Source organism: Streptomyces sp. NPDC091416, assembly GCF_044756845.1.
Taxonomy (GTDB): domain Bacteria; phylum Actinomycetota; class Actinomycetes; order Streptomycetales; family Streptomycetaceae; genus Streptomyces.
The window spans coordinates 115,021-168,913 of the sequence record NZ_JBIVTU010000002.1 but is presented as its reverse complement, the minus strand read 5'-3'; the positions used below and the strand labels follow the sequence as shown (position 1 = coordinate 168,913).

Here is a 53,893-nt window from a genome sequence, read left to right as displayed (position 1 = left end):
GCCGATCTCGCGGAACGCGGCGACGGGCTCCCGCTGCTGTTCATCCGCGTCCGCGAACCGCACCAGATCACGGACCTCGTGCGCCGGCTCGGCACATCCGTCCGATTGTTGTCCGGTTTTGTACTTCCCAAGTTCACGCAAGAGCGTGGCGTCCCGTTCCTGGAAGCGCTGACCGAGGCCGAGTCCGTGGCCGGGCAGCGGCTCTTCGCCATGCCCGTGCTCGAATCCCCCGAGCTGCTGCACCTGGAGACCCGCCAGGAGTCCCTCCAGAAGATCGCCCGCACCGTCGATACCCACCGTGACCGGGTGCTCGCGCTGCGCCTCGGCGTCACCGACTTCTGCTCGGCGTACGGCCTGCGCCGCGCGCCCGACATGACGGCGTACGACGTCCGGATCGTCGGCGACGTCATCGCCGACGTCGTCAACGTGCTGGGCCGGGCGGACGGGACGGGATTCACGATCACCGGCCCCGTCTGGGAGTACTTCCGGCTCCAGGAGCGCATGTTCAAGCCACAGCTGCGCCGCAGCCCCTTCCAGGAGGGCCGGGCGGAGGAGCTCCGTACGGCCCTGATCGAGCACGACCTGGACGGACTGCTGCGGGAGATCGAGCTGGACCGGGCCAACGGCCTGCTCGGCAAGACCTGCATCCACCCGTCGCACGTCGCGCCGGTGCACGCGCTGTCCGTGGTCAGCCACGAGGAGTTCAGCGACGCCCAGGACATCCTGCGTCCCGAACGCGACGGCGGCGGGGTGCTGCGCTCGTCGTACACGAACAAGATGAACGAGGTGAAGCCGCACCGCGCCTGGGCCGAACGCACTCTGCGCCGGGCACAGGTCTTCGGCGTGGCGAAGGCGGACGTCGGCTTCGTGGACCTGCTGGCGGCGAGCCTCGCGGAGTGAGCGGAATGATCGGTACGGGTGCGTGGGTTTCCTGAGGGTGAGCGGGCGCGCGTGGCGGAGGACGGGCCCTGAGCGGGCAGGACGGACGGCGGGCCCGGGTGAGTGGGCGCGTGTGGCGGAGGACGGGCCCTGAGCGGCAGGACGGATGACGGGCCCGGGTGAGTGGGCGCGTGTGGCGGACGGCGGGCCCTGGGCGGGCAGGACGGACGGCGGGCCCGGGTGAGCGGGCGCGCGTGACAGGCCAACGGAAGGAAACGGCGAACGTGGTGTGGTCGGGTAGCTGGGTCGCGGAACGACTGGGCGTCGAGCTGGTGGGCGACGGGGAGCTCCGTGAGCTGCTGGGCCTCGCCCTGCGGCGCAACCCCAAGCGGGCACATCTGCTCGTGTCCAACGTGCTCGGCAAGCACGTGCCGCAGCGCCCCTCGGTCGTCTACGGCGCAGGCGTCGAGCTCGGCCGCCGGGTGCGCGAGCTGCTCGGCGAGGACGGCGCGCGGCACGCGGTCGTGCTGGGTTACGCGGAGACGGCCACCGGCCTCGGTCACGCCGTCGCCGACGGGCTCGGACCGGCCGCCTACCTCCACTCGACGCGGCGCCCCGTCGACGGCGTGGCGCGCGCGGGAGGCTTCGAGGAGTCGCACTCGCACGCCACCTCGCACCTGCTGCTGCCGGAGGACCCGGAGCTGCTGGCGGCCGAGCGGGGCGGCGGGGCGGGCGCGACCCTCGTCCTCGTCGACGACGAGTTCTCCACCGGCAACACCGTCCTCAACACCATCCGCGCCCTGCACGAGCGCTACCCCCGCAAGCGGTACGTCATCGTGGCCCTGGTCGACATGCGCACACCGGCAGACCGGGGCCGGCTCGACGAGTTCGCCGGGGAGATCGGCGCCCGCGTCGACCTGGTGGCGAGGAACACGGGCACGGTCCGCCTCCCGGAAGGCGTCCTGGAGAAGGGGCAGGCCCTCGTCGCCGAGCAGGAGGCGGCCCAGGCGGCGGCGGAGCCCGGAGCGGAGTGGCCGGATGGAAGGCCCGAGCCGCTGTGCGGCCTTCCCCGCCCCCACACCCGGATCGACCTCCAGTGGCCCGCCGGAGTGCCCGACGGTGGCCGGCACGGCTTCACCCCCGCCCACCGCGCACTCCTGGAACCCGCCCTCCCCGCCATGGCGGACCGCATCGCGGCAGCCCTGGGCGAGCACCCCCGCAAGGTCCTGGTCCTCGGTTTCGAGGAGCTGATGTACGCGCCGCTGCGCCTGGGCACCGCTCTGGAGGAGCGCACCGGCGCCGAGGTCCGCTACTCGACCACGACCCGCTCCCCGGTCCTGGCCGTGGACGACCCCGGCTACGCGATACGCACCCGGCTCGTCTTCCCCGCCCACGACGACCCGGCCGACGGCCCGGGCGACCGCTACGCGTACAACGTCGCGGGCGGCGGCTTCGACGCCGTGGTCCTCGTCGTCGACTCCACCGCCGACACCCACGCACTGCACGGCCCTGGCGGCCTGCTGCAACAGCTCACCCCGCACACCGCGCACGTTCTGCTGGCGGTCGTCCCCTCCTACGTACCGCCCGGGGCCACTCCCGCCGAGCCGTCACCCTCGCACGCCCCCCACCAGTCCCATCGACCGCACCAACCCCACCAACCCCACCAACCCCACCAACCCCACCGACCCCACCGGCCCCATCGGCAGGAAGAACCCTCCATGCTTCCCGACCCCCTCCGTGGCCCCGCCTTCTCCTCCTACGCGCCGGACGAGGTCGGCTGGCTGCTCCAGGACCTGTCGGACGCCGAACTGGAGGCGCCCACCGAGGAACGCGAGGAGGCGATACAGAGCGGTGGCGCGCACTACGCCGAGTCGCTGCCGGTCGAGTACCAGCCGTCAGAGGAGTACCAGGACCTGTTCAAGGCGGCCCTGGACCTGTCGGCCGCCCGCATCGCGCGCGCCGTCGGCACGGTCACCGAGACGGTCCTCGCCGAGCGTGGCCCGCGCCCCGTGCTCGTCTCGCTCGCCCGGGCCGGCACTCCCGTCGGCGTACTGATGCGCCGCTGGGCCCGCCTGCGGCACGGCGTCGAGCTGCCGCACTACGCCGTCTCGATCGTGCGCGGCCGGGGCATCGACGCCAACGCCCTGCGCTGGCTGGCCGCCCACCACAACCCGGCGGACGTCGTCTTCGTGGACGGCTGGACCGGCAAGGGCGCCATCACCCGTGAACTGGCCGCCGCGATCGCCGAGTTCGAGGATGCGGACGGGACGGAGGGCTTCAATCCGGAGATCGCGGTCCTGGCCGACCCGGGCGGCTGTGTCCGCACGTACGGCACCCGCGAGGACTTCCTGATTCCCTCCGCCTGCCTCAACTCCACGGTGTCCGGCCTGATCTCCCGTACGGTCCTGCGCTCCGACCTCGTCGGGCCCGACGACTTCCACGGCGCGAAGTTCTACCGGGAACTCGCGGGATCCGATGTCTCCGGCCACTTCCTCGACACCGTCACCGACCGGTTCGGCGAGGTCGCCGCCGCCGTGGACGCCGAGGTCAAGGAACTGCTCACCGCTGACCGCGCCCCGACCTGGGAGGGCTGGGCCGCGGTGGAACGCATCAGCGAGGAGCACGGCATCCACGACGTGAACCTGGTGAAGCCGGGCGTCGGCGAGACCACCCGCGTCCTGCTGCGGCGCGTTCCGTGGAAGATCCTCGCCAAGCGCGGCGCGGGAGCGGACCTGGAACACATCAGGCTGCTCGCGCAGCAGCGCGGCGTCCCCGTCGAGGAGGTCGACGAACTCCCGTACACCTGCGTCGGATTGATCCACCCGAAGTACACCCGCGGGGCGACCGGCGCCGACGGCAAGGCGGTGGAGTCCAAGTGACTTCCTCCCGGACGCCGAACGAGGGCAACCGTGACCGCACCGCGCAGACTGCGGTCGGCGGCCCGGGTGGCAACCGCTCCGCGCAGACTGCGGTCGGCGGTCGTGCTGGTGACCGCTCCGCGCAGACTGCGGCCCGCGGCCCGGGTGGTGACCGCGCCTCCGTGACGCTGGTCGCCAGCGACCTCGACCGCACCCTGATCTACTCCGCTGCGGCCCTCGGCCTCCCGATGCCGGACGCCGAGGCCCCCCGCCTCCTCTGCGTCGAGGTGTACGACAAGAAGCCCCTCTCGTACGTCACGGAGACGGCCGCGGCCCTGCTCGACGAGCTGACCCGCGCCCCGTCCACGGTCTTCGTGCCGACGACGACCCGCACCCGGGAGCAGTACCACCGCATCCATCTCCCGGGCCCCGCAGTCGAGTTCGCGATCTGCGCCAACGGCGGACACATCCTGGTGGACGGGGTCTCCGACCACGACTGGCAGCGCACCGTGGCCGGTCGGCTCGCCGAGGAATGCGCCTCGCTCGACGAGGTCCGCGCCCATCTCGTCTCGGCCGCCGACCCCGCCTGGCTGCTCAAGGAACGGGTCGCCGAGGACCTCTTCGCCTACCTCGTCGTCGACCGGGCACTCCTGCCCGCGGAGTGGACGAAGGAACTCGCCGCGTGGGCGGAACCGCGCGGCTGGACCGTCTCGCTGCAGGGCCGCAAGATCTACGCCGTACCGCGTCCGCTCACCAAGAGCGCGGCGATGCGCGAGGTCGCCCGCCGCACCGGAGCCACGCTCACCCTGGCCGCCGGCGACTCCCTCCTCGACGCGGACCTGCTGCTCGCCGCCGACCGAGGCTGGCGCCCCGGCCACGGCGAACTGGCCGACGCGGGCTGGAGCGCCCCGCATGTGGAGGCGACCGCGGAGAGCGGTGTGGCCGCGGGCGAGGAGATCCTGCGACGCTTCCTCCGGGCGGCGGGCCCGCACGGGGCGGCCTGAGACGAGGCGTCAACTTTCCGGCGCGCCACGGAAATCTGCGTGAACCACCGACGTCCGCCGACTACAGTCACCGCGTTCCCGCCCGTCGGCGGAGCACTCGGGCGAGCTGGGAGTGGTGCGATGACCAAGGGCAACGAAACGAAGATCACGGACGAGCTGTACGCGTACATGCTCGCCCACAATCCGCCGCTCGACGAGGTGCAGCGCGAACTCGTGGAGACCACGTACGCCCGGCTGCCCGACCACGCGGGCATGCAGTCGGCCGAGGAACAGGGCCCGCTGCTCGCCTTCCTCGTACGGCTGACCGGGGCCCGCCACATCGTCGAGGTCGGGACCTTCACCGGGTTCTCCGCCCTGGCGATGGCCCAGGCGCTGCCCCCGGGCGGCCGGCTGATCGCGTGCGACGTCTCGGAGGAGTGGACCGCCTACGGCCGTGAGGCCTGGGCGAAGGCGGGTGTCGCCGACCGCATCGAACTGCGGATCGCCCCGGCCCTGGACACCCTGAGGGCGATGCCCGCGGAGCCGCACATCGACTTCGCCTACCTGGACGCGGACAAGGGCAACTACATCGCGTACTGGGAGGAACTGGTGCCCCGGATGCGCCAGGGCGGCGTCATCACCACGGACAACGTGCTCTTCCACGGCGGCGTGACGGACCCACGGGCGACCGGGGGAGCGGCGGCCATCCAGGAGTTCAACAACCACGTGTCCGCCGACCCGCGGATGGACAGCGTGATGCTCACGGTGTCGGACGGCCTGACGCTGTCGCGCAAGCGGTAGCGCCAGCGGTCGCGAGACCGGGGGCGGGGGGCTGGGGCTGGGCGCCGGTACGACGGCTCAGCCGCAGCAGCCCCCACCGCAGCAACCCCCGCCGCCACCACCTGCCGCGGGCGCGGAACCGGCGGAACCGGCGGTGCCGCCCACGGCGACGGCCGACAGGAGCTTCACGGTGTCCTCGTGCCCGGCGGGGCAGGAGGCGGGAGCCGAGGACTCGGCCATCGGACGGCTGAGCTCGAAGGTGTCTCCGCAGGAGCGGCAGCGGTACTCGTAACGAGGCATGGCCTCAGGTTATCGGCCGGGACCGGACAACGGGTATCTCCCGGCCGATGGCTGCCGGGACCGTCGCAGAGGACACCTCACCTCTCCGACCTCACCTCTCCGGCCTCGGCCCACCGGCCGGGCCCGGCCGGGCGACGGGCATCCCCGACATCGCACGCCGCCGCGCGAGCCGCTGCTCCCGCTCGGCCTCCTCGGGATGGCGGGCCCGCCAGTACGGGTTGTCGTGGGGGAGCCCGCCGCTGACGCGTCCGTACATCCCGAACATCATCAGCATCAGCCCCACCACGAAGCTGAAGATCACGTTCTGCATCTCGAAGGCGAGGAAGTTGAGCCCGGTGTCCAGCAGCGCGAGATTGACGAAGCCGCTGAGGACGAAGGCGATGCCCAGCACCATGTTGAGCGTCGAGGCGAAGTTGCCCCCGATGACCATGCCGGCGAACAGCAGCAGTCCGACGCAGATGGACAGCACGCTGAGCGCACCGTTCGTGCTCAGGCCGCCGACGGTGTCGCCGCCGGTATCGAAGAAGCCGACCTTGTCGATCAGCCCGAGGATGCCGAAGGCGAGCAGCACGAGCCCCATCAGCCCGGCGCCGACCCGGTAGACGCGGCTGAGCCGGTGATCCACGGGCAGATGCTCATCAAGGCGGGCGGTTTTGCGGGCGGCGGGCCGCCGTGCAGGACGCAGCACATGCGTGGCCATGGGCCCTCCTTCACGTACTCCTTTACGTACCTCTTTCAAGTACCTTTTCTACGTACCTCTGCTACGTACCTCTGCTACGTACGTCTTCACCTGCTACTGCTCCTGCTACCAGGATCCCGCCGGTCCGCGCCCTTCGCACGCCAGGGCAGCCGCGGGCGCGGGACGCGTGAGCGGCAGCCCTGCGTCGGCCTACGCCCGCCCCGTCCGTCAGGCGCCGGCGCCGCGCTCCTCACGGATCTCGGAGACGACGCGAGCGGCGGTCTGCCGTACGCCTTCCGTCACGGTCAGGAAGTGCCAGTAGTCGGGGTGGCGCCCCTCAAGGGCGGTGACGGCCTGATCGAGCCGGGCCACCGCGTCGTCGAGCGGCCGGGCGTGGCGCGGCTCGGGGGTGTGACGCCCGGCCATGGCGAGGCGCTGGGCATCACGGATCGCGAACCGGGTCCGCTGGATCTCCTGCTGCGGGTCCTTGGCGACGGCATCCAGCCGCTGCAGCCGGTCACCGGCCGCGGACACGGCTTCGTCCGTGGCGTTGAGCAGGGCCCGGACCGTGCTCAGCCGTGACGTGGCATCCGCCCAGCGCTGCTCGTCGCGCGCCTTCGCGGCCTCCTTGAGCTTCTCCTCGGCCTGGCGCACATTGACGGCCGCCTGATCCGGGACCGGCTGGAGATCCTGCCAGCAGGCCGCCGAGAACCGCCGCCGCAGCTCGCTCAGCACGGGCTCGACGGAGGCCGACCGGGTGGTCAGCGCCTGGGCCCGTGTACGCAGCGTCACCAGCCGCTTGTCGATCTCGGCGGCACGCTCGGGCAGCTGCGACGCCTCGGCGCGTACGGCTTCGGCATCGCGCAGCACCTGATCGGCGCGCTGGAGGGTCTCCGGCACACCGTGCCGCCCGGCACCCTGGTTGAGCTTGGTCAGCTCGGGGGCGAGAGCGGCGAGCCGCGCGGCGAGATCGTCCGCCCGCAGTCCGGACGCCCGCACCGCGTCGAGAGCATTGCTCGCGGCCAGGAGCGCCTGCCGCGCCCGCTCCACCGCGGGGGCGAGCCGGGCGAGCTGGGTCTCGGCGGTCCCCAGCAACGGACCGAGCCCGGCGCCGAACCGGTCCAGCTCCACCTTGACGCGCAGAAGCTCGTCCTTGGCGGCGGACAGCTCGGTCCTGGCGCGGGAAGCGACCGAAGGCTCAAGGTCATCCCGGTCGAGATCGTGTGCGTCGACGGCCGTGATGTAGGCGTGGCTGGCCTCGTCGATGCGCCGTCCCAGCGCCGCGAAGTCCTCGACGGCCTTGCGGGCGGCGGGCGAACTGTCCACGGCGGTGATGGTCTCGATGGAGATCTGCAGATCGCGCTGGGCGGTGTCGAGCTCGTAGAAGGCCTCGGCAGCGGCATCCTTCGCGGCCTGCGCCTCGGCCCGCTGGCCCTCCCCGCGCCCGCCGAACCAACGCCGCGTACCGCCCCCGGCGAAGGCGGCGGGCAGGGCCGCGGCGAGCAACGGCACGGGCAGCAGCATCAGCGCGAGGGCATCACGGACGCCGCGACCACGGCTGTACCGGCTGACAGGGACATCACTGACGGCGGAACTCGCACCCGCTCTCGCCTGCGGCTTCGCGTGGGTCGCCGTCACATCCCTCTCCCGTGCTGTTTCGCCCTGCCCGGTACATTCTCCCACCAGGTAAGGACGAACACACGGGCCCGTTAGTTCGCGGTTCGCACCGTGACTTCGCCGTTGTCGCTGTGTGCCTTCACCGCATGCGGGCTGTCATCACTGCGCGGCACGGCCACCGAGACGTGCCCGTTGTCGGCCGACGCGGACACGGCGTACCGGTTCTCGCCCGCGGGCAGGTCGATGGTGATGCTGCCGTTGTCACTGACGGTGTCCACGAGATCCGGAACCCGGCTGAAGTCGAGCTTCACGGATCCGTTGTCCGAACGGGCCACCACGGAAGCCCCCGAGAGCCGCTCGCCCCGCACGGAGCCGTTGTCGCTCTTCAGCTCCAGCGGCCCGGTGACATCCCGCACGACGACCCCGCCGTTGTCGGAGAACAGCTTGAGCGGCGTACCGAAGCCGGACGCGGTGACCTTCCCGTTGTCCGCATCCACGGTCAGCTCCAGCCCGCGCGGCACCTTCACCTGATGAACCGCGCCGCAGTCACTGATCAACGCGTCGCACCCCACCCGAAGCGTCAGCGTGTCACCCTCCAGCTTCCACACCGGATCCGGCCCGCTCCCGAGCACCGCCCACCCGTCGACCTTGCGCGTCACCTCGATCCGCTCCACATCGGCGGGCACGACCTCCACGATGGAGTCCTCCGCGTCGATGGTCAGCGCCTTCCCGCTGTACGCGAACGACTTGTGCTCGGCCGGGGCGCCCTCCACGTCCGTACTCCCGCACCCACTGAGCACACCGACGAGCAGAACGGCGCCCCCGGAGGCCACGAGGGCGTTGGTCCGGGCACGGGCACGGGCGCGAGCGCGGATACGAGTACGGGTACGGATGATCATGGCGTTGGAGTCCCCCTGGCCGGCGCTGTCGATGTGCCTCCACGGTATGCAGCGCCCGCCGCCGGAACGATCCGGGCGGCTACCGTCTCGGGGGTGGGGATATCCCCCGTACCGGCTTCGGGACGGGCTGCCCGGGCTTGGGCAACCGATTGTGGAGGGGTGCCGTGGGGCATGTAACCTGTTCCTTCATCCACGGGTGCGTAGCTCAGGGGTAGAGCGCTGCTCTTACAAAGCAGATGTCGGCGGTTCGAAACCGTCCGCGCCCACCAGCAGGACACATGGAAAAGGCCCAGGTCACCGGCAGTATGCCGAGAGCCTGGGCCTTGTTCGTTCCTTCACAATTCCGGCGGGGGAGTGGCGTCGTGCCACTTACGTGCCAGATGCGTCGTCGGGCTCTGCCGGCCGGGCCTTTCTGATCTGCTCGTCGACGTGAGCGGCGATCGCATGGTCGCGGCCGTTCACCAGGTGCTGGTAGATCAGCGCGGCACGCACCGACGAGTGGCCCATCCGCTGCATCAGTTCCCGTGTGGTCGCACCGCCGGTCGCGGCGAGGGTGTTCCCGGTGTGGCGCAGATCGTGGAAGTGGACGTCTCCAAGACCTGTCGTCGCCAGGGCTCGCAGCCACAGGCGGCGGAAGTTGTTCCGGCGAAGCTGCCCGGCCCTTGCTCCCGTGAAGACCAGCCCGGTGCGACCTGGCTCGGCGTAGACATCAAGGTGAGCAGCCAGGCTCTCCGTCAGCGAGGCAGGGAAGGCGACGGTACGCACACCTGCCGCGCTCTTGGGTGCCTTGACCAGGATGCCGTCCGAGCGGGTCTCGGCCAGGGCGCGCCTCACGGCGACGGTTCGCCGTTCGAGGTCTATGTCATGGCGCTGGAGCGCGGCGAGCTCCCCGAAGCGGAGGCCGGTGAAGGCCGCTAGGAGGATGAAAACCCGGAATCGCACAGGCACGGCGTCGGCGAGCTGGAAGACCTCCGTGACATCGAGGAACGGCCGTTCGGCTGTCTTCGCCGCCCCAGCGCCCTTGATACGGCAGGGGTTCCGCTGGATCAACTCGTCGTCGACTGCGGTGTTCATGATGGCGCGGAGGATCTGGTACGCCTTGGCGACCGTGGGTTCACCAACACCGGACTCCAGGAGGCCGGCACGCCAGCGGCGGATCTGCGGTGTGGTGATCTCGCTCAGGACCACGTTCGCGAAGGTAGGCAGGACGTGGAGACGTAGCGCGCTGCCGTTGCGCTCGCGGGTGGTCGCCGCGTAGTCGCGCTCCTTGAACCAGGCGTCGGCGTAGACCCCGAAGAGGACCTTGTCGTCCGGGTTCTTCCACCGGCCGTCGAGGATCTCCGCTTCCTTGCGGACGAGCCACCGATCAGCGTCGGTCTGAGTGGGGAAGGTCTCCGGAGCCGAACGCAGCAGACCATCCGGGCCGGGATACCGGGCCTGAAAGCGGCCGGACGGCAGCTTGCGGACCGAACCGAAGCGGCGGCGTTTGCCCTTCTGGTTCGCCATCACGCCACCGCCCCGAAGCGCCGCAGACTCGTGACGATCGGCTGGACGGTGTGGGCCGCTATGAAGTCGGCCAAGGCGCTCTCAGGAATGCGGACATGCCTCCCCACCTTCACGAACACGATCCGCCGTTCGGCGATCAGGCGCCGCGGGAAACGCGCAGTTGTACCGAGGAGTTGAGCGGCCTCCTCCACCGTGAGCAGTCGGTCAGTCATGCGGCCTGTCTCCTTCCAGGGCGAGGGCTTGGCGTGCGGTTTCTCGGTTGTGTTGCAGGTCTCTGGCGATCGAGGCGGCAAGGATCGATTCGCCGGGGCTGTGGCCTTGTCCGGCGTACTGCCAGTCGGTGAGGAGGAGGACGGTCGGGTCCTGGTCCGGGTCGGGCAGGCCGAGTTCTTCGCGCTGCTGGGCTGCGCGGTAGTCGGCGCGAATCTGGCGGAGTGCGCCGAGGGTGGTGGAGTAGCGGCGGGACTTGGTGGAGAAGTGGCCGCGGAAGCCGAGCATGTGTGCCCAGGCCCGCAGTCGCCGGTCCGGGTAGAGCGCATCGAGATCGAAGCAGGCTTCGATGAGGCGGCGCGGGTGGTCGGGTACGTCGAGGAGGGCCAGGGCCTCGCGGTTGCCGACGCGGCGGTCGACGGTGCCTGTCGTCTCGGCTGCTTTGGTCGCGTACTTGGCGACGTAGGAGGCGACAGCCTGTTCGGTGATGTCGGTCCCGGCGTCGAAGGCGCGGATGGGGCGGATGTCGAGCTGGGTGCCCCAGCGCAGTGGGCGGACGGGTTGGCCGGCGGCGGCTGGGACGGTGATGGTCGTGTACGAGTGCGTGGCGGCGGCGCGGATGGAGTCACTGAGCAGCTGCACGGAGGCCCAGGAGGGTGGCGGGCTGTCGGGTCCGTCGGGTCCGTCGAGGCGAATGACGGCGTGGAAGTGGACGGCGCCGCGCTTCTGGAACTCGGCGACCTTGCCGTACGAGACCCGTGCCGTTTCTTTGAGTTCGCGTTGGGTGAGGCCGGCGCGGGCGGCGATCTCGCGGCGGAGGCGGTTGGTGAAGCGTTGCCAGAGGTCCCCGGCGTGGTTGTTGAAGAGGACCGCGCCCGTGTAGTCGTACGTGTCGGGGTTGAGCGGGGTGCCGAGGGCATCGTCATCCGTGCTGTGGGTGGTGCCGCAGCGGCAGCGGCCGGTGTCGGGGCGGTTGTGGACCGGGCCGAAGGACGGGGCGGTGAGCGTGGTGAAGACGCGGGGATGGTCGTGGACGGTGGCGGGGACGTCTTTGTCCTGGTCGCCCGCGAGTCCGGCGCGGATCAGGTGGTAGGTGTCGGCGGAGTAGGTCCAGGCGCAGGCCGCGCAGCGTGAGGCGCGGCGGTTGCCGCAGGCGATGCGGAGTCGTCCTCCGGGCTCGGTTTGGGTGGAGTAGCGGTGGAGGGTCTGGCCGGTGGTCTTGTCCTTGGTGAGGGTCCAGCCGGAGAGGTGGATGGGGTTGGAGCAGCCGCCGGTGCGGCGGATCTGGTCCTGCCAGCGGTCGAAGCCGGTGGACCCGGCCACCCGCAGCAGATCGCCGAGGGTGGCCGGGTCCAGGCTCGCGAGGATCGAGTCCGTCACGCGTGCTCCCGCTGGACGACCGGGGCGGGAGTGGCGGTGCGGGTCGAGCCGGTGCCGCGGCAGAGGTGGCAGGCGACCAGGAGGATGGCGCGGGTGCCGTTGTCGAGGAGCGTGCCGGTGTCGATGGCGACGACGGGGAAGCCGTTGCAGTCCGGGCAGAGATGCGGCGGGGCAGGGCTGTGCTGGGCCATGATGGCGGTCCTTTCGGCTGCGGTTGGAAGGGGTCGGGCTGTCCGGGCGGCGGCGATGCTTGGCGGCTTGTGCGCCGTCCGGGGGCCGGTCAGCGGTGCTGGTCTGCGGAAGTGATGAGCGAGCGGATGACCAGGGCGCAGATGGCGATGGATGCGCCGGTGACGGCGACCGCGAGGAGCATCGAGACCAGGACCGCGCCGACGACCAGGACGACGGCCGTCCCACCTCCCACGAGGGCGACGACGGCGCCGGGCGTGAGCTGGACGGTGGGCCTGGCCGCAGCGATCGGGACAGTCAGCGGGGCAGGGCTCGGCGGGGTGTGCTGGACCGCGGCGGTCGGCTCGACGACGGTCGGTCGGGTGATGAGGCCGGTGGGCTGGGGCATGGTCGGAACCTTGGGCTTGAACATGGTGGATCTCCCTTCGCGGGTGGTTACTTGACGGCGGTGTCGATGGCGGGGGCAAGGAGGCTGTCGGCGAGGAGGTAGCCGCCGAGCAGGAGGACGGCGACGAGCCACAGGGGCGGGCGGATGAGCTTGATGCCGAGCCAGCCGACGATGATCAGGGCGAACCAGAGCGGGACATCCACGGGGCCGTTCTCCTATCGGGCGGTGCAGCGGTGGGTGCGGGCGGCGAGCTGGGCGGCGCTCTGGCTGGAGTAGTCGGCGGACCAGCCGCAGCGGTCAGCGCTGCATACGGCGGCGTGTTTGGTGTGGCCGTGGCGGTCGCGGTGGGTGCCGATCTGTACGGGGCCGATTCGCATCACGGAGTGGAAGTGGTCACGAGCGGGCATGGCGGTGGTTCTCCCGTCTGGTCAGGCGAGTTGGGCGGCGATGGTCTCGGCGAGCTGAGGTGGGACGCCGAGCCGGGCGCGCAGGGTGTCGGTGTCGATCGGGGCGCCGGTGCGGGCGTGGTGGTCGGCGGCGAGCTTGCGGGCGTGGTCGACGAGCGCGGCCGGGACCGACGGACCGGCGGGGGCGAGCGCCGGGGTGTTCTCGGCAGCTGCGGCGATCGGCTCGGGCTCGGGTGCCGGATCGGGGGCGGATCCCCGCTCGACTTCTGTCGCGGGATGCGGGACTGCGGGTGCCGGCGGAACGGGCTCCGGCTCCTCGGCAGAGTGCGAGTGGGCAAGGAGCGTGCCGCCGAGGAAGGCGAGCGCGGGCCATCCCGCGATGCCGAACCGCAGCCAGGCCGGCGGGTGGGTGAGGTCGAGGAATCCGGCGGTCGCGACATTGGCACCCAGCGAGGCGAACAGCGCGATCAGGAACCAGCACCAGGCCAGCCGAGACGGACCCTCGCTGCGCAGGCGCCGCCAGGCAGCGACCAGGAGCAGGTCCACCGAGATCGGGTAGGCCCAGGCCTTCCAACCGTCCTGCCCAGCGGCGTTGGCGAGGTCGTGCAGGTGGGCGAAGGACAGGGCACCGGCGATGACGGCCTGGACCAGGACGGCGTCCACGCGGAACGCGGGGCGGGCCATCAGACGCCCCCGGGGTGGTCGGTGCCGCCGATGGGGTCGTAGCCGGGCGGGAACATCCCCGGCGGAGGCTCCGGAAGCGACACGGCCAGGGACGGACCAATGGAGTCGATGAACGCGTCGTCGGCACCCGGAATTTCGGCGTACAGGGCCAGGGCGCCGAGCATCAGGACGGTGCGGTGGAAGTCCTCGATGTGCTCACACATGGGAGTCGGTCTCCCTTCCTTCAGGCATGGAGCGGGTAGGGACCTGGCGCGATGCGGTCGCGCCGACCGGGGGTGCGGGAGGACTCAGGCGGTGGCGGGGGTGGCCTTGGCGAGCGGCTCGGGGGCCGGGGCCGGGGAACCGACCATGGGGCGGAAGGCCGCGAGGACGGGCAGGGCCGGGGTGCGGTCGGCGTGCCGGTTGCAGATGTTCACGGCCTGGCGCAGCGAGGTGTGCGGGGCGCGGATGCGGGCCCAGCCGCCGGAGGAGTCGCCGGTGACGGCGATGCCGGGTGTCTCGGTGGGAATCTGGATTGCGGCCAGGACGGCGTCCGGGGCGATGTCGCCGAAGGCCATGTTGGCGGAGGACTCGTCATTGACGCGGTGGGCGGTGCGGCCGGTGAGTTGGGCGCGGAGCATCGTGATGCCCTTACCGAGTTCGGAGCCGAAGCGCTGCCCGCAGATCTCCAGGTAGATCCCGGCAGCACGGCCGAGCTGGGCGAGGCGGACCAGAGCGGTGATGATCCGGTCCCGGCGCTTCTCTTCGTCCTTGGACGCGAACAGGGCGAGTTCGGCGACCTCGTCCACCAGGACCACGACCGGCACCGGGCGCAGGTGGTCGGGCAGGTCCCAGATGTCAGCGGCTATTGCCGCGTCCGGCACGTTCACCGTGATCCGCTGTTCAGCCCGGATCAGTTGGTAGACGTTTTCCATGTGTGTGACGAGAGCTTCGAGGAGCTCCAGGGCGGTGTCAGGGTTGTCGGCAAGGGCGCTGAACCTGCGTGCTAGCGGGAAGAGTTCGACCCCTTGCTTGCAGTCGATTCCGACCAGTGCGACGTCCATGGGCGCGAGGCCGGCCACCAGGTTGCGCTGGTAGACAGACTTCCCTGACTCGGTGGCGCCGAGGGTGAGTCCGTGCGGAACGCTGCGGTAGTCGCGGTAGTGGATTGCCCCGTCCTCGCGCAGGGCGACCGGTACCCGCATTGGCGCAGGGTCGGTCTTGGCGGGCATCTGCACCCGCTTGAGCACGTCGTATCCGGTCATCCGCACTTCGACGACGCCGGAGCGCAGTTCGCGAGAGGTCACGCCGTACATGCCGAAGGAGTGGCGCAGCCGGTCCGAGGCGGCGGAGACGTCGAACGCATCCTGTCCGGGGCGGAGCTTGAGGCGTAGCACCAGGCCGGTTCGGGTGGGGTGGACACGCAGGATGCGCGGGGCGCGGGACTCCGGCACAGGCCGGTTCGCGATCCGGGCAAGGGCCAGACGCCAGCGGGAGGGCGGGACGGTCAGTCCGCACGCGTCCATCACGGAGACGTAGCGGACCAAGACCCGCAGAGCGGCTAAGACAGCGCCGAAGGCCAGCCAGTACCAGGCGGGGCGCCGCCACCGCAGGATCACTACGGCAGCGACAATCAGCACCAGGACGACCGTGAAGCCGGTCATGGTCAGGCCGCCTTCGACTGCGACGCAGCGGCGGCGAGCGAGGTGACAGCGACCGCGCGGAACGCGATCCCGTGCTTCTTCTGTCCGTTGAACTCGTTCTCCCACGCCGAGGCGACCAGCCCGGTCAGCGCGACCGGGGTGCCCATGGCCAGGTCCTCGGAGACGCCCGGCTGGGGAACGGTGAGCTTGAGGATCTCCACCTCGTCGGGCGTGGAGAACATGACCTCCACCGTCATCAGCGTCACGCCGTCCTTGTCGAGGGCGATCTCACCGGTACGACGGTCCTTGACCTTGGGCTGGGGGGCCTTGGCGACCATCACGGTCGCGTTCGTGGTGTCGACGGGAATCTGACGCACAGCAGATCACTCCTCTGTAGGTGCTGAACTCCGTCACTCATGTACATGAGTGACATGAAGAAGAGTGCATCACTCCTGTACATGAGTCAACCCGCTACGTAGAGGAAATCGCAGCGGGCTGGGGTGAGTTGAGCGGACGTCAGTCGGTGGCGGGGATCCTGTAGCTGAAGACGAACTGGTCAGCGGCCATGAGGGTGTCGCAGACCTCGACCACACGACCCTCTTCGGTCACGGCATCTCGGATGAGGTGAATGACCGGAGCGCCGGGGCTCAGCGCGAGTTCGGAGGACTCCGCCTTCGAGGCCGGCCGCGCCTGAAGGGTCTCGACGAACTCCGCGAAGACATGGCCGTCGTCTTCAAGCCGGGCGTAGATCCCACCGGGGCCGGGGTTCTCGGAGAACAGCTCCGGGATGTCCTTCACAACGCCCCACGGTAGGTAGGACGTTGCCGTCTCGACCGGAGTGCCGTTGCGGAAGTAGAGGCGGCGGCGGGCCAGCACCTTGGCTCCTATGTCCACACCGAGACGTTCCGCGATGTCAGCGGGTGCATCGGCGGGGCCGATGAACAGCACGCTCACCTTGGCGGTCGCGCCGGCCTGCTCCGACTCCGCGAGGTAGGCGGCTTTGCCACCCTTGCGATGCGAGCGCCGGAATCGATCGGAAGACCGGTGACGCACAGGGGGCCGGGCCTTCACCAAGGACCCCTTGCCATGCCGGGTCTCTACCAGGCCGCTCGCACGGACCTCCACCATGGCCTTGCGGATCGTCCCGCCGGATACGCCGTATCGGTCCACCAGCTCTGACTCACTGGGCACCATGTCGCCAGGCTTGAGGACACCGGCCCGGATCTGCTGAACGATCTCCTCGGCGATCTGAACGTACCGGGGTACGGCCCTGTCACCTCCTACTGCTGTTCCCATCGACCTACTCACTCTCCTATGCTCCTGTACATGAGTAACAGCGCCCAGGAAGCTGCGTCAACGCCGAAGCACAGTGTGTCCGTGGCGGGGGCTGTCGTGCGCGAGGACGGCCGACTCCTGGCGATCCGCCGCGCGGACAACGGGACATGGGAGCTGCCGGGCGGAGTGCTGGAGCTGGAGGAGTCCCCGGAGCAGGGCGTCAGCCGCGAGGTCTGGGAAGAGACCGGCATCCGCGTCGAGGTCGACGAGCTCACGGGCGTCTACAAGAACACGACCAGGGGCATCGTTGCCATGGTCTTCCGGTGCAAGCCCTCCGGTGGCACCGAGCGCACTTCAACCGAGTCAACCGCGGTCGACTGGCTCACTCCGGAGCAGATCACCGAGCGCATGTCCGAGGTCTACGCAATCCGCCTACTCGATGCCCTGGACGGGGCCGGCCCCCACGTGCGGAGTCACGACGGCCGTCGGTTGAACCAGGCACAGTGACGGCTCCAGGCCCTCACGAGAGGATGAGCCGTGACGAAGCTCTACCCCTCATTCAGCGCCTCCTGGAAGGCGACATTGCCAGCGAAGCAGAGGGCGACCAGATCCTGGACACCCTGCATCGCGGACTCGCATGCCCCCACATCAGCGAGTACATCTACTGGGACCTCGATCCCGACCTGAACGCCGACAAGATCGTCGATCGAGCCCTGGCCTACAAGCCGATCGCACTCTGACCCAAGCTGCGCGGTAAGAGTTTCTCTACTTCATCAAGGCCCGCGCACGGCGCGGGCGCGCGCCGCCTCAGCGGCGCGGCCTGCCTCTGTCTCCGCCCCGGCTGGCCGCGCCCGGCGGCGCGCTAGCGAGCTGCGGGCATGAAGCGGGAGACACCCTCTGTGGCTGGGGCGGCCGGCTCCACGGCTTTAGGCAGCCACTTTGGGGCGAGCCTCTAAGATCATGGCCCCAACGTCGTGCTTCAACGGGCAGGTCCACAGACTGCCCGACTCGCCGGGAGCTTAAGGGGCCATGATCACTCGCCCCAAAGCAGCTCCAGCCCAAAGCCGCTCCACCGACCTTGCATTGAGGCGGGCCGTAGCGGGGCCTCATCCCTGGGACCAGCGGTGCACACTTGGTTCGGGATCTTGTCGCAAAGAGGCCACCTGTCGTCGCCCTCCGTGACAAACTGCCCCATCGGAAACCCTAGTTATCCGCCTACCTACCCTCTCTGGGTCACGGCTGCGCCAGGTGCGACCTCGCACGGACTCAGGTGTATGTCAGGAGCGATCGTGAGCGTAGTGCAGCCACCACAGCCTCAAAAACAGGCGCAGCCGCCCACCGTAACCAGGGTGGAGGTCAAAAACTTTCGCCTTCTGCGGAACGTGAGCGTCACCTTCGATGAAGACGTAACCGTATGCGTGGGCAGGAACAACACAGGCAAAACTTCCCTCGCTGAGGTACTCAGCAGATTCTTGCGCCCAGGCGATCTGAGCCTGAGGCTGGAGGATTTCTCTGCAGAGTCGTACTTCGAATTTGCCGACGCATATCGCAAATTCTCCGCTGACGACGAGGCCGGCGCCAGGAAACTTCTACCTGAGATTTCGGTAAAGATTCTTCTTGAATACGATAGCGAATTGGGGGAGTACGGTAATCTAGGCCCCCTCATCGTCGACCTTGACCCGGATTGCACTCAGGCCATCGTCACCGTGCGATACGCGCTCAAACCCGGATCGATGAGGGACTTCTTTCGCGATGCGCCAGAAACACTGACAGGAGAATGGGGAGAGTCCCTCCTGCTATCCCTTGTTGGTCCTCGAATTCCGCACCTCTACGAACGCATCGTGCTCGCCATCGATCCGACCGATGATTCCAATTTTCGGGAAATTTCGATGACAGACGTCGCCAAAGCGATCAAGGTGGATTTCGTTAAGGCGCAGCGAGGATTGGACGATGAAAAGGATCGCCCTAAAGACCAGATCGGCAAAATCCTTGAGTCTCTATTCATGGTAGCTGCCAAAGCCGACGATGGATCCATCCTTAAGGAATTTGCCGACGGCACAGAAAAGGCCTTGGAGGAAATTGTCGAGAGGCTAAATGCGCATTTGCAGGAGATGTACAGCAAAATGGCTCCGACCGTCTCTGAATTCGGGTATCCAGGGCTAGGGAATAGAGATTTCTCGACACGAACCACGCTGGATTCGAAACGCCTACTGTCGAACTTCACCAGCATCAACTACCCGGGGTCGGCTGGTGTGGAGCTTCCCGAGTCCTACAGTGGTCTTGGCTCACGGAACCTCCTGCTGATTCTCCTGACCCTTTTCAGCTACTATCGTGAATACTCGGCTCAGGGAAATAGGCCGTCCGTTCATTTGGTCTTCATCGAGGAACCCGAAGCGCACCTTCACCCCCAAATGCAAGAAATATTCATTCACCAACTGGGAGTGTTCAAGGAGAAGTTCCCGGGCACCGACGGTCAAGGGGAAATCTGGAACGCACAGTTCCTGGTGACGACCCATTCTGCGCACATTGCCAACCGAGCTGGCTTTTCCGCAATTCGATATTTCCGGTTGGCCGAAGGCGCCGCCCAACACGAGGCCATTAGCTCAACGGTCCTGAACCTTGCCGAGGCCCCAGGAGTTGACAAGGAGTTCTTGCATAAATATCTAACACTTACTCGCGCTGACCTATTTTTCGCGGACAAGGCCATCCTCATTGAAGGCACCACGGAGCGTATCTTCATTCCTGCGGCGATTGCCGCATTCGACGAGAGTAGGCAGAGAGAGGGCGGAGCTGGTCTTTCGAGTCAATACGTGAGCGTCATGGAAGTGGGTGGTGCGCACGCACACATCTTCTACCCGTTTCTTGACTTTCTTGGATTGCAGACTCTAGTCATTACTGACTTGGACCCGGCGAAAATGGGGTCTAAGTCGAAGCGTCTAGAAGCTTGCTGTGTTCATGATGGAACAGCGACGACCAACCAAGCCATCAAGAAATGGTTCGGAGACAAAGAACTGTCACCAGCCGATCTGCTAAAGGATGCCCAACACGGCATTCCAGTATCCGGCAGGCGAGGTCTCGCCTATCAAATTCCGGAGAGCAACATCTCTGACCCGTGTGGGCGTACATTTGAGGACGCATTTATCCTTGCCAACCCAGAATTGTTCGACCTAAGTGACAGCGGAAATAGAGCAACTGGTCAGCGAGAGCTTGATGCTAGAGAGGAGGCAAAGAAGTACAAGAAGAGTGATTTCGCTCTAACCTTCGCCATCGAGCAGCAGGAATGGAGGATTCCGCGTTACATCGCGCGAGGACTCGATTGGCTTCTCGACCAAACGCCGCCTGTAGAGGGTGGTGAGGGGACGCTACCCGATAGCCAGAACCCTTCGAGCGGCCAGGTGGTTGTGCGATGAGCCAAACGGGTGCCCGGGTCGGAACCGCCGAGGAGGAAAGCCGAGATACGCTGGGTAAAATCCTTGCTGCGCTGAGTGACGGGCAAAATTTCAAAATGGAGGCCGGCGCGGGAGCGGGAAAAACACACTCTCTAATTGACACCCTTCAGCATATTCTGCGAGTTCGGGCTAGATACCTTCCGCGCGAAGGGCAGCGCGTCGCCTGTATCACGTACACGAACGTTGCTCGAAACGAGATCATACGTCGCACCGACGATAGTCCTCACATCTTCGCCGAGACCATTCATGGATTTCTTTGGGAAGCCCTCTCTCCATTCAGAAAGTCTCTGCTGCGCGAAGTGCCCAAGCTGCCTGGTTGGGGTTCACTCTTGGAAGACCAGGATTCCTTGGAGGACTTCAGCGTATCCTACGATCTCGGCTTTCGCGGAATCCACGAAAACGGCATTCGACTTCATCACGATGACATTCCCGCGCTGGCTATCAAGCTTTTCCCTAACCTGAAGTTTCGGAGACTCATAGCCGACAGGTTTCCAATCATTCTCGTTGACGAATATCAGGATACTCCCTCGGGCTTGGCTGAAGCGATGATTGGAGACGCTTCAAACTCGCGGTCTGGATCGGCTTACGGTTTTTTCGGTGACCATTGGCAGCAGATCTATGACAAGACTTGCGGCTCTATCGATCATCTACCGGTGAAACTGATCCAGAAACGCGCAAACTGGAGATCGAGTCAGGCTGTCGTCCACCTCCTTAATGGCATGCGCCCAGAATTGCCTCAAGCTGCTGTAAGCAACGCCCACATCGGAGCTGTAACCGTCTACCATACAAACAGCTGGGCGGGGACTCGGGGCACCCACTCAAAGAAGGGGCAGATTCCGGACGACGTCCTGAAGGCAACCCTTCGCTGGACCGTTGAAGATGCGCAACGCCGGCAGCAAAGAGATGGTGCGGAGCGTGATTCAAAAGTGCTTATGCTAACTCACTCCTCTATTGCTTCTGAGTTGGGATTTGCCAATATCAACCGCTCATTCCGCCGCAACGAGGACTTCGTGCGAAAAAACGATGACGTCGTGGCCTTTCTGCTGGATGTCATTGAGCCCTGCTGCGACTACTTCGATAACAAGCAATACGGCCCAATGTTCGACCTGCTGAAGCGGTCGCGGCCACGCATGACGAGACGCAGCGACAAGACTGCATGGACGGGCCTATTTGGCACGATCAATTCAGCCCGGAGCACGGGAACTGTCGGAGATGTCATGGACATCCTCTTGGAACAGAATTGCTTCGCTCTCCCACAAGCGGTTACTAATAGACATCGCAAGTGGGAGCTTGCTTGCAAGGATTTGGAGGACGGCGAGGGGATTGTCGAACCGCGAAGTCTGGCGAACTACGAAAAGTTTAGGAGCGTCAGCTATCGCGAGGTCCTGGCACTGCGCGAGTACGTTGAAGAGAACACTCCCTTTTCAACTCAGCACGGTGTCAAGGGGGCTGAATACCCTCATGTCCTAGCCGTATTTGGCGGCGGTTGGACTCAGTACAATTTTCCAGAGATGCTGGCAAATTTCACCCAGCGAGACTCCCTGAGTCTGGGGAGCAGGAAGCGGTTTGAAAAGTCGCGCAACCTATTTTACGTAGCATGCTCACGAGCTAAAGAGGACCTAGTCCTATTGTTCACGACTGAGTTGTCCAACGATGCTCTGGAGACACTCAAGGCGTGGGTAGGCGACGCCAACATTAGAGATATTCAATATTCTCCAGAAGGAGCCCCCCTTAGCTCTCGGCGAGGACTTTCCCCTGATGCGGCAAGCACATAAAGTCAAAAGTTTCGGCACATTCTCTTAATATCCGTGTGTGCTTGCGGACAAAGTACCTACTGGCGCAAGTCGCGGTGCGTAGTGATCTCGTTCAGGATTCAGGTGCAGGCGTTCCGCGCTTTGACGTGGAGAGGGTAGGAGTGGACAGGCCGGCGGCAGCGAAGCAGCCCTGAAGCTGACCGAAACGCCGTGCCGCAGGACCCTATTTAGAGAAGCCCCAGAGTGAGTCTGGGGCTTCTCGCCGCCGCTAGGGGGGCCGCATCCCTCATCAGCCAAGGGCTGCGGCCTCGGGGCCTTTCAATGCGCCGGCACGAGTTTCCTGAGCTTAGGTCAGGTGGTGACCGTGGCTCTCCGCTACGCGCAGCGTGTCACGCAAGGCCCCAGGGTTCTGCCGCAAGAGTGCGTAGCTCTAAGGGGAGCAACTCACGAGATCCTCTTCACGCGGTCTCCGCGCCGTTGCCCGCGAGGCGACGCTTCAATCGCAAGCAGTGCTCGTTAGTGGACTCTCTTTGGAGCCCTTCAGTCACCCAGCGGTCAGCGGCATCGGTGTCCTGGTCATCGTGCATGCACAGCCAAGCAAGGCGGGATAGGTCGGTCGCATCGCCTTCGGTGTGCCGATCTTCGAGGAGCTCGCGCAGTCTCCGCACTATGTGACGTCGCTCGTCTGCATCCAGCACGAGCTCTCTGCGACTCAGTAGTCCGTTGAGCCGGGAAGCAGCGGAACTTAGGTCGTGGAACGGTGGTTCGGTGAGTTCCGCTAGCCGTAGCCGGGCATTCATTTCTGCCAAATGATCATCCGTTGCGCGGTAAAGTGTGATAAGTAGGCTCCATCCGTACTGGTCATCGGGACAATTTTCCAAGTAGCGGTTGACGGATCGAATTGCAGTAAGATTGTCAGACATCTGATTGCGTTGGAATTCTGCTAGCGTCAGCCACGCTTTTGGGTAACCCGTTGCCATGTATTCGATGACAGATAGTTCTTGGCCGATGTCTTTTCCGGCCTCCATCTGCTTCGCGGCCGACCTGGCCAATCGGTCGATTCGTGAGGCAAGTCCATGAGCGGCATCAGTTGTCGGACCAAAACCTTGAATTAGCTTGAGGTCGGAGTTGACGGCAATCCTTGCTGGGCTCGTCACAAGCTTTTTCTTGCCGAATAGCGAAGCCGCGAGCGGCACGGAGAGAAACTCCTCATCTCCCGTTCCCTGCGATGACACCACCTCGACTAGAGACCGCTTTTCCAGCTCGCTTATGGCTCCCTCTACGTCGAGACGATCGTTTTCTGGTCGCAGCAGCACGGCCTCAAGTCCTAGGCGAGGAACCAATGAGCGCCAACCGCATAGTGTGAGGAACACTCTCTGAGCTGCTGAGGAAAGTGACGCAAAGGAGCGCTCGAAGAGTGCGTCGAGCATGGCGTCCTTGGCTGCGATGACTCTTTTGACAGCAACCCTGCGCCCCTCTTCTGCTATCTCACCCAGCAACACTTTTGTGATGTAGGGGTGCCCGTCCGACTCTCGGAAAAGCGACTCCTCGTAATCATCGTCGATAAGGGGAGAGATGCCCAGTCTGCCAGCGATGGTTGCGACTAGCTGGGAATATTCACTGCGTCGCATTCCGCCGACTTCAATCGGATAGTCGGCCTTAAAATCGCGCGTTCGAGTAGTGATTAGGACCTTATTTGGGAGCCTTACTGAATTACTGACAAATTGATACAGCTCGGCTTGTTCTCGCACGGTCTCGAAGTTGTCGAACACGAATATGAAAGGCCCCTCGTTTGCGCTCCCGGAAAGGCAATCGGCAAAATAGGTCCGGGATTCCTTTGGTTTTCGCGCTGATGAATTAGCCATCAGTTGGGAGAAGTCCATCGCTATGTCGTCTGTAGAAAGAACGTCGGGACGTACTACTTTGGGCCCTTCAGGTAGTAGGTCAATGTCCCTGGCGCTGAACCAGACGATACCGAAGAACTCGTCCATATGGGCTATTTTGTGTAGTACCTCGAGGGCGAGTGATGTTTTGCCTACGCCGCCCCGGCCCTGGAGGGTGATGACTGGGTAGCGGTCGTCGCAGAGGCGTTCAGTGAGCTGATGCTCAAGTTCAGCGCGTTGCACGTAGTGCTCGGGAAGGGGTGGCATATTGCTAAATAGATTTCCCACATATGCCATGTCGGGTTGGGCTGCAGTCTCGCTACGCGGCTGCGCTTCTACCGGTAGGAGGTAGGGACTTCCGTCCCCGGGACGTCTCTCGTCGCTGATGTAAGAGAGAGTTTCGTACTTCCCATTCCGGAAGTTTCCGTTAGGCAAGAAGAAGTCTGTGAGATCAGGGTCCGTGAAAAGCAGCTCGCAGGCTCGTGGGCCGCCAAGATCGACGTAAGTGCCGTCGGGAAGGCTGTGCTCGCTTTCGCGCGCCAAGTGCGCGAAGTTCTCCTGGCCGTTCCCGAAGGGACTGATGCGATATCTGCCGGACAGGTTGCGCCGTAGGTGCACCCATGAGCGGCCGAAGGCCGGTGCATTGGCGATGATCTCATTGAGCGATTGCGCCAGTTGAGGGCAAATGGTGGAGAGCGCAGCCCCGCGGGGCGCGCCATGACCGCGAGTTCGGTTTCGCAGCCAGCTGAAGTCGTGGGCCCACCTGCGGAAGCTCACCTTTTTTCCGGACGTATCCTCGTAATTCGCGTCCAGGCAGATGCACACGGCGTTAAGAGCGTCGACTGCCTTGCGTTGCCAACTTTCGCTGTCCGGACCAAAGGGGATGGTGATTGCTCGCTGTGAATCCCGGCCGGCGGGAACGAAGTGTTGACTGGCTGGACCGGATGCCAGTTGATCTAGCAGCTCGGCCCATTTTCCGATGCTGTCGGCCCTGACTAGTTCTGAGACGGCTGCGTAGCGGTGGCGCTCTCGGTCTATCTGAAGTGCGGCAAGTAGCTCCACGGCCAGCACCTTGATGAGCAACTCGCCGAGGTACAGGAGATCGAAGAAGTATGCTGTATCCGATTCCTCCCGCGCCAGATTTGCCCGCTCGAGCATGCGGTTGACGGGAAGAAACGTTGTTTTACCCATAGGTCCCCCTGCTTCACCGCGTCCACGACCCGGTAGGAGGCTCAGCGCACCCACCGTGTCCCCCCCCCGGACGCCTGCTGGACCCTCATCCTATGCGTCCAGAGGCGCCGTGCTAAGTGGTGGACATTGGCGTGCCGTTACGAGTGTCGCTTGGTTCCGCGAACGAACGCCAGCTCTGCCGATCGCTGTTGAGGCGATCGAGAGGTTGTGATCTTCGTCTATGACCCCGATGCCGAAGCTCTGTTCCAACCGATGAAGCCTGGGTTGAGTTCGCTACCGCTTCGGCTAGCACGCTTCGTGCTGCGCTATGGGAAGTCTGCTGTCGAAGTAGTCAACCGCAACGACTGTAGGGCGTGGGAAGAGTCCGGCGCTAAGGCCGCCGTCGGCAAGACCATGACGATCGCCGACGGCGGCTATTCGGGCACCGGGCTCGTGATGCTTCGCCGCCGCAGAGGCGAGGAGCTGTCCGACTGGAAGCAGGCCCACAACAAGTCCCAAAACGGGTCCGCGCCCGCGTCGAGCACGTCTTCGCCCGCGTGAAGACCTGGAGAATCCTCCGCGAATGCCGCCTCAAGGGCGACGGCGTCCACCACGCCATGCTTTGACTCGCCCGCCTTCACAATCTCAACCTCGCCAGGTGGGCAAGCGGTCGCACTCGCTACCGACCACGTCCACACGACTCAGAGATCATTTACGGGACGGGTCTTAGCCGAAGGCTGCTGCCGGGAGCCGTAGGCGCTCGTCTCCTTCATGGGGCGGAACCGGCGTCAGTAGGCGGTGGCCGCGGCTTGTTGCCACGCGGAGCACCTCGTGGAGGGCTTCAGTCAGAGTCGTTGCCAGGTGGCGCAGTTCCTCCGGCTCGGCGTCTTTGTCTCCGAGTGCTTCGGCTGCCTCCTCCAGGAGCTCGGTTGCCATGCCGAGTTGGACCGCTTCGATGTTGTCTGCCAGACGGGACAGGTGGCTGCCTTCACTGTCGGCGCTCAGGTAGCAGGGCTTGCCGTTGGGGTCCGTCCAAGGCAGGAGGCGGAGCTCGTTCTGGGGTGTCATCCTTCCTGTCCTTTCGCGTTGGCTGTGTGGTGCGTGATGAAGAGCGCTTCGGCGCGGTCGCCGGGGAGGACCAGGAGGGCAGCCTCGACCACGCGCCCGGTGTTGTCGATCGACACGCGCGTGATCGAGAGGACGGCCAGTGTTGAGCTGATTCGAAGGGATGACGCTTCCTCCGGGGTTGGGGGGCGCGCCCGGATCTGATCTCGGGATTCCTCTACGCCGGATCTACGCCAAGGTAGCTGGGCCGATGCCAGGTCGCGAGGGACGTAGATGCGAGCCAGGCTGTGCGGCCTCTCCCCCTGGTGGGTGAGGCAGAGGAACTCCGTCAGCGGGGTGCGCGAGGGGACTCCGAGCAGGGAGATCAGGTCTCCGCGAGCTAGGAGGTTGGTGGTGCGGATCGTGACGCGGAGGTCTGCGTCCGAGGTGAGGCGGCCTCTTGTGTACGTGAGTCTGCGGAGGGGGTGACGGACAAAGTTGCCCTTGCCATGGACCTTCTCGATCAGGCCCTCGGCCTGGAGGAGTGCAAGGGCGTTGCGCAGGGTCGTTGTGCTGACCTTGTACTGGGCGGCGAGACTCGGTTCCGAGGGGAGGCGTTCGCCGGCCTTGAGGCGGCCGGTGGTGATCTGCGTTCGGAGGCCGTCGGCGATGGTGTGCCGGAGGGGCAGCACGGAGTCCATCACCACCTTTTGAGCACGCGTACGGCGATCAGGCGCGTACGGGTGTGCATCGTCAGGAACTCGCCCGACTCGAAAAGGAGGCGCTTGGCGCCGCCGGGGAGTTGGCGGAGGTCTGCTACTCGGCACGGTTGGCCGCCGATCTGGACGACGTCGCCGCGCTGCACGGTGGCCGAGGTGATCTCAACCGGGGAGGCGAGTGCACCACCGGAGGGGAAGCCGTTCATGAGGCGGCCTCCGATGACGTGGCCGGGGAGTGGCAGGGGCAGACGCACGCCTCGTAGATGACAGGGATGTCGATCGGTGCCGTCGTCGGGCACGAGTGCGCGCACTCGTGGTGGGTGCCGATCCGACATGCGCTGGACTGGTAGGGCGTGGCCGCCTCTGCACGGACGCGCGTCATCCGTGGGCCTCCGCCGGCGTGAAGCACGTGTGGGCGAGGAGGTGGTGCGGGACGGGCTTCGAGCACTGCCGTGTGCGCTGCTCGCTGGCCAGGGTGTACGGGCGGGCGAGGACCGTTTCCTCGCCAGGAAGGACGTCCGTGCGGTCTTGGCGCTGTCGAAGGAGCAGCATTAGCGCCTCGGACGGGTTGGGGTCGATGCATGTCGGGCGGGTGGGCTTTAACGCGTCGCGGTGGCAGGGCTGTTGGGCGTACCGCTCTCTGGTACGCGCGGGGGCGCGACGGATACGGTTGAACACGCTGATCAGCTCCTAACGCTGATGGCCAGGTCCCCGGACAGTGCCCGTCGCGGGGACCTCTTTGCGTACTGCGGCCCATAAGACGAGGCCGTCCACGTTGCTTGCGACGAGGCCGAATCGATCGGCTGTCGCCACTGCGTCCAGGACCTCCCGCCATGAGTCGGCGGGGAAGTCGTCCGGCACCTCCGCTCTGATCGATGTGCGGTGCGCGTGCTGCATCACGCGCGCGGTCAGTCCGGCGGCGGACAACCGGGCGGCGATGTCCTCGGCGCTCAGTTCGGAAGCGGGCACAGGTATCTCCGTCGCGGAGTGATCACGTTACGTGAAGCTAGTTAACTAGATTAGAGCTAGTGGACTAGATTTTCCATATGCCTGAGCAGCCGCCTTATCTCCGCATCGCGGACGTTCTCCGACGACGGATCGCGGAGCGCGAGTGGACGCCAGGAGACCGGCTGCCCTCACGTGCCCAGATCGGCCAGGAGTGCGGCGTCGGCGAGAACGTCGTCCGTCGGGCGCAGGAGCTGCTGATCTCGCAGGGAGTCCTGGAAGGCCGTGCGGGGTCCGGCACCTATATCGCCGAGCCCCGTCGGCGCGTCCGGGTGGTGCGTTCCTCGGCACGCGAGCACCGGGACGATTCCCCGTTCCGCGCGGACATGCAGGCTGTAGGCAGGCTTGGGGACTGGGAGAGCCGGACCGAGGCCAAGGTCCCGGCGCCGGCGGAGATCGCGGCGCGGCTCGGTGTCGCCGAAGGCGATCTGTGCGTCCGAACCGTTTACGAGTTCCTGGCCGACGGCAAGCCGTTGCAACTGTCGACGAGCTGGGAGCCGTACGACCTCACCGCCGGCACGCTCGTCGTCCTTCCCGAGGGAGGGCCGCACGCCGGGGCAGGCGTCGTGAACCGCATGGCTGCGATCGGCATCACGGTCAGCCATGCCGTCGAGCAGCCGGAGCCGCGGCAGGCGACTTCGGAGGAGGCGTCTCTCCTCGGCATCCAGAAGGCCGCTCTTGTCACCCACATCAGGCGGACGTACTACAGCGACCAGGGGCGGCCTGTAGAGACGGCTGACATCGTCGTGCCCGCCGCCCTGTGCGAGATCGTGTACGAGATCCCGGTCAGTCGTCACTAGGTTTCGGACGGGTGCCAACTTGGCCGTGTGTCTCAGTTGGCGTCGAACGCCGAGCGGGCTTCAAGGCCCGAGCGGAACGGGGGATGGTTGCGAGCTGTCCGAGGGAGGGTGGGGACCGTGACTGCGAACAGTGAGCGGGAGCGCTGGGAGTGGATGCCTGGGGTCAGTGTGGGGCCCTTGCGGTTCGGGATGAGTCCGGCCGATGTCGCTGTCGCGCTCCAGGTACTCGCCCCGCACGAACAGGTTGGCGGACCGTACTCACAGGAGAACTTCGCCGACGGGGTGAAGGTCTTTTACGACGACGACGACGGGGGCGGGCTGGCGTGCGTGTCCTTGGATGCGTTTGTGGGGCCTCAGGCCTTCCTCGCAGGTGGGGCGCTGGCCGGCCGCGATCCCGAGCAGGCGCACCAATTCCTCCTGGATCACGCCTCTGAGCACGGAAACTGCCTGCTCTACACGCCCGATGACTCCCTTGCCTTGACCGATCTCGGGTTGCTTCTGCGGGCTCAGCAGGTCGGCGATGTGCTTTTGTCGCGGCCGCTCTTCGTGATCGAGGAGTGGCTCGACTCGGAGTACTACCGCGACCGTCTCCCGCTGGAAGGCGTCCCGGTCGTGCACGTATGGAACGAGCCCTCGTAAGGCGAAGCGTGCGTGATCCCGCTGTGGCGACTCCGGCAGCCCTGGGCCGTCTGTGGGCCGTGCGACGCCGCCCGAGGCCGACAATCAGCGACCGACAGTGACAGTCCAGCTACCGGGCCTCGGCCGGAAGCCCCAGGTCAGGCCCACCCACCGATACGGGTTTCCGTCAAGAGGTAGCAGTCAGGCAAGATGGGGTGTTTCTTGCTGGCTAGGCACCAGGAGGCAGGGGCTCGTGGCGGTGCCAGATGAGGTAGCGGTCCTCTCGGCGCAGCTCGGCCGAGCCCCATTCGATGCGCATCACGCCTTGGCTCATGGAGCACGCATAGGCGACCAGGACTAGGCGCACGTCCTCTGGTAGGAGGCTGAGGTCAGGGTGCGCCTCCGCTTCATCGGACTCATCGAAGTCCAAGTCGAAGGCCTGCTGCATCGGTTCTGGGCCGTGTCGGCGAATCAGATCTGCGCGGAAGCCGGTAGCGCGGCGTAGGCGCGCGGCCGTGACGGGGACATCCTTCTTCGCGTAGCAATACGGATAGATCAGGTGGTCACGAATGATCATCAGCGTCCGGCTCTGTAGGCGCACCGGCGCGGCATCAGAGAGTGAGGCCAGGCTGACAGCCAGTTCCTCGTACTGGGCAGCGTAGAGCCCGTGTCCATAGGCCTCCAAGGTCTGGGTGTGCACACCCTCGTGACCACTGCGGGCCCTGGCGTGTGCCCGGACCAAGCTGGCTGGGATCAGGTCAGCCAACTGGCCGGCCGTGTCTCCGAAGGTCTTCCGCGCCCACGGTGTCACTGTCCGCATGACCTCTCGCTCCTCCCCCTTGTAGCACTCAGCGCCGAGCGACGTTCAGCGAAACCGTGCTGTGAAGGAGAGGGCACCGCAAGAGGGCATCCAGCGCATAGAGGGGCGCACGGCTCTCCGCAGAGATTGGCGACAGCAAGTGAGCAGATGCCCAGCAGGAGACTGGCTGTCAGACCCCAGTGGGAGGGTGCCGTCATGCAGAACGTGCTCTTTGACCTGCCGGACGAGGCTCCGGAACACGCCGTGATCGCTCGCTTCCAGTTGGGCGGCGACGAGTTCGGTGAACCTGACCAGAGGTCGCTGGTCTTTGAAGCCGAGCGGTCCATCGGTGCCGCGGTCGCAGCCGCTGGTGTTGGTGAGGTCGACGGCAATGAGTTCGGCGGGGGAGAGGTTGTGATCTACGCCTATGGTCCTGATGCCGAAGCCTTGTTCCGGGTTATGGAGTCCGGGTTGCGCATGCTTCCGTTTCGGCCGGCCCATGTCGTGCTGCGCTATGGCGAGCCCGGTGACGACGTTGTGAGCGAGCGCGTTGAGCTCTAGGCATGCGTGCCAGATGCGTGCCAGATCGAGCGGTCAGTCACGGTCATTTGGGGAACGTCCCGGCGTCAGCAGCTGGTGACAGCCATTGCAGCGCACAGACCGACTGAGCTGCGGTGATGCATCAGATGCCGATGCCAGGCTTACAAAGCAGATGTCGGCGGTTCGAAACCGTCCGCGCCCACCATAGGAAACCGCAGGTGAGAGCCTGAATCGGCCTCCTGGTCCACACGGACTGGGAGGCCGTTTCCATGGTCGATGCCACATAGAGTCCACATCGGCGAACGATCTTGTTGGGCGCTTGGGTCCAGGTCGTCGAACCCATTGGCACGGAGCCGGCAACGTACAAGCGCGCCGAGTCGGCGGTGCCACGGGCGGTAGTTCAGTGGCCCGGGTACGACCTGGGGCGCGTTGGCGGGATGTCGCACACGACCTCGTGGACACGAACCGGGACTCCCTTGCCCTGCCCCCCATGGCCGCGGATGAGCTGTTACAGGCCTCTCTACCTCATCAAGGCGCGTGGCGGGATCCCACCCCGACCACCTTCGACCCAGGCAGAGCCGAGCAGTCAGGGCCCAGGGCGTCAAGGTCGTTCGTACAGTGGCGCGCCCCACCTCGACGCCCCGAACCACGCCGTTCCACGATGTGTGGGCCGAAGGCGGACGGGATGGGAGCCGGGGTGGGCGGTGAGTTGAGGAACTCCTCAAAAGACGGGCGGGGTCACCACGAAGTTCTCGCCACCGTATAGGGATTCATAACGGACTTCTATCATCAGGCGGCGAGTGACGAGATCCCAGAACCAGCCGTGCTGGTCATCGCTGAACTCATCCACAGACAACAAGAACGTGGACTGTCCGGCCAACACCACGGCGCCTGGACGCAGGGAATGCGCCTTGGGTCGCGTCGGCAACAGTCCGAGTCCGAGTATGCGTTGTTGTGTGTGGTAGTCCCACTGTCCAATGACCTCCCCGTCCAGCCGCACGACTGAGCTCGTCACGATGGCTGGCCCGAGACCGGCATTGATGACGTTGAGCCCTGCTTCAGTACCCTCGTACTCCTTTACGCGACGCATATGAAGCATGGGCCTTACCGACTGTCGACTGTGTCGCCTACTGTCCCGGGCCTGCGTGTAGCTGACCCAAAGAGAGCCGAGTGCCACGACTACCGCTGCAACAGCGGTGACCATGTCTGGATCCATGAGAATTCCCCCGTGCGAAGCCGTGGACAGTGCTCGAATCATCCCCATGCAGTCGCCGTTCCACTCCGCAGCCTGTGGGAGTTCCGGGCCTCGTAGCAGTCAAAATGTCCCACCAACCGCGGCGCGCTGGATGTCGCTGTGTTGCACGAGTTCCTTGCCCGGTCGCAGGAGATGGCTGAGGCCGCGAGGCTGATTCGGCAGGGCATCGCGCCCCGCGACCTGCAGCCCTTCGCCCCGACCGCTGTACGGTGACCGCGTGGATGAGGAACCGGTGACGATCAAGCTCACGCACGATCAAGCGTTCGTGCTGTCGGACTGGCTCCATGAAGTGATGATGCGGTCCGACAAGCTCGATGCGATTGTTCCGGACCGCGCTGTCTGGTCGGGGATCTGCACAATCTCCGGCACGTTGGAGACGGGTTTGGCCGAGATCTTCATGCCTGACTACGAAGGTCGTCTGGAGCAGGCACGGCAACGTTTGCTCGACGCCATGAGTGGCGACGAGGATGAAGAGGCGAGCGAGGGCATATCGAGAGCGCCGTCCGGCGATGACGTCAGCGGCTGACACCCACACTGCACCACCCCTGGAATGACGAGTCATGGCGGCAGGATTTCTTCAGGCCTTCCGACGGAGAGGGGTGCAACAGACGGCATCAGTGCAGCCGTTGCCATGAAGCAGCCGAACGCCGTCCGCGAACGCAGGTGAACGGCCTCGGACCGCTGTGGGGCGTTGACGGGAGGCGATGAGAGCAGGGCCCGTGACCCCGGCTGCGATCCGTCGGGCAGGGCTCAGGGTCGTTTCGCTTCCCATGGGTCCGGAGAAGGGTTCAGGCCGAAGGTGCCGTGGAGACGTGCCTGGGCAGCCTTGAGGCTCTTGATGCCTTCGTCGAACGTGTGCCACCCCCGCAACGCCTGTCCGGTCTCCTGGGGCGACTGGATCAGTCCGACCTCCGGCGCCGAATCGAGGACTTCGCGCGCGCCCTCATCGAGGTGGTCGATGGCGGCCGACCAGGCCGTCCGGGCCTTGGGGTCGGGGAGCGAATCGAACAGCCGGGCCGTGCTGAGCGCGTCCATGAGGCCGCCGAAGTCCAGTGTCACCAGCTCCATTTCGGCGCCGGGTCGGCCTCCTTGAGCCTTCACCGCTTCCTTGATCAGGCTGACCATGGCCGTTTCGCCTCCGTACATGTACCAACTGCGGACGGCCTCGGTGATCTCGGCGGCGGTAGTCGGTGTGGGCGTCGCGGTCGGAGACGGAGACGTGGTCGCTGTCGTGGGTGGTGCGGTTGGCTTGGCGCCGTCGTTGGCCGGGCCGGAGTTGGGTCCCGTGCAAGCGCTGAGCAGCACAGCCGTGACGACCGTGAGCAGCGGCAGCAGCGTGCGGACGCGCCCAGGCCGGTTCTGCACGGGGCCCTGGTGGTCCGGACGGCGAGCAGTCGGGTCCGGGGAGTCGGGGCGGCGCTCCCGTGTACGCATCGTCCGCCTGAGCTGCTGGGTTCTGCGTAACACGGCACTTCCCCTCGTCGGGCATGGGGACATCGGGCCCCCGTGGTCATCGGAGCGGCCGGTGTGCGATTGCCCCCTCCCGACGCTAGGGCGAGGCGATACATTCCACCAGCGACTGGATCGCATAGGAGGCATGCGGCAGAGGAATGGGTTACGGGATGGAGGGGCTCGTGTTCGACATCGACGCGCTGCGGCTGCTGGTGGTCGTGGCCGGGGCGGGGTCCTTCACCAAGGCTGCGGCCGGCCTCAACTACACGCAGTCGGCGGTTTCCCGGCGCATCGCGTCACTGGAGCAGGAAGCGGGCGGCCCGCTCTTCGAGAGGCTGCCGAGGGGTGTACGGCTGAACTCGGCGGGCCGCGCCCTGTACCGGCACGCCGTGGACGTCCTCGACCGCCTGGCCCGTGCGGAGCAGGAGTTGGTTGAACTGCACAGGGGGCATGGCGGGTTGCTGCACGTAGGGGCGTTCCCCACCGCCAACATCGCGCTGGTGCCCGCTGCGCTGCGGGCTTTCCGGCAAGCCCGGCCGGAGGTCGAGGTCATCGCGGTCGAAGGCCGCAGCGGCACGCTGACGGCCCGGCTCGCGGACGGGGCGCTGGACCTGGCCGTGGTCAGCGACTATCCCTCCGGGCTCTGCTCCGCCGACGGAGTCGCCACGACGCCGCTGTGCGAGGACGAACTGCTCGTTGCCCTCTCCCGGGAGCATCGCCTGGCCGGGGCCGACGTGATCGATCTGCTCGAACTACGCGACGAGGCCTGGTTGCAGGACGTGTACGGGGACCGCCCCACGATGCTCGCCGACGCCTGCGCCCGGGCGGGCTTCGCGCCCAGGAAGATCATCCGGATCGCGGAGTGGACGGGGAAGTTCGGATACGTGGCCGCGGGCCTCGGCGTCGCACTGGTTCCGTCGTTGGCCGCGTGGGCGGTACCGGAGGGACTTGTGCTGGCTCGCCTCACCGACCCGGCCCTGCGCCGGACCCTGCACATCGCCCTGCCCGCGACCCCGCTGCCGGCAGCACTGACCCTGCGCGACTTTCTCCTGGACGGTGGCCTTCGGCCGTCGGGAAGGCCGGATGCCGGTCAAGGTCCCGGCCTCACTCACCCCGTTGCAGGCCCAGCAGTGACGCCTCCGCGGAATGATGGCGCTTCGTGAGAGTTCCTGCCCCCTGCTCGGGGGTGGCCCCGGACCTACTCAGCGGATCTCCCCGCCCTCATGTGACCTGACCTGACCTGACCTGACCTGACCTGGTCTGGCCTGGCCTGCGGACGGCGTCACGGGAGAGGGGCGCCCGACAGCCGACCGGCCGAGGATGGATTCGGGAGTCCCCGGGAGGCCGGCGGCGGCCCGAAGCCACTTCCTGTTCCTGTGACTTCGGGCCGCCGGGGTCTCACGGCCAGCTGTTACCAGTCGGGCGTGTATCCCTTGCCGTTACAACCGCAACAGACGCCGTCACCACCGCACTTGTCGCAGTTGCGCGGCCCGGACCACCCATAGGTCTTCCCGGAACCCTTGCACGTACGGCACTGGCCCTTCCTCTCGGGGCAGGCCTTGCATCGAGCCATGGTTACTCACCTCGTTTCGTCTCTGGGGCAGTGAGCCGCCGCTGGTGGTTCACCTCCGGGCGAGCCCGCGAGTGGGTCGGCGGGCGTCGGCACAAATGCGCCGTCGGCCAGGCCTCGCTCGGCCAACACCTGCACGACGAGCGGGAGAAGACGGTCCAGCAGAGATCGCCGAGACGTTCGGCGTGCCCCGGTCAACGGTCCCTGGACACCTCGACAAGAGCAAGGCGATATCTCGAGTTCCCCACTTCCTTGAGCTCCGGCCAGAGTGGGGCGACCGGCACAGCTGACCGTTCTCAACGTTCCTCATCAGGCACGACGGATGACGCGCCGTGCATTGCTCGCGCTGCTACCTCCCCTGACATCCATCGGCTTCAGGATCAGCAACCGCTGTCTGAACCGGAGGACGCACGCTGCTCCTGGAAGGGTTCCGGCACGACTAATTCTGTGGTGGCGTCATCGCGCGTGGGCGGCAGTCATGGCTTCGGCGAGCTGCGTGACGGGGTCATCGGCGACGTGGTGGCGGGACCGCTCGGTGGGCCAGGTGGAGAAGGCGTCGTCCGGCCAGCGCGGGACCACGTGGAAGTGCAGGTGGGGAACTGACTGCTCAGAACCGGGGCCGCTGGCGCTCAGGACGTTGACGCCTTCCGCCTTCAACACGGTCCGCATCGTCGTGGCCACCTGCTGGACCAGCGCCATCGTGTGTGCCAAGACCTCCGGTGGAGTCTCGAAGATGTCCGCCCAGTGGGCCGTGGGAATCAACAGGGTGTGACCTGGTGCGAGAGGGGTCAGTGGTGCGAACGCGCTGACCACCGGCCCGCGCGCTACCCACCGTGCGGCATCGTCCCGGATCAGGTGGCAGAAGGTGCAGTTGGTGCGGTCCATGTGCTCTGACCTTGCCAGAACCAACACCGCCCCTACCAACCGTTTCGCGAGCCTTCTGGCCAGTGTCTGTGCGAGTCCGCAGAAGTTGCTTCCAGGACCCCTGGAAGCAGACAGAGCCAGTTCTTGGTCAGCTGTATGTAGGTTGCGGCTATGACGGGTGACTGGCGGACGGATCGGATCGGGGCTGCTCTGAGTGGGGAGAACCCCACCGTGCTGCGGCGGTTGACATCGGGTTTCGCAGTGATCGGGGATGTCCAGTTCCTGCCGGGGTACTCGGTTCTTCTCGTGGACGACCCCGATGTTCAGCGGCTGTCGGACCTGCCGAAGGCGAAGCGCCTGTCGTTCCTGTCTGACATGGAGCAACTCGGCGAGGCGGTCGAGCGAGTCTGCCGACGGCTGGACCCCGCTTTCCGGCGGGTCAACCTGGAGATCCTGGGGAACACGGACCCTTTCCTGCACGCCCATGTGTGGCCGCGGTTCGAGTGGGAGCCGGCCGATGCGGTGGGTGCTCCGGTGTGGCTCTATCCGCGGGATCGGTGGAGTGACGAGCAGTTCCGGCTCGGCCCGCAGCACGACGGACTGCGAGAAGCGATCGGCAGCGAGCTGGACCAGTTGCGTTCGATCGCCTGACGGGGCTGGTGCCTGCCCGCCGGCAGGGCGGCGGGCCGCTGATCGGTGATGGGCAGCCGGGTTTCCCGGCAGCCGCCGGAGCGGGGCGTCGTCGGTGGCGCGTCAGCCTTCACGTCATGAAACGCTCCTTCCACACCACGTTCCAGGGGGGGGGACCATGAACGCCAGACGCACCCTCGCTGCTCTCGCGGCCGGCCTGCTTGCCGTCACGCTCGCCGCGTGTGGCAGCAGCAGCGACGACAAGCCCGCCACGGCGGCCGGCGGCACCGCCAGCCGGGCCGACCGCGAGGAGGCCCGCGACGCGGCGCGCGAAGCCGCCGGTCTTCCGCCCGAGCCCAGTGTCACCAAGCGCTACGCCTACCTCGAAGCGCTCGACGCGATCGACCCGCGGATCTCGAAGCCGGGCAAGGACGACCAGAGCGTGTCCCGAGGCCTGGATCAGTGCGGGTCCATCAAGACGACGAAGGACCGGGCCAGGCTCGTCGAGCTGGCCCTGGAGCGGTTCACCATCGACACGCGCCTGCCCGACATCGACAACGAGGCCACGGGCGGCAAGATCCTCGACGTCGTGCACAAGCACCTCTGCCCCGACTTCTGACATGCGAACCACCCAGGGCGGGGGCTTGAGGGCGGCACTGTGCTCCCTCGGGCTTCACACACGTGCGGGAGGCGACTGCGCCGCCTCGATGGGGCGTGAAGGTCCGTCCGATGCCAGGCTGCCCCACGCTCAACTGCCCCACGCTCACGCTCGATCCCGTCCCGACCGTCCCCTGTCGTTCCCAGGCCACTCATGACCGCCTCCGGGCCTGCTGATCAGATGGCCGGTATGACGAACCTCGGACCCATCGCCTGGCCGCCTGCCCCGATCAGGACCGAAAGGCTCGTGCTCCGCGAGCCACAGGCCCGGGATCGTGAGGCGTTCATCGAGTTGTCGGCGTCGCCGGAGGTGCACACCTACCTCGGCGGGCCCCGCCCTCGCGAAGAACTCGAGCGCGAGGTGCCCGGGGTTCCCGCGCAGTGGCCCGGGAGTTTTGTCGTCGAACTCGGCGGGGTGATGATCGGGCAGATTCTGCTCAGGCGAGCAGCGGAGCACCGCCGTCCGGCTGCCGCGGGAAAGGTGGATCTCGGCTACCTGTTCCTGCCGCGAGCATGGGGTTTCGGGTACGCAGCCGAGGCGTGTGCGGCGGCGCTGGACTGGTTGGAGGACGTTCTTCCCGGCGAGCCGGTGGTGCTCACCACCCAAACCGCCAACGTCGGCTCGATGCGCCTCGCGGCAAGGCTGGGATTCACGGAGGTGGAGCGGTTCCGGGCGTGGGACGCCGAGCAGTGGCTCGGTCGGCGGTCTCCGGTCACGTCCTTCGGAGATGGCGAGGGAACCTTGGGCTCCGACATCGGCGGCTGACAGCGACGCGTGCGAAGCCAGGAGCTTCTCATCTTCCGACCAGGAGTTCCTCGTCCTCCGACACAGGCGGAGCCGACCGGATTCGAACCGGCGTCCTCGCGGTTTTGGAGACCGCGCGCGACGACCTCTGCGCTACGGCTCCGCCCTGCCGTCATCGTAGAAGAGCATTCGCCCCGCTCCGTTCGCGCAGGGCGATGGCCAGGCTCCTCGGCCGACGCCCCGCCGTGTGATCACGTCCGGCGCGCGCCCTGGACGGCCGCTACGGTGCCGTGCGGGTCTCGCCCTTGGACCAGAGGCAGGAACACCTCGTCGATGATCTCGATGAGGACGGCATCGGGTACGGACGGGACGCCGAGCATCACGTACTCGTTGCGGAGCAGGGCCATGGGTGTGCTCGCGACTCGGGGGTGCAGGGCCTCGGGGGCGGCGTCGCCGCGGGCCACGGCTCGGCCGAGCAGGGTCAGCCAGGCCGCCTCGTGCGCGCCGTCCGCCGCCGGGTCGCGCAGTTCGGACAGGAGGGCGGGGGCGCTGCCGGCGGCCGCGATCAGGCCGCGCAGGATCTCGCCGTACGGTGACGACCAGGTGCTGTTGGCGCGCCGCAGCATCTCCAGGGTGTCGCCGCGCAGCGAGCCGGTGTCCGGGAGTGCGGTCTCGGTCGCGGCCAGTCGGCGGTACGCCGCCACGCCCAGCGCGACGCGGTTGGGCCAACGCCGGTACAGCGCGTTCTTGTTGGTCCCGGCCCGCCGGGCCACCTCGTCCATCGTCAGGGCAGGGACGCCGGATTCCATCAGTACCTCGGCGGCCGCCTGCAGGATGGCCTCCTCCAGCTCGGCCCCGCGTCGCCGCGTCGCTTGCGCCATGGGTCGTCCTCTCCTGCCCTGTACCGCCGCATCTACGGTACGCATCGTACTTTCCAGCGGTTCTTACGTAACGCTCCAGGATGGATTTAGGGTACGGTGCGTACCTCATACGGTACGGCGCGTACCGTAGACCGTGAGGAGAGCATCCCGTCGTGCGTACCTTCGGCATCACCTACGACACCGGCTTCACCACCGCGGGAACCACCACCCGCGAACCCTTCGACCCCGCTGTCGTCCGCCGCGAGATGCGGATCATCCGCGACGAGCTGGGCTGTGACGCCGTACGTGTCACCGGCGGCGACCGCGACCGGCTCGAGACGGCTGCGCGCCACGCGGCGGATGCTCAACTGGAGGTCTGGTACTCGCCGTTCACCAACGGGCTCACCACCGGAGAGCTTCTCGACTTCCTTGCCGACAGTGCCGGGCGTGCCGAACGGCTGAGGGCGGAAGGTGCCGAGGTCGTCTTCCTGACCGGCTCGGAGATCTCGCTCTTCACCGTCGGCATGCTTCCCGGCGACACATTCGAGGAACGCGCCGCCGTCCTCGCCGACCCGCAGCGGCTGCGAGCCGCGCTGCCCGGGCTCCCCGCTCAGGTCAACGCCTTCCTCCGTGAGGCGGTCGCCGTGGTGCGTAGCCGGTTCGGTGGCCGGATCGGGTATGCCTCGCTTCCGTTCGAGGGCGTCGACTGGGCGCCGTTCGACATCGTCGCCACCGACGCCGGCTACCGCGACGCACAGACCGCCGACCGGCTCGCCGACGGTCTGCGGGCCCTGACCGCCCACGGGAAGCCTTCCGCCGTCACGGAGTTCGGCTGCACCACCTACCGTGGGGCCGCGGACGTCGGCGGCCGGGGAGATGCCGTCATCGAGTGGGACGAGTGCGCCCGTCCGGTGCGGTTCACCGGTCCCGTCGTGCGTGACGAGCAGGAGCAGGCCGACTACCTGCGTGAACTCATCGAGGTCTTCGACGAGTCCGCCGTCGACGCCGCCTTCGTCAATACCTTCGCTCGCTACGACCTCCCGCACGCGGGCTCGGGCTCGGGGCCGGATGTGGAGGCCGACGGCGACCATGACCATGACCATGACGGTGACCTTGACTTCGACAAGGCGTCCTTCGGCGTGGTCAAGGTCCTCGGCGGCGGCCGTACCGGTACCGCCTATCCGGGGCTGCCCTGGGAGCCCAAGGCGGCCTTCCACGCGCTCGCGGCGTACGGCCGCAGCCGGACCCGCACCCGGACCGGAACCGGGCCCGCACCCGTTCCGGAGGGCCGGGTGCGGCCGAGTGCGGCCGGATGAGACCGGGGCGCGGTGACCGGGGCCTGTCGCCTCGGGGTGTTCGGGCCGGCTGCTAGCCTCCGGCCTCGTGAACGACAGCGTGTACGTGGGCAAGGCGGGCAAGGATGCGGCACTGGACCGGGGGTGGCTCCTCGGGCATTTCAAGGACGCCGGCGATCCGCGCCACAGCGAGGACGTGGAGATCAAGTGGGGTGTCCACCCGCCTGGCGATGAACGTCTGGAGTGGGTGAAGGGCGAGCACCGCACGGCTCTCCTGGTTCTGATCAGTGGCCGCTTCCGCGTGGAACTGCCGGGCCGCAGCGTCCTGCTGGAGGAGCAGGGAGATTACGTCGTGTGGGGGCGCGGGGTCGACCACTCGTGGGTCGCGGAGGAGGAATCGGTGGTGCTGACCGTCCGATGGCCTTCGGTGCCCGGCTACGCCGTGGACGAGCCGGGCGGGGCGAAGGTGCGGGGCTGAGCGGGCGGTTGAGTGCTCCGGGCGGCAGTGGGCGCTGCCGTCAGGTGGCGGTACCCGGGCCCGGCGGCGGTGGGCGCTGTCGTCAGGTGGCCGTACCCGGGCCGGGCGGCAGGTGGACCGTCATGATCAGGTGGCAGGCTTCGGGGCCGGTGCCGCGGTAGGTGTGGGGGGTGTCGGCGTCGAAGGTGGCCGTCTGGCCGGCCTCGATGTGGTGCTCGGCGCCGTCGACGACCAGCGTCATGCGGCCGGCGGTGACGCTGACCGTTTCCACGACCCCGGCCTGGTGGGGGTGGCTGGGGTACTCCTCGTCCGGTTCCAGTCGCCAGCGCCAGACCTCGACCGGGGCCGCGCCCGACGTCGTCAGCATCAGCCGGGCCTCGCTGCCCCGTGCTCCGGTCCACAGCGGGGTCACCGCGTCGGCCGTCACCACGCGGACGCGGCCTTCCGCCGGCCCTTCCATCAGTGCGGACACCGAGACGCCCAGCGTGTCGGCCAGGCGGACCAGCGTGGCGAAGTTGGGGTTGCCCTGCGCCTTCTCCAGGCCCACCAGGGCGCCCTTGCTGACCTGCGCGCGCCGGCCGAGCTCGTCCAGGGACAGTCCGGCGCGGGTGCGGGCCGCCCTGACGTTGTGGGCGAGCGTGCGCAGTGCCGTGTCCGTGCCGGCCATCCGATCACCATCCTTGCGAAGGACCACTGGAATGCACCGGGCGGTCGTTTGGTTGACACCGAACGGTCGGTTCGTTGTACCGTTGGGTCGTTCCACTGAATGGTAAGGGATGTGTCCGTGATTGCTCTGCTGCTGGCCCTGGGCAGTTCGCTCGCCTACGGGTGCGCCGACTTCCTCGGCGGCCTCGGTGCCCGCAAGGCCCATGTGCTGCGCACCGTGATGATCGCGGCCCCGGCGTCCCTCGTGGTCGAGCTGCTGCTGTGGCCGTTTCTCGGCGCCTCCTTCGGCGCCGGGGCCCTGGGCTGGGGCGCCGCCTCCGGTGTCGCGTCGGCCGCCGCGTTCGCCCTGCTCTACCGGACCCTGGCCATCGGCCCGATGAACGTGCTGTCGCCCGTGACCGCCCTGGTGTCCGCCATGCTGCCCGTGGGCGTCGGGCTGTTGCAGGGGGAGCGCCCGGGCCCCGCCGGACTGGTGGGGCTGCCGCTCGCCCTGGCCGCCGTGGTCCTCGTCAGTGCCGGGCACGGTTCGGGGGCCGTGCGGCCCTCCCGTACCGCGCTGCTGCTCGCACTCGGCGCGGGCGCCGCCATCGCACTCCAGCTGATCTTCCTGCATCAGGCGCCTTCCGACAGCGGGGTCGCCCCGCTGATCATGGGCCGCGCGGTGTCCTCGGCCGTCACGCTGGGAGCCGCAGCGCTGATGTTCCGCAGTCTGGGGTCCGAGCGGCCCGCCTACGCACTGTCCGCCGCGGCCGGGGTGCTGGACTCGGTGGCGAACCTCCTGTTCCTGCTCGCCGCCCGCAGCGGAGACCTCGCCGTCGTCGCCGTCGTCACCGCGCTCTACCCCGCCGGCACCGTCCTGCTCGCCCGCAGTGTGCTGGCCGAGCGCATCCACCGCGGCCAGCTCGTCGGGCTCGGCACCGCTGCCGCTGCCGTCAGCCTCCTCGCCCTCACCTGACCCGGTCCGCCCGCCCGCCGCAGCATCTGTCACCTACCCCTCCTCACAAGGAGCAGCATGTTCATCCAGCCCTGGGACGCCGCCCTGGACGCGGCCGAATGGCAGACCTGGATCGTGGGAGGCCACGACTTCGGAACGCTCAGCGTCAACGGCCTGCCCGGCCGGCCGCCCGCCGTCGTCCCCACCCACTTCACCACCGACGGCAGCGACCTGCTGATCCATCTCGCCCGGCCCAACCCGGTCTGGGCGTCGATCGAGCACGACCCGCACGTCACCTTCACCGTCATCGGCGACTACGCCTTCATCCCCGGTCCCTGGCGCGCCCCGCCCGACACCCCGCCCGCCGACGGCGTACCGACCAGCTACTACGCGGCCGTGCAGTTCGCCTGCCGGGCCACCGTCGTCGACGACCCCGAGGCCAAGGCCGAACTGCTGCGCCGCCAGCTCGCCCACTTCCAGCCCGACGGCGACCACGCTTCCGTCGCCGTGGACCTGCCCCCGTACGGCCGCATGCTGTCCGGGATCCGCGGGCTGCGCCTGGAAGTCACCGAGGTCATGGCCAAGTTCAAGTACGACGACCACAAACCCGTCGAACACCGCACGGCCGTGGCCGACCGCCTCACCCGGCGCGGAAACGGCCTCGACGCCCCCACCGCTGACCAGCAGCGCCGCCGTCTGGACCGCATCGGCCCGTGGAAGGCCTGACCGTGCCTGATTCCGGCGCCACCGTTGTACGTACGAAGGAACGGAACCCCCGCTCATGACCGACATCCGTCTCGCCCCCGCCGTCGCCGACGCCTTCCCCGAGACCCGCATCGCCGTCGTCACCGCCACCGGCCTGCGCGGCCACGAGGACTGGCCCGCCACCGCCGCCGCCCTGGCGGGACTGGAACGGCAACTCGCCGACGGCGCCTGGCAGCCCGCCGACGAGACCGACCCCCGCATCGAGGCATGGCACACCGCCTACCGCTCCTTCGGCACCAACCCCCGGCGTATCCGCCCCAGTGTCGACGCGCTGGGCAGGCGCTTCGCCAAGAAGGGGTCCCTGCCGCGGATCAACCCGCCCGTCGACTCGTACAACGCCGTCTCCGTCCGTCATGGTCTGCCGGCCGGTGCCTTCGACCTCGACCGGGTCACCGGCGACATCGACATCCGCCACGCCGACGGCACCGAGGAGTTCACCCCGCTCGGCGAGCCCGGCACCGTCGAGAACCCCAAGCCCGGCGAGATCATCTATACGGATTCCAGCGGTGTCCTGACCCGCCACTGGAACCACCGCGACGCCCACCGCACCCGCGTCACCGAGGACTCCGCCCATGTCGCCTTCGTCCTCGAAACGCTCCACGCCGTCCGTGACGGCGAGCTCCTGGAGGCCGCGGCGCTCGAACTGCGGGAACTCCTGGCCCCGCACACCGAGCGGACGGCCGTGCACTACCTCGACCCGGGCCGGTCGCGGGTCGCCGTGTGAGGAGTGACGTCGCTCACCGCCGTCGCCGTGCCGGAGCCGCACCGGGGTTCGCTCCGGACGGACACCGCAGCCGCGCCGGCGTCCAGTGGCTCCGCCCGCTGTGCGTACGGCAGTTGCCGGCCCAGACGCGCCAGCGGGGAGAACGCCATGAACAGCGGGGACAGGGAGAGGGCGACGGCGGTGACCAGCAGGCTCGTCCGCAGTCCCCAGCGGCCCGCCAGCCAGCCGCCCAGCAGGGAGCCGACCGGGGTCAGGCCCATACCGGCGAAGTTGATCGTCGCCACGACACGGCCCTGTATCCACACGGGCGTGATCGCCTGCCGCACGGCCATGATCGTGACGTTGACCAGCTGACCGAACGTGCCGAAGAGGAAGTTGACGCCGATCAGTACGGGCAGTGCGACGGCCGACGAGCCGTGCAGCGCCGGTACGCAGAGCATCACGCCGTCCGCGACGACCGCCGAGCACACCAGGACCTTGCCGTAGCCGAACCTTCCCGGCAGCCTCGCCGCCAGCAGCGACCCCACGACCGCGCCCGGGCCCATCGCGGCGAGCGCCAGGCCGATGGCCGTGCCCGACAGGTGCAGTCCGCGGGGGAGGTGCAGCAGATAGACGGTCATGAGCGCCGCGAACCAGAACTGGAAGAGGGCCGAGGCGATACCCACCGCCCGCAGGGACGCGTTGCCGGCCACGAACCGCAGGCCCTCCAGGATCTGCTGTCGGACGCGTACCGGGCCGTCACCCCGTGCGGGAAGCCGCTCGCGCCTGCGGATCCGCCGGATCGAGACGGACGACAGTGCGAAGAAGAACGCGCCGGTGACGACGGCCACCGGGCCCGAGAACAACGACACCAGCATGCCGCCGAGCGCCGGGCCACCGATCTGTGCCGCTGACCTGCTGCCCTCCAGCGCACTGTTGCCCCGCAGCAACCGCTCGCGCGGCACCAGCCGGACGAGCGAGGCCTGGTACGCCACGTCGAAGAACACGCTCAGTACCCCGACGAGCAGCGCCACCACCAGCAGTACCGGCAGCCCGGGAACACCGAGCAGGTACGCGGCAGGGATCGCTCCCAGCGCGAGTGCCCGGCCGCAGTCCGCCACCACCATCACCGTACGGGCGCGGCGGCGGTCCACCCACGCGCCCGCGAAGAGCGAGAGCAGCAGGATCGGCGCCTGCTCCACCGCGCGCAGCGCGCCGAGCTGACCGGCGCCCGCGTCGAGCGACACCACGGCGATCAGCGGCAGGACCACCTGTGTGGCCTGCGCCCCGAACTGGGAAGCGGTCTGGCCCACCCACAGCCTGCGGAAGTCGGCGTCCCGCCACAGACCCGGCCGAGCGCCTGCCCGGTCGTCCTCGGCCGCCTTCATCGCGTGCCCCGTACGGGCAGGTCTTCATGTCCGGCCCGGGAGGGCACGGGCACGGGCACGGGAATGGGAATGGGTGTGGGAATGCGTGTGGGAACGGTTCGGGTGTGCGGTACCGGTTGCACGGTGACCCCTTGAGCTGCGGAGGACAGGGCTCGCCGGCCGGCGCACGGGAGGTGCGCCGGCGGTTCGGGCGAGAAGGGCTCGCTGCGCCGCGGAAACAGGGGCGGCACGCGATGACGGGTCGGTCACGACCTACGACGTCAGCGCGTGCCCTGACGACCGGGCATGCTCCACTCCTGCCTCAGGGATCACGTGGTGGATCGAAGGTTAGCCGTCGGCGTCCCTGAGCGGCAGCCATTTTCCGCCCTGCCGCACACGGCGCGCGGGCGCCTGCGGGGCGCGCGGTCGCGTCCGCCCGCGTCACCCGTTCGGCCGCGTCGGGTAGCCGTGCCCGGATGCGCCGAGCAGGGTCGGTCTGACGTGCAGTCCCACCGGCTCAGGAGTACTCATGGCACAGACCGCGCCCACGCCGGGCACCTCATCCCAGCCTCCGTCCCAGTCCGGGGACATGAATCCGTGGGCAGCCGGCGGGGTCATGTTCGCCGGCGTTCTGCTCATGGTCGACGGGGTGCTGGGGGCGATCAAGGGCATCGCCGGGATCGCGTCCGACGACGTCTACGCACGGATCAACAACTACGTCTTCGAGTTCAACGTGACGACCTGGGGATGGATCCATCTCGTCCTCGGCGTGATCATCGCCTTCGTCGGCTGGTACATCCTCAAGGGAGCGACCTGGGCGCGCGGTGTCGGTGTGGGGCTTGCGGCGCTCAACATGATCGCCAACTTCATGTGGCTTCCCTACCAGCCGATCTGGGCCGTCGTCTCCCTCGCCATCGACACCTTCGTGATCTGGGCCCTGTGCACGGACCGCTCCAAGGCGGTCATCTGACGGCCACCGGCCACGGTCCGGCCCGGTGGTGGCAGCCCCTGCCGCCGCCGGGCCGGACCGTTCCCGCTCACGTACGGACGAACCGGTCCGTACCACGCCCCCTGCACACCACCCGCTGAAGAAGGGGAGGCTCTCCATGTCCGACGCGCCAACGAACGAGCTCGTGGAGCTGGCAGCCGAGGCCTATGTCTACGGATATCCGCTCGTCTTCGACCTGTCGATGGTCGAGAAGTGCCTGCACGAGGGTTTCGGCCCATTGGCGGCGGCGCCCTTCAACCGGTTCACGCATGCGGACCGGGTGGCCGACGCCGATGCGCGTTTCGTCTCCGTCAACAACGACACCGTCTACTCCCTCGCGCAGCTCGACCTCTCCGGCGGGCCGATCCGGCTCCACGTGCCGGACACCGGCGGGGCGTACTACGTCCTCCAGTTCGTCGACGCCTGGACCAACAACTTCGCCTACGTCGGCCGCCGGGCCACGGGGACGGAGGCCGGTGACTGGCTCGTCGTGCCGCCCGGCTGGGCCGGCACCGCGCCCGACGACGTGCGCGGGGTGATCGACGCCCCGACCACCGTCGTCACCGTCGTCGGACGCAACGCCTGTGACGGCCCCGAGGACCTGGAGCGGCGGGTCCGTCCCCTCCAGGAACAGTTCACCCTCACCCACCTCGAACCGGGCGAGCACCCCACCGGTCTGCCCGCGCCCGATGCCGGTGTGCCGGCGGAACTCCGCTTCTTCGAGCAGCTCAGGGTCTGGATGGCCGACTTCCCGCCGTCCGCGGGCGACCGGGCCTACCAGGACCGCTTCCAGCCGCTGGGACTCCTGGAGGAGGGGCCTTCGCCCTTCGCCGCCGCCGCGCCCGACCTCGTACGCGCCCTGACCGAGGGGCTGGCGCGGGGCAAGGAGCGGGTGGAGGCGGCCGGCGGGTCGGGGGCCGGGGGAGACGAAGGGTGGTCGATGGATCCGCACCTCTTCGACTACAACGCCGACTGGTTCGGAGTCGGAACCATCGACTCGCCGGAATGGAGGATCGCGGACCGGGAGGCGTCCTACCTGACCAGAGCCCTGGCTGCGCGGGTCGGGCTGTGGGGCAATCACGGGTACGAGGCGGTGTACGCGCAGACCTTCCACGACGCGGACGGTGCCCGGCTCGACGGGGCCCACCACTACGAGCTCCGCTTCGAGGAGCCGCCGCCGGTGGAGGCGTTCTGGTCCGTGACCATGTACGGCACCCCGGACTACTACCTCGTCGCCAACCCCGTGGGGCGGTACTCGATCGGGGACCGCACGCCGGGGATCGTGTATGCCGACGACGGATCGCTGACCATCCACATCAGCAGGGAGCGGCCCGTCGATCCGGCCGCCGCGGCGAACTGGCTGCCGGCGCCGGAGGGGGAGTTCCGGCCCATGCTCCGGCTCTACATGCCGACGCGGGCCGTTCTGGAAGGGCGGTACGAGATCCCCGCCGTCCGGCGGATCGCGGATGCCGGCCGGGCGTGAGGTGGTCCGGCGGGCGAGGGTGGGACGTTGTCAGTCGGCGGATGGCGGATGCCGGCCGGGCGTGAGGTGGTCCGGCAGGCGACGGCGGGACGTTGTCAGTGGCGCGGTCCACACTGGAGGCATGTGCCGAAGCATCAAGACCCTTCGCCCGCCGGCCCTCCCCGAAGAGGCCACCGACGAGGACATCCGCGCCGCCGCCCTGCAGTTCGTCCGCAAGGTGTCCGGCTTCCGCGCCCCGGCCGCGCACAACCGGGAAGTCTTCGACCGGGCCGTCGACGAGATCGCCGAAGCGACGGCCCGGCTGCTGGACGGTCTGGAAGTGCGGGGTGGTGTCAGGACGCCGTAGGGGCCGGCACCGGGGCCGAGGCGGCGGCTGCCGCGGCTGCCGCGGGGCGCTTCATCAGGAGTGCGGCGAACGCGCCCGCGACGAACAGGGCCAAGACCGAGAGGGCCGTGCCCAGCCAGCTCGCGCCGAGCCAGTGGGCGCCGAAGTAGCCGAGGCCCACGCTGTAGACCGCCCAGGCCACGCCGGCCACGGCGGACCACGGCAGGAATTCCTTCACGGCGCGGTGCGAGGCGCCCGCGCCCAGCGAGACGACCGAGCGCCCGGCCGGTGCGAAGCGCGCGATGACGACGAGGACCCCGCCGCCGCGGCTCAGGGCGGCGCCGAGACGCTCCTGTGCCGAGGTCAGACGGCGGGAGCGGGCGATGGCACGGTCCAGGCGCTCGCCGCCGCGCCAGGCCAGCCGGTAGGCGACGAGGTCGCCGAGGACCGAGGCGGTGGCCGCGCAGAGGATCAGGGCGAGGACCGAGGGGACCTCCGTCACGTGACGGGCGGCGCCCGCGGCCACGGAGGTGGTGCCCGCGGCGGCGGCGGTGGCGGCGGTGATCACGAGGACCCCGCTCGGCAGCACGGGGAGGAAGACGTCCAGCAGCACGGAGAGGGCGACCACGGCGTAAATCCATGGGCTGCTGGTCAGCGCACCCACACTCTCGAGCACCTTCTACTCCCCGAATCCGTAACAACGCCGCGACGTCGCAGGGGAGCGGCAGGAGCGGCAGGGCCAGCTGTACAGCGTACGCCTGCCGTTCAGCTGGAGATCCATATATATGCGCGATGTTGGGCATCTCACGTGCGTCCCAGGCGCACCGTGCGGACCGGCCGTCCGTGGCGGCGTGCCTCGGGCCCGCCGGGGAGCGGTTCCCGGCGGGCCCGAGGTTCGGTGATCGGCCCGGTCGGCCCGGTCGGTGCGGGCCGGTGCGGTGGGGCCGGGCGACCGGTCAGGCGGCGACCGGGGTGCTCGGCTCCGGTGCGCGGTCCTGCTCGTCCTTGGCGGCGGTGCGGGAGGTGAACAGCCGGTCCAGGGCCAGGGCGCCCGGGCCGGTGAAGACGATGAGCAGGAACGCCCAGCAGTAGACGGCCGAGGGCTCGCCGCCGTTCTCCAGCGGGAAGAGCGCCTCGGGCTGGTGGACCTTGAAGTACGCGTACGCCATGGAGCCGGACGCGACGAGGGCGGCGATACGGGTGCCGAGGCCCAGCACCACGAGGCCGCCGCCGACGAGCTGGATGACCGCGGCGTACCAGCCGGGCCAGGTGCCGGCGGGTATGGAACCGCCGCCCATGGCGCCGCCGAGCACGCCGAAGAGCGATGCGGCACCGTGGCAGGCGAAGAGCAGGCCTACGACGATGCGGAAGAGCGCGAGAGCGTAGGGCTGTGCCTGGTTCAGGCGTGTGTACATGTGGGGAGGCTCCTTCGGTCTGGTGGGGACGTGAACCGACTGAGCGCCACAGATTAGGTAGGCCTCACCAATACTTGCAAGTTCAACGTTTTGTCGACTGGCTGAAAGTCGGCGGAGCGTCATCGGTCAGCAGGCGGTCGAAGGCCAGCTCCAGGACGGTGCCCGTCCTCCTCGATTTGGCCTGAACCAATGACAGCGCGGCTTTCCGGCCACTCAAGGTGAGCGTCATCAGCTGATTGCCGAACCACGGTCCGCCCGTCCTGTGCCACCGGATCGACGGCGGTCCGGTGCGCCCGTGGCGCGCCAGCAGCCGGCCGAGCCGCCGTCCCGCCCCGCTCCAGGCGAAACGGAATCCGGCCCTGAGCGGTGCGGGAATGGAGTTGTGCACGGGAGAGCAGGTCAGCTGTAGGACGCGCGCGGCCGGTGTGCCGCCGGGGGAAGGAGCGGACGGGCTGGGCTCCGCGATGTACGCGTGGTGCACATCGCCCGACAGCACGCATACCGTCGCGGGAGCCTCCGGACCCTCGGCCACCTCCCGGATCAGCTCCGTCAACTGCTCGAACGACTCGGGGAACGCCGCCCAATGTTCCAGGTCGGAGCGCCGGCGCAGGGACTCGCCGATCCGCGCCCAACGGCCGTCCGCCCCGCCCCGTTCGCCGCGGCACAGGGCGGCGCTCCACTGCTCGGCGTCATGGACCAGGGGCGGCAGCAGCCACGGCAGCGAGGTGCCGATCAGGAGGTGGTCGCAGGAACCGGGGGCGGACAGGGCCTCCTCCCGCAGCCACCGGGCCTCCTGCGGGTGAAGCATCGCCCGCTGCTCCTCGTCGAGCACCCGGGCCGCTCGGCTGTCCACCATGAGCAGCCGTACTCGGCCGAAAATGCGTCGGTAGCTCCAGCGGGTGCGGGTGGGGTCGGCGGCGGCCTCGGCGGCGAAGCGACGCACCGCCTCCGTGCCGTCCGGGGTCGCGTGGACGGCCGCGTGGAGCGGGTCCGCGGCGAGTTCGGCGGGGGAGAGGTTGCCGAGGTGCTGGTACACCCAGTACGACATCAGGCCGCTGACGATCCGCTCGTGCCACCACGAAGTGGCGCTGACGGAGGCCAGCCAGGCGGCGCTGGTGTTCCAGTCGTCGATGACGTCGTGATCGTCGAAGATCATGCAACTGGGGACCGTCGAGAGCAGCCACCGCACCTCGGGGTCGCGCCACGACTCGTCGTACAGGCAGGTGTATTCGTCGTAGTCGGCCACCTCCGCTCCCGGTGGCTCGGCCAGATCGCGCCGGGCCGCCAGCCTGTGACGCGTCGCCTCCGAGGTCTCGTCCGCGTACACCTGGTCGCCCAGGAGCAGCAGCACGTCGGGGCGTACGGCGTCGGGGTCGGCGGCGAGACGGGCGGCGAGGGTGTCCAGGGCGTCCGGGCCGACGGGGTCGCTCCGGCCCGGCAGCCCGCCGTCGGCGGGCGGCGCCGCCCAGCGGCAGGAGCCGAACGCGACCCGGACTGTCGGGGGCGCGGCCTCCGCCGCGCCGGATATGGGCGGTGTGGTGATCGTGCTCGGCGGGAACCCGTACTGGGCGGGCGGCCACACCGTGCGGTCGTCGAGCAGCACCTCGTACGCGGTCGTGGAGCCGGGCGTCAGACCGCTCACCACCACCAGCGCGTAGTGGTGCCCGCCGACCGCGAAGGTCCGGGACGAGCCCGACGCCCCGTCCGCGCAACGGACTTCGGCCGTGCAGGGCCGGTCCGCCTCGACCCAGACGGTCGCGGTGGAGGCGGTCTCCCAGTCGACGTACCGCAGCAGTGGTCCCAGGCGCAGCCCGGCCATATGAAGCTCCTCGCGTCGTTCCGTACAGGACGGTCCGCGGTCCGGATGTTCCCGGTGGGCGGCGCCGTACGCCGGATGCGTACGGCGGGTTCGTACCGTACGGAACGACGGGGGAGTGCGGGGAGGTTCCGGGGCGGGTGGTTTCCCGGTCGGTGGCGGCCGGGTCTCAGCAGCCGCTGAGCGCGGACTGCAGGGCGCTCTTCTCGGCCGAGTCGACACTCAGGTCGTAGTAGTGCTTCACGTGCACCCAGGCGCGCACGTACGTGCACTTGTAGGCGGCGCGCGAGGGGAGCCAGGTCGCGGGGTCCTGGTCGCTCTTGGACTGGTTGACGTTGTCCGTGACGGCGATGAGCTGGGGGCGCGTCAGGTCGTTGGCCAACGCCTGTCGTTGGGCGGTGGTCCAGCTGGATGCCCCCGAACGCCAGGCCTCGGCGAGCGGGACCATGTGGTCGATGTCCAGATCGGATGCCGCGGTCCAGGTGGCGCCGTCGTACTGCGAGTACCAACTGCCGCTGACGGCGGCGCAGCTGGAGTCCTGCGAGACGTTCGTGCCGTCCCGCTTCAGGACGACCTCACGGGTGTTGCAGGCGCCCGACTGGGTGATCCAGTGCGGGAACTTGTCCCTGCTGTATCCGGTGGACGAGCCCTCCGCCTTCACGGTCAGCTCGCTCAGATACGTACGGGCGGTGGACGCCGAGACCGGAGTGGGCATGGCTGCCTGGGCGCTGGGGGCCGTGAGCAGTCCGGTGGTTGCGGCGAGGGCGGCGGATGCGGCGAGGACGGCTATGCGACGCGCGTAGACACCTGACATGCGAACTCCCTTGATGTGGGGGGGGCGATGGGGCGAGCCGTTCGGATCGGCCCGGCCATCGTGGCGGCGCAGGGTTTCCGTGGGGTGGGCGCCAGGTAACAGAGTGGCGACATGGGCACGTCACATCAAGGGTTCTGACGAAGAGCTTCGGGTCGCGGGGGCGTATCGGTGTGCGTGCGCGGGCGTACGTGACCGAGGAGACGGGTGTACGTGACCAAGGGCGCGGGCGCACGGAAGTGAGGGTGCGGCAGGTCCGTGGGGCGGGACGGGGCATCGGCCGGGGTGCGATCCCCGGGTGCCTGCCGGTCCTATGGTGGCGGCGTGCTGCTTCCGGTGAACATCACGCTCGGCGTCGTCCTGGCCCTGCTGCTCGTGGCGGCCGCCGCCGTCGCCGCGGCCGCGTCCCTCGGTCGCTCGCGCGAGATCGTCGTGGCCGGGCTGCGGGCCGCGGTCCAGCTCGCCGCGGTCTCCTCGCTCATCGGCTGGGTCGTCCACGCCCTGGCGCCGATGTTCGCGTTCCTCGCGCTGATGTACGCGGTGGCCGTGTGGACCGCGGGCCGCCGGATCACGGGAAACCGCACGTGGTGGTGGGTGGCCGTGCCGATCGGGGCGGGAGTCGTGCCGGTGGTCGCCGTGCTGCTGCTCACCGGTCTCGTGCCGGTCCGGGGCATCGCGCTGATCCCGGTGACGGGCATCCTCATCGGGGGCGCGCTGACCGCGACGGTGCTCGGCGGCCGGCGGGCGCTCGACGAACTGTCCACGCGGCGCGGGGAGGTGGAGGCGGCGATGGCCCTCGGGTTCCTGGACCGTGACGCACAGCTGGAGATCGCCCGGCCCGCGGCGTCGGACGCGCTGCTGCCGGGGCTCGACCAGACGCGCACGGTCGGGCTCGTCACGCTGCCCGGGGCCTTCGTGGGCATGCTGCTCGGTGGCGCCTCACCGGTACAGGCGGGCGCCGTACAGCTGTTCGTGCTGGTGGCCCTGATGGCGGTACAGGCCGCGGCGGTCACGGCCGTGCTGGAACTGGTGGCGCGGGGACGGCTGCACCGCGACTCGGAGAAAGGGCCCGCCGCGGTGGGCTGAGCCCCTGGGGTCTTCTGCCCGGTCCGGGTCGGGGCGGACCGGTCCGGGTCGGGGTGGACCGGACCGGGTCGCGTCGGATCAGGTCGGGCCGGTTCGGATCTGGTCGTGTGGGATCAGGTCGGGCCCCGCGGGCCTGGCCTGATCCGGTGCGATCCCGGAGAGGTGTGAGGCCTCAGCTGATGTGGAGTGCGATCGAGCCGTCCGCCGCCGCTTCCACCCGGATCCGCGTCAGGTCGTCGACGTGCGCGTCGGGGGAGAGCGCCGCCGCGCGCGGGCCGACGCCCACGACGCGCATGCCCGCCGCCCGGCCGGCCGCGATGCCCGCCTCGGAGTCCTCGAAGACGATGCAGTCCGCCGGTGCGAAGCCGAGTCCGGCCGCGCCCTTGAGGAAGCCCTCGGGGTCCGGCTTGCTCGCGCCGACGCTCTCGGCGGTGACGCGGAGCTCCGGCATCCGCAGTCCGGCCGCGGTCATCCGGGCCCGCGCCAGGGCGAGGTCGGCCGAGGTGACCAGGGCGTGCGGGAGCCGGGCGATCGCGTCCATGAAGGCCGGGGCCCCGCCGATCGGGACGACGCCGTCGGTGTCGGCGGTCTCCTCGGCGAGCATCAGCCGGTTGTCCGCGTAGTTCTCCTCCATCGGGCGGTCCGGGAGGAGTGCCGCCATGGTGGCGTAGCCCTGGCGGCCGTGGACCACCTTGAGGGCCGCCTCCGGGTCCAGGCCCTGGCGCAGCGCCCAGCGCCGCCAGCAGCGCTCCACGACGGCGTCGGAGTTCACCAGCGTGCCGTCCATGTCGAGGAGGAGTGCGTGGGCGGTGAGGACGGTGGCCGGCATGGGCGGGCTCCAGAGCGGGGGGAAGCGAACGCCGCGGGGAGACGTGCGGCGCGGGAAAGAGAACAAGTGGCCCCCGCTCGCCGGTCAGGGTGTGCGCGCGGAGGCCACTTTGTTCCTCCACGATACAAAAACGGGGCCGGGAAAGCCAATCCCGGCCCGGGGCGCCTCGGCGCGGTCGGCGGCGCACCCGCGCGGTCCGTGACCGGTGGGGCCGGCTGCCTCCCGTGTGCTCGCGGGTCCTCCTGGACGCCCACTGACTGCCGCCTCGCGCCCTCAGTGGCGCCCCTGGCCCGTCGTGGCGCTCTCCAGGCGGCGCCGGGTGTGCGGGCCGTAGACCCCGTCCGGGTCCCCCTGGACGTTCCACCAGATCTGGAAGTCGTGCACGGCCTTCTCGACCCGCTCCGTGTAGTCGTTGCTGAGGGAGTCGTCCGTGAGCGCCCAGACCTCCTGGAGCCTGCGCTG

The 53,893-nt window shown here is 68.1% G+C and carries 59 protein-coding genes, 2 tRNA genes and 1 pseudogene (2 of these 62 running past the window's edge); 27 read left to right on the top strand and 35 right to left on the bottom strand.

Features of this window, described 5'->3' with window-relative positions; genetic code table 11:
- The 4 genes from ACIQMX_RS07740 to ACIQMX_RS07725 form a co-directional block, all read left to right on the top strand.
- Nucleotides 1-900, top strand: partial view of an HpcH/HpaI aldolase/citrate lyase family protein gene (locus ACIQMX_RS07740; protein ID WP_402475779.1) — the 3' portion only. It extends 264 nt beyond the left edge of the window; the window shows 900 of its 1,164 coding nt (coding positions 265-1,164); its start codon lies off the left edge, out of view; the stop codon is at nt 898-900.
- A gap of 233 nt (nt 901-1,133) precedes the next feature.
- Nucleotides 1,134-3,758, top strand: a complete 2,625-nt coding sequence (locus tag ACIQMX_RS07735; protein ID WP_402475777.1) for a phosphoribosyltransferase — start codon at nt 1,134-1,136, stop codon at nt 3,756-3,758.
- Nucleotides 3,755-4,741 (top strand): HAD family hydrolase, encoded by a 987-nt coding sequence (locus ACIQMX_RS07730; protein ID WP_402475776.1) that lies wholly within the window; start codon nt 3,755-3,757, stop codon nt 4,739-4,741. Before ACIQMX_RS07735 ends, ACIQMX_RS07730 begins: the two co-directional genes overlap by 4 nt.
- Nucleotides 4,742-4,861: 120 nt before the next feature.
- The gene (locus tag ACIQMX_RS07725; protein WP_363069808.1) at nt 4,862-5,521 is read left to right on the top strand and encodes a class I SAM-dependent methyltransferase; all 660 of its coding nucleotides are present in this window, start codon (nt 4,862-4,864) and stop codon (nt 5,519-5,521) included.
- A 57-nt stretch (nt 5,522-5,578) separates the two neighbouring features.
- Here the strand turns inward: ACIQMX_RS07725 and ACIQMX_RS07720 are convergent, their stop codons facing one another.
- From ACIQMX_RS07720 to ACIQMX_RS07705, 4 genes are all read right to left on the bottom strand, one after another.
- Complete coding sequence (locus tag ACIQMX_RS07720; RefSeq protein ID WP_402475774.1) at nt 5,579-5,800, bottom strand: zinc ribbon domain-containing protein; 222 nt, start codon at nt 5,798-5,800, stop codon at nt 5,579-5,581.
- Nucleotides 5,801-5,891: 91 nt separating this feature from the next.
- The gene (locus tag ACIQMX_RS07715; RefSeq protein WP_402475773.1) at nt 5,892-6,500 is read right to left on the bottom strand and encodes a DUF4383 domain-containing protein; all 609 of its coding nucleotides are present in this window, start codon (nt 6,498-6,500) and stop codon (nt 5,892-5,894) included.
- Between the two features lie 207 nt (nt 6,501-6,707).
- Nucleotides 6,708-8,117: a hypothetical protein gene (locus ACIQMX_RS07710; protein WP_402475771.1), complete on the bottom strand. Its 1,410-nt coding sequence runs from the start codon at nt 8,115-8,117 to the stop codon at nt 6,708-6,710.
- A 71-nt stretch (nt 8,118-8,188) separates the two neighbouring features.
- Entirely contained in the window at nt 8,189-8,995 is an 807-nt protein-coding gene (locus ACIQMX_RS07705) for a DUF4097 family beta strand repeat-containing protein (RefSeq protein WP_402475770.1), read from the bottom strand.
- A 194-nt stretch (nt 8,996-9,189) separates the two neighbouring features.
- Between ACIQMX_RS07705 and ACIQMX_RS07700 the strand changes: the two genes are divergently transcribed.
- Nucleotides 9,190-9,264, top strand: a tRNA-Val gene (locus ACIQMX_RS07700).
- 100 nt (nt 9,265-9,364) lie between these two features.
- Here the strand turns inward: ACIQMX_RS07700 and ACIQMX_RS07695 are convergent.
- The 12 genes from ACIQMX_RS07695 to ACIQMX_RS07640 form a co-directional block, all read right to left on the bottom strand.
- Complete coding sequence (locus tag ACIQMX_RS07695) at nt 9,365-10,501, bottom strand: tyrosine-type recombinase/integrase (protein WP_402475768.1); 1,137 nt, start codon at nt 10,499-10,501, stop codon at nt 9,365-9,367.
- Nucleotides 10,501-10,713 (bottom strand): helix-turn-helix domain-containing protein, encoded by a 213-nt coding sequence (locus ACIQMX_RS07690; protein WP_402475767.1) that lies wholly within the window; start codon nt 10,711-10,713, stop codon nt 10,501-10,503. The genes ACIQMX_RS07695 and ACIQMX_RS07690 overlap by 1 nt, the downstream gene beginning before the upstream one ends.
- Nucleotides 10,706-12,091, bottom strand: a complete 1,386-nt coding sequence (repSA, locus tag ACIQMX_RS07685) for a replication initiator protein RepSA (RefSeq protein WP_402475766.1) — start codon at nt 12,089-12,091, stop codon at nt 10,706-10,708. The genes ACIQMX_RS07690 and repSA overlap by 8 nt, the downstream gene beginning before the upstream one ends.
- Nucleotides 12,088-12,282, bottom strand: coding sequence for a hypothetical protein (locus ACIQMX_RS07680; RefSeq protein ID WP_402475764.1), 195 nt, complete (start codon nt 12,280-12,282; stop codon nt 12,088-12,090). The genes repSA and ACIQMX_RS07680 overlap by 4 nt, the downstream gene beginning before the upstream one ends.
- An 89-nt stretch (nt 12,283-12,371) precedes the next feature.
- Entirely contained in the window at nt 12,372-12,692 is a 321-nt protein-coding gene (locus tag ACIQMX_RS07675) for a SpdD-like protein (protein WP_402475762.1), read from the bottom strand.
- A 23-nt stretch (nt 12,693-12,715) separates the two neighbouring features.
- The gene (locus ACIQMX_RS07670; RefSeq protein ID WP_123526237.1) at nt 12,716-12,871 is read right to left on the bottom strand and encodes a hypothetical protein; all 156 of its coding nucleotides are present in this window, start codon (nt 12,869-12,871) and stop codon (nt 12,716-12,718) included.
- Nucleotides 12,872-12,883: 12 nt separating this feature from the next.
- The gene (locus ACIQMX_RS07665; protein ID WP_030876212.1) at nt 12,884-13,075 is read right to left on the bottom strand and encodes a mobile element transfer protein; all 192 of its coding nucleotides are present in this window, start codon (nt 13,073-13,075) and stop codon (nt 12,884-12,886) included.
- A gap of 21 nt (nt 13,076-13,096) precedes the next feature.
- Nucleotides 13,097-13,759 (bottom strand): DUF2637 domain-containing protein, encoded by a 663-nt coding sequence (locus tag ACIQMX_RS07660; protein ID WP_402475761.1) that lies wholly within the window; start codon nt 13,757-13,759, stop codon nt 13,097-13,099.
- Entirely contained in the window at nt 13,759-13,962 is a 204-nt protein-coding gene (locus ACIQMX_RS07655; protein ID WP_402475758.1) for a hypothetical protein, read from the bottom strand. The genes ACIQMX_RS07660 and ACIQMX_RS07655 overlap by 1 nt, the downstream gene beginning before the upstream one ends.
- 84 nt (nt 13,963-14,046) lie before the next feature.
- The gene (locus ACIQMX_RS07650; protein ID WP_402475757.1) at nt 14,047-15,402 is read right to left on the bottom strand and encodes an FtsK/SpoIIIE domain-containing protein; all 1,356 of its coding nucleotides are present in this window, start codon (nt 15,400-15,402) and stop codon (nt 14,047-14,049) included.
- Nucleotides 15,403-15,404: 2 nt separating this feature from the next.
- A complete protein-coding gene (locus ACIQMX_RS07645; protein ID WP_123526242.1) occupies nt 15,405-15,758 on the bottom strand; it encodes a hypothetical protein in 354 nt (117 codons plus the stop codon).
- 139 nt (nt 15,759-15,897) lie between these two features.
- On the bottom strand, nt 15,898-16,677 hold the full coding sequence (locus ACIQMX_RS07640) for a GntR family transcriptional regulator (protein WP_402475755.1): 780 nt from the start codon (nt 16,675-16,677) through the stop codon (nt 15,898-15,900).
- 18 nt (nt 16,678-16,695) lie between these two features.
- Between ACIQMX_RS07640 and ACIQMX_RS07635 the strand changes: the two genes are divergently transcribed.
- From ACIQMX_RS07635 to ACIQMX_RS07620, 4 genes are all read left to right on the top strand, one after another.
- Complete coding sequence (locus ACIQMX_RS07635; RefSeq protein ID WP_402475754.1) at nt 16,696-17,163, top strand: NUDIX hydrolase; 468 nt, start codon at nt 16,696-16,698, stop codon at nt 17,161-17,163.
- Nucleotides 17,164-17,186: 23 nt separating this feature from the next.
- Nucleotides 17,187-17,396, top strand: coding sequence for an e9imm peptide (locus tag ACIQMX_RS07630; RefSeq protein ID WP_371629037.1), 210 nt, complete (start codon nt 17,187-17,189; stop codon nt 17,394-17,396).
- A gap of 549 nt (nt 17,397-17,945) precedes the next feature.
- Complete coding sequence (locus ACIQMX_RS07625) at nt 17,946-20,066, top strand: ATP-dependent endonuclease (RefSeq protein WP_371629036.1); 2,121 nt, start codon at nt 17,946-17,948, stop codon at nt 20,064-20,066.
- Nucleotides 20,063-21,880, top strand: a complete 1,818-nt coding sequence (locus tag ACIQMX_RS07620) for a UvrD-helicase domain-containing protein (protein WP_371629035.1) — start codon at nt 20,063-20,065, stop codon at nt 21,878-21,880. The genes ACIQMX_RS07625 and ACIQMX_RS07620 overlap by 4 nt, the downstream gene beginning before the upstream one ends.
- A gap of 437 nt (nt 21,881-22,317) precedes the next feature.
- Here the strand turns inward: ACIQMX_RS07620 and ACIQMX_RS07615 are convergent, their stop codons facing one another.
- Nucleotides 22,318-24,933, bottom strand: a complete 2,616-nt coding sequence (locus ACIQMX_RS07615; protein WP_402475752.1) for an NB-ARC domain-containing protein — start codon at nt 24,931-24,933, stop codon at nt 22,318-22,320.
- A 333-nt stretch (nt 24,934-25,266) separates the two neighbouring features.
- Between ACIQMX_RS07615 and ACIQMX_RS07610 the strand changes: the two are divergent.
- Nucleotides 25,267-25,538 (top strand): annotated as a pseudogene (locus tag ACIQMX_RS07610) (transposase family protein); the annotation flags it as partial.
- Between the two features lie 100 nt (nt 25,539-25,638).
- Here ACIQMX_RS07610 and ACIQMX_RS07605 read toward each other — a convergent pair.
- The 4 genes from ACIQMX_RS07605 to ACIQMX_RS07590 all read right to left on the bottom strand — a co-directional run bounded on the left by ACIQMX_RS07605 (nt 25,639) and on the right by ACIQMX_RS07590 (nt 27,644).
- Entirely contained in the window at nt 25,639-25,980 is a 342-nt protein-coding gene (locus tag ACIQMX_RS07605) for a hypothetical protein (protein WP_402475750.1), read from the bottom strand.
- Nucleotides 25,977-26,657 carry a GntR family transcriptional regulator gene (locus ACIQMX_RS07600; RefSeq protein ID WP_402475748.1) on the bottom strand — a complete coding sequence of 227 codons (681 nt, stop codon included), beginning with the start codon at nt 26,655-26,657 and terminating at the stop codon, nt 25,977-25,979. The genes ACIQMX_RS07605 and ACIQMX_RS07600 overlap by 4 nt, the downstream gene beginning before the upstream one ends.
- Nucleotides 26,657-26,881 carry a hypothetical protein gene (locus ACIQMX_RS07595; RefSeq protein ID WP_123526251.1) on the bottom strand — a complete coding sequence of 75 codons (225 nt, stop codon included), beginning with the start codon at nt 26,879-26,881 and terminating at the stop codon, nt 26,657-26,659. The genes ACIQMX_RS07600 and ACIQMX_RS07595 overlap by 1 nt, the downstream gene beginning before the upstream one ends.
- 484 nt (nt 26,882-27,365) lie before the next feature.
- A complete protein-coding gene (locus ACIQMX_RS07590) occupies nt 27,366-27,644 on the bottom strand; it encodes a hypothetical protein (protein WP_402475746.1) in 279 nt (92 codons plus the stop codon).
- Nucleotides 27,645-27,721: 77 nt separating this feature from the next.
- Between ACIQMX_RS07590 and ACIQMX_RS07585 the strand changes: the two genes are divergently transcribed.
- Together ACIQMX_RS07585 and ACIQMX_RS07580 are read left to right on the top strand one after the other, a co-directional pair.
- A complete protein-coding gene (locus ACIQMX_RS07585) occupies nt 27,722-28,480 on the top strand; it encodes a GntR family transcriptional regulator (protein WP_123526255.1) in 759 nt (252 codons plus the stop codon).
- 117 nt (nt 28,481-28,597) lie between these two features.
- Complete coding sequence (locus ACIQMX_RS07580) at nt 28,598-29,119, top strand: hypothetical protein (RefSeq protein ID WP_402475745.1); 522 nt, start codon at nt 28,598-28,600, stop codon at nt 29,117-29,119.
- A gap of 208 nt (nt 29,120-29,327) precedes the next feature.
- Here ACIQMX_RS07580 and ACIQMX_RS07575 read toward each other — a convergent pair whose 3' ends face one another.
- Nucleotides 29,328-29,918 carry a hypothetical protein gene (locus ACIQMX_RS07575; protein ID WP_371629028.1) on the bottom strand — a complete coding sequence of 197 codons (591 nt, stop codon included), beginning with the start codon at nt 29,916-29,918 and terminating at the stop codon, nt 29,328-29,330.
- Nucleotides 29,919-30,113: 195 nt separating this feature from the next.
- Here ACIQMX_RS07575 and ACIQMX_RS07570 point away from each other — a divergent pair, with 195 nt between their 5' ends.
- Nucleotides 30,114-30,458, top strand: coding sequence for a hypothetical protein (locus ACIQMX_RS07570; RefSeq protein WP_371629027.1), 345 nt, complete (start codon nt 30,114-30,116; stop codon nt 30,456-30,458).
- A gap of 700 nt (nt 30,459-31,158) precedes the next feature.
- On the opposite strand, the gene ACIQMX_RS07565 is transcribed toward ACIQMX_RS07570, so the two are convergent.
- A complete protein-coding gene (locus ACIQMX_RS07565; RefSeq protein WP_402475742.1) occupies nt 31,159-31,653 on the bottom strand; it encodes a hypothetical protein in 495 nt (164 codons plus the stop codon).
- A 256-nt stretch (nt 31,654-31,909) separates the two neighbouring features.
- Here ACIQMX_RS07565 and ACIQMX_RS07560 point away from each other — a divergent pair, with 256 nt between their 5' ends.
- Complete coding sequence (locus tag ACIQMX_RS07560) at nt 31,910-32,218, top strand: hypothetical protein (protein ID WP_402475740.1); 309 nt, start codon at nt 31,910-31,912, stop codon at nt 32,216-32,218.
- A 224-nt stretch (nt 32,219-32,442) separates the two neighbouring features.
- Here ACIQMX_RS07560 and ACIQMX_RS07555 read toward each other — a convergent pair whose 3' ends face one another.
- Nucleotides 32,443-33,159 carry a hypothetical protein gene (locus tag ACIQMX_RS07555; RefSeq protein ID WP_402475738.1) on the bottom strand — a complete coding sequence of 239 codons (717 nt, stop codon included), beginning with the start codon at nt 33,157-33,159 and terminating at the stop codon, nt 32,443-32,445.
- Nucleotides 33,160-33,314: 155 nt separating this feature from the next.
- Between ACIQMX_RS07555 and ACIQMX_RS07550 the strand changes: the two genes are divergently transcribed.
- Complete coding sequence (locus ACIQMX_RS07550; protein ID WP_402475737.1) at nt 33,315-34,307, top strand: LysR family transcriptional regulator; 993 nt, start codon at nt 33,315-33,317, stop codon at nt 34,305-34,307.
- Between the two features lie 863 nt (nt 34,308-35,170).
- Here the strand turns inward: ACIQMX_RS07550 and ACIQMX_RS07545 are convergent.
- Complete coding sequence (locus ACIQMX_RS07545) at nt 35,171-35,599, bottom strand: HIT family protein (RefSeq protein WP_402475735.1); 429 nt, start codon at nt 35,597-35,599, stop codon at nt 35,171-35,173.
- Between the two features lie 150 nt (nt 35,600-35,749).
- Between ACIQMX_RS07545 and ACIQMX_RS07540 the strand changes: the two genes are divergently transcribed.
- The 3 genes from ACIQMX_RS07540 (at nt 35,750) to ACIQMX_RS07530 (ending at nt 37,631) form a co-directional block, all read left to right on the top strand.
- Complete coding sequence (locus ACIQMX_RS07540) at nt 35,750-36,229, top strand: diadenosine tetraphosphate hydrolase (protein WP_402475733.1); 480 nt, start codon at nt 35,750-35,752, stop codon at nt 36,227-36,229.
- Nucleotides 36,230-36,386: 157 nt separating this feature from the next.
- Entirely contained in the window at nt 36,387-36,827 is a 441-nt protein-coding gene (locus ACIQMX_RS07535) for a hypothetical protein (protein WP_402475732.1), read from the top strand.
- Nucleotides 36,828-37,055: 228 nt separating this feature from the next.
- Nucleotides 37,056-37,631 (top strand): GNAT family N-acetyltransferase, encoded by a 576-nt coding sequence (locus tag ACIQMX_RS07530; RefSeq protein ID WP_402475730.1) that lies wholly within the window; start codon nt 37,056-37,058, stop codon nt 37,629-37,631.
- Nucleotides 37,632-37,698: 67 nt separating this feature from the next.
- Here ACIQMX_RS07530 and ACIQMX_RS07525 read toward each other — a convergent pair.
- Both ACIQMX_RS07525 and ACIQMX_RS07520 read right to left on the bottom strand, forming a co-directional pair.
- Nucleotides 37,699-37,773: transfer RNA gene (locus ACIQMX_RS07525), tRNA-Trp, on the bottom strand.
- Between the two features lie 88 nt (nt 37,774-37,861).
- Nucleotides 37,862-38,491: a TetR/AcrR family transcriptional regulator gene (locus ACIQMX_RS07520; RefSeq protein ID WP_402475728.1), complete on the bottom strand. Its 630-nt coding sequence runs from the start codon at nt 38,489-38,491 to the stop codon at nt 37,862-37,864.
- 152 nt (nt 38,492-38,643) lie between these two features.
- Here ACIQMX_RS07520 and ACIQMX_RS07515 point away from each other — a divergent pair, with 152 nt between their 5' ends.
- Together ACIQMX_RS07515 and ACIQMX_RS07510 are read left to right on the top strand one after the other, a co-directional pair.
- Nucleotides 38,644-39,786 (top strand): hypothetical protein, encoded by a 1,143-nt coding sequence (locus tag ACIQMX_RS07515; RefSeq protein ID WP_402475727.1) that lies wholly within the window; start codon nt 38,644-38,646, stop codon nt 39,784-39,786.
- A 67-nt stretch (nt 39,787-39,853) separates the two neighbouring features.
- Nucleotides 39,854-40,243: a signal peptidase I gene (locus tag ACIQMX_RS07510; protein WP_402475725.1), complete on the top strand. Its 390-nt coding sequence runs from the start codon at nt 39,854-39,856 to the stop codon at nt 40,241-40,243.
- A gap of 82 nt (nt 40,244-40,325) precedes the next feature.
- Here the strand turns inward: ACIQMX_RS07510 and ACIQMX_RS07505 are convergent, their stop codons facing one another.
- The gene (locus ACIQMX_RS07505) at nt 40,326-40,910 is read right to left on the bottom strand and encodes an XRE family transcriptional regulator (protein ID WP_363069880.1); all 585 of its coding nucleotides are present in this window, start codon (nt 40,908-40,910) and stop codon (nt 40,326-40,328) included.
- 117 nt (nt 40,911-41,027) lie between these two features.
- Between ACIQMX_RS07505 and ACIQMX_RS07500 the strand changes: the two genes are divergently transcribed.
- From ACIQMX_RS07500 to ACIQMX_RS07490, 3 genes are read left to right on the top strand one after another with little or no spacing between them, the layout of a single operon-like run.
- A complete protein-coding gene (locus ACIQMX_RS07500) occupies nt 41,028-41,864 on the top strand; it encodes an EamA family transporter (protein ID WP_402476469.1) in 837 nt (278 codons plus the stop codon).
- 57 nt (nt 41,865-41,921) lie between these two features.
- The gene (locus ACIQMX_RS07495; RefSeq protein ID WP_402475722.1) at nt 41,922-42,569 is read left to right on the top strand and encodes an FMN-binding negative transcriptional regulator; all 648 of its coding nucleotides are present in this window, start codon (nt 41,922-41,924) and stop codon (nt 42,567-42,569) included.
- A 55-nt stretch (nt 42,570-42,624) separates the two neighbouring features.
- Nucleotides 42,625-43,332 (top strand): phenylalanine--tRNA ligase beta subunit-related protein, encoded by a 708-nt coding sequence (locus ACIQMX_RS07490; protein ID WP_363069884.1) that lies wholly within the window; start codon nt 42,625-42,627, stop codon nt 43,330-43,332.
- On the opposite strand, the gene ACIQMX_RS07485 is transcribed toward ACIQMX_RS07490, so the two are convergent.
- Nucleotides 43,296-44,699: an MFS transporter gene (locus tag ACIQMX_RS07485; RefSeq protein WP_402475720.1), complete on the bottom strand. Its 1,404-nt coding sequence runs from the start codon at nt 44,697-44,699 to the stop codon at nt 43,296-43,298. The two genes, ACIQMX_RS07490 and ACIQMX_RS07485, sit on opposite strands and share 37 nt — an antisense overlap.
- Before the next feature lie 508 nt (nt 44,700-45,207).
- Here ACIQMX_RS07485 and ACIQMX_RS07480 point away from each other — a divergent pair.
- The 3 genes from ACIQMX_RS07480 to ACIQMX_RS07470 all read left to right on the top strand — a co-directional run bounded on the left by ACIQMX_RS07480 (nt 45,208) and on the right by ACIQMX_RS07470 (nt 47,495).
- Nucleotides 45,208-45,648, top strand: a complete 441-nt coding sequence (locus ACIQMX_RS07480; RefSeq protein WP_363069888.1) for a hypothetical protein — start codon at nt 45,208-45,210, stop codon at nt 45,646-45,648.
- A 136-nt stretch (nt 45,649-45,784) separates the two neighbouring features.
- Nucleotides 45,785-47,149 carry a DUF1254 domain-containing protein gene (locus ACIQMX_RS07475; RefSeq protein ID WP_402475718.1) on the top strand — a complete coding sequence of 455 codons (1,365 nt, stop codon included), beginning with the start codon at nt 45,785-45,787 and terminating at the stop codon, nt 47,147-47,149.
- Nucleotides 47,150-47,270: 121 nt separating this feature from the next.
- A complete protein-coding gene (locus ACIQMX_RS07470) occupies nt 47,271-47,495 on the top strand; it encodes a DUF2277 domain-containing protein (RefSeq protein WP_148017485.1) in 225 nt (74 codons plus the stop codon).
- Here the strand turns inward: ACIQMX_RS07470 and ACIQMX_RS07465 are convergent.
- The 4 genes from ACIQMX_RS07465 to ACIQMX_RS07450 form a co-directional block, all read right to left on the bottom strand.
- The gene (locus ACIQMX_RS07465) at nt 47,482-48,150 is read right to left on the bottom strand and encodes a VTT domain-containing protein (RefSeq protein WP_363069892.1); all 669 of its coding nucleotides are present in this window, start codon (nt 48,148-48,150) and stop codon (nt 47,482-47,484) included. The two genes, ACIQMX_RS07470 and ACIQMX_RS07465, sit on opposite strands and share 14 nt — an antisense overlap.
- Before the next feature lie 280 nt (nt 48,151-48,430).
- Nucleotides 48,431-48,889 carry a DoxX family protein gene (locus tag ACIQMX_RS07460; protein ID WP_363069894.1) on the bottom strand — a complete coding sequence of 153 codons (459 nt, stop codon included), beginning with the start codon at nt 48,887-48,889 and terminating at the stop codon, nt 48,431-48,433.
- A gap of 82 nt (nt 48,890-48,971) precedes the next feature.
- Nucleotides 48,972-50,708 (bottom strand): alkaline phosphatase D family protein, encoded by a 1,737-nt coding sequence (locus ACIQMX_RS07455; RefSeq protein WP_402475715.1) that lies wholly within the window; start codon nt 50,706-50,708, stop codon nt 48,972-48,974.
- A gap of 166 nt (nt 50,709-50,874) precedes the next feature.
- On the bottom strand, nt 50,875-51,519 hold the full coding sequence (locus tag ACIQMX_RS07450; protein WP_402475713.1) for an HNH endonuclease family protein: 645 nt from the start codon (nt 51,517-51,519) through the stop codon (nt 50,875-50,877).
- A gap of 321 nt (nt 51,520-51,840) precedes the next feature.
- Here ACIQMX_RS07450 and ACIQMX_RS07445 point away from each other — a divergent pair, with 321 nt between their 5' ends.
- Nucleotides 51,841-52,602: an ABC transporter permease gene (locus tag ACIQMX_RS07445; RefSeq protein ID WP_402475711.1), complete on the top strand. Its 762-nt coding sequence runs from the start codon at nt 51,841-51,843 to the stop codon at nt 52,600-52,602.
- Nucleotides 52,603-52,774: 172 nt separating this feature from the next.
- Here the strand turns inward: ACIQMX_RS07445 and ACIQMX_RS07440 are convergent, their stop codons facing one another.
- Entirely contained in the window at nt 52,775-53,431 is a 657-nt protein-coding gene (locus ACIQMX_RS07440; RefSeq protein WP_402475709.1) for an HAD-IA family hydrolase, read from the bottom strand.
- A gap of 273 nt (nt 53,432-53,704) precedes the next feature.
- Nucleotides 53,705-53,893, bottom strand: the end of a protein-coding gene (locus ACIQMX_RS07435) for a peptidoglycan-binding protein (protein ID WP_363069903.1). It continues 921 nt past the right edge of the window; 189 of the gene's 1,110 nt are visible here — the last part of the coding sequence; the start codon falls outside the window, past its right edge; its stop codon occupies nt 53,705-53,707.

What these genes read in the sequence shown, in the direction of transcription:
- ACIQMX_RS07725 (WP_363069808.1), top strand. Translation starts at nt 4,862, where the DNA reads ATGACCAAGGGCAACGAAACGAAGATCACGGACGAGCTGTACGCGTAC.
- ACIQMX_RS07720 (WP_402475774.1), bottom strand. Translation starts at nt 5,800, where the DNA reads ATGCCTCGTTACGAGTACCGCTGCCGCTCCTGCGGAGACACCTTCGAG.
- ACIQMX_RS07715 (WP_402475773.1), bottom strand. Translation starts at nt 6,500, where the DNA reads ATGGCCACGCATGTGCTGCGTCCTGCACGGCGGCCCGCCGCCCGCAAA.
- ACIQMX_RS07705 (WP_402475770.1), bottom strand. Translation starts at nt 8,995, where the DNA reads ATGATCATCCGTACCCGTACTCGTATCCGCGCTCGCGCCCGTGCCCGT.
- ACIQMX_RS07695 (WP_402475768.1), bottom strand. Translation starts at nt 10,501, where the DNA reads ATGGCGAACCAGAAGGGCAAACGCCGCCGCTTCGGTTCGGTCCGCAAG.
- ACIQMX_RS07690 (WP_402475767.1), bottom strand. Translation starts at nt 10,713, where the DNA reads ATGACTGACCGACTGCTCACGGTGGAGGAGGCCGCTCAACTCCTCGGT.
- ACIQMX_RS07680 (WP_402475764.1), bottom strand. Translation starts at nt 12,282, where the DNA reads ATGGCCCAGCACAGCCCTGCCCCGCCGCATCTCTGCCCGGACTGCAAC.
- ACIQMX_RS07675 (WP_402475762.1), bottom strand. Translation starts at nt 12,692, where the DNA reads ATGTTCAAGCCCAAGGTTCCGACCATGCCCCAGCCCACCGGCCTCATC.
- ACIQMX_RS07665 (WP_030876212.1), bottom strand. Translation starts at nt 13,075, where the DNA reads ATGCCCGCTCGTGACCACTTCCACTCCGTGATGCGAATCGGCCCCGTA.
- ACIQMX_RS07660 (WP_402475761.1), bottom strand. Translation starts at nt 13,759, where the DNA reads ATGGCCCGCCCCGCGTTCCGCGTGGACGCCGTCCTGGTCCAGGCCGTC.
- ACIQMX_RS07655 (WP_402475758.1), bottom strand. Translation starts at nt 13,962, where the DNA reads ATGTGTGAGCACATCGAGGACTTCCACCGCACCGTCCTGATGCTCGGC.
- ACIQMX_RS07650 (WP_402475757.1), bottom strand. Translation starts at nt 15,402, where the DNA reads ATGACCGGCTTCACGGTCGTCCTGGTGCTGATTGTCGCTGCCGTAGTG.
- ACIQMX_RS07640 (WP_402475755.1), bottom strand. Translation starts at nt 16,677, where the DNA reads ATGGGAACAGCAGTAGGAGGTGACAGGGCCGTACCCCGGTACGTTCAG.
- ACIQMX_RS07635 (WP_402475754.1), top strand. Translation starts at nt 16,696, where the DNA reads ATGCTCCTGTACATGAGTAACAGCGCCCAGGAAGCTGCGTCAACGCCG.
- ACIQMX_RS07630 (WP_371629037.1), top strand. Translation starts at nt 17,187, where the DNA reads ATGAGCCGTGACGAAGCTCTACCCCTCATTCAGCGCCTCCTGGAAGGC.
- ACIQMX_RS07620 (WP_371629035.1), top strand. Translation starts at nt 20,063, where the DNA reads ATGAGCCAAACGGGTGCCCGGGTCGGAACCGCCGAGGAGGAAAGCCGA.
- ACIQMX_RS07615 (WP_402475752.1), bottom strand. Translation starts at nt 24,933, where the DNA reads ATGGGTAAAACAACGTTTCTTCCCGTCAACCGCATGCTCGAGCGGGCA.
- ACIQMX_RS07605 (WP_402475750.1), bottom strand. Translation starts at nt 25,980, where the DNA reads ATGACACCCCAGAACGAGCTCCGCCTCCTGCCTTGGACGGACCCCAAC.
- ACIQMX_RS07600 (WP_402475748.1), bottom strand. Translation starts at nt 26,657, where the DNA reads ATGGACTCCGTGCTGCCCCTCCGGCACACCATCGCCGACGGCCTCCGA.
- ACIQMX_RS07595 (WP_123526251.1), bottom strand. Translation starts at nt 26,881, where the DNA reads ATGAACGGCTTCCCCTCCGGTGGTGCACTCGCCTCCCCGGTTGAGATC.
- ACIQMX_RS07585 (WP_123526255.1), top strand. Translation starts at nt 27,722, where the DNA reads ATGCCTGAGCAGCCGCCTTATCTCCGCATCGCGGACGTTCTCCGACGA.
- ACIQMX_RS07575 (WP_371629028.1), bottom strand. Translation starts at nt 29,918, where the DNA reads ATGCGGACAGTGACACCGTGGGCGCGGAAGACCTTCGGAGACACGGCC.
- ACIQMX_RS07570 (WP_371629027.1), top strand. Translation starts at nt 30,114, where the DNA reads ATGCAGAACGTGCTCTTTGACCTGCCGGACGAGGCTCCGGAACACGCC.
- ACIQMX_RS07565 (WP_402475742.1), bottom strand. Translation starts at nt 31,653, where the DNA reads ATGGATCCAGACATGGTCACCGCTGTTGCAGCGGTAGTCGTGGCACTC.
- ACIQMX_RS07550 (WP_402475737.1), top strand. Translation starts at nt 33,315, where the DNA reads ATGGAGGGGCTCGTGTTCGACATCGACGCGCTGCGGCTGCTGGTGGTC.
- ACIQMX_RS07545 (WP_402475735.1), bottom strand. Translation starts at nt 35,599, where the DNA reads ATGGACCGCACCAACTGCACCTTCTGCCACCTGATCCGGGACGATGCC.
- ACIQMX_RS07540 (WP_402475733.1), top strand. Translation starts at nt 35,750, where the DNA reads ATGACGGGTGACTGGCGGACGGATCGGATCGGGGCTGCTCTGAGTGGG.
- ACIQMX_RS07535 (WP_402475732.1), top strand. Translation starts at nt 36,387, where the DNA reads ATGAACGCCAGACGCACCCTCGCTGCTCTCGCGGCCGGCCTGCTTGCC.
- ACIQMX_RS07530 (WP_402475730.1), top strand. Translation starts at nt 37,056, where the DNA reads ATGACGAACCTCGGACCCATCGCCTGGCCGCCTGCCCCGATCAGGACC.
- ACIQMX_RS07520 (WP_402475728.1), bottom strand. Translation starts at nt 38,491, where the DNA reads ATGGCGCAAGCGACGCGGCGACGCGGGGCCGAGCTGGAGGAGGCCATC.
- ACIQMX_RS07505 (WP_363069880.1), bottom strand. Translation starts at nt 40,910, where the DNA reads ATGGCCGGCACGGACACGGCACTGCGCACGCTCGCCCACAACGTCAGG.
- ACIQMX_RS07495 (WP_402475722.1), top strand. Translation starts at nt 41,922, where the DNA reads ATGTTCATCCAGCCCTGGGACGCCGCCCTGGACGCGGCCGAATGGCAG.
- ACIQMX_RS07490 (WP_363069884.1), top strand. Translation starts at nt 42,625, where the DNA reads ATGACCGACATCCGTCTCGCCCCCGCCGTCGCCGACGCCTTCCCCGAG.
- ACIQMX_RS07485 (WP_402475720.1), bottom strand. Translation starts at nt 44,699, where the DNA reads ATGAAGGCGGCCGAGGACGACCGGGCAGGCGCTCGGCCGGGTCTGTGG.
- ACIQMX_RS07480 (WP_363069888.1), top strand. Translation starts at nt 45,208, where the DNA reads ATGGCACAGACCGCGCCCACGCCGGGCACCTCATCCCAGCCTCCGTCC.
- ACIQMX_RS07475 (WP_402475718.1), top strand. Translation starts at nt 45,785, where the DNA reads ATGTCCGACGCGCCAACGAACGAGCTCGTGGAGCTGGCAGCCGAGGCC.
- ACIQMX_RS07470 (WP_148017485.1), top strand. Translation starts at nt 47,271, where the DNA reads ATGTGCCGAAGCATCAAGACCCTTCGCCCGCCGGCCCTCCCCGAAGAG.
- ACIQMX_RS07460 (WP_363069894.1), bottom strand. Translation starts at nt 48,889, where the DNA reads ATGTACACACGCCTGAACCAGGCACAGCCCTACGCTCTCGCGCTCTTC.
- ACIQMX_RS07455 (WP_402475715.1), bottom strand. Translation starts at nt 50,708, where the DNA reads ATGGCCGGGCTGCGCCTGGGACCACTGCTGCGGTACGTCGACTGGGAG.
- ACIQMX_RS07450 (WP_402475713.1), bottom strand. Translation starts at nt 51,519, where the DNA reads ATGTCAGGTGTCTACGCGCGTCGCATAGCCGTCCTCGCCGCATCCGCC.
- ACIQMX_RS07440 (WP_402475709.1), bottom strand. Translation starts at nt 53,431, where the DNA reads ATGCCGGCCACCGTCCTCACCGCCCACGCACTCCTCCTCGACATGGAC.